The 57,671-nt window shown below is 31.6% G+C and carries 51 protein-coding genes and 1 tRNA gene; 25 read left to right on the top strand and 27 right to left on the bottom strand.

Annotated elements, in window-relative coordinates; all coding sequences use genetic code 11:
- Positions 1–556, bottom strand: a 556-nt coding sequence (locus H526_RS29230) for an immunoglobulin domain-containing protein (protein ID WP_211237842.1), incomplete at its 3' end; no start/stop codon positions are given.
- A 329-nt stretch (positions 557–885) separates the two neighbouring features.
- On the opposite strand from H526_RS29230, the gene H526_RS0114560 reads away from it, so the two are divergent.
- The 3 genes from H526_RS0114560 (at position 886) to H526_RS0114570 (ending at position 2,766) form a co-directional block, all read left to right on the top strand.
- Positions 886–958 (top strand) — tRNA-Gly (locus tag H526_RS0114560).
- 150 nt (positions 959–1,108) lie between these two features.
- Positions 1,109–1,831: a methyltransferase domain-containing protein gene (locus H526_RS0114565; protein ID WP_027393683.1), complete on the top strand. Its 723-nt coding sequence runs from the start codon at positions 1,109–1,111 to the stop codon at positions 1,829–1,831.
- Positions 1,831–2,766 (top strand): lysylphosphatidylglycerol synthase transmembrane domain-containing protein, encoded by a 936-nt coding sequence (locus H526_RS0114570; protein WP_027393684.1) that lies wholly within the window; start codon positions 1,831–1,833, stop codon positions 2,764–2,766. The genes H526_RS0114565 and H526_RS0114570 overlap by 1 nt, the downstream gene beginning before the upstream one ends.
- 8 nt (positions 2,767–2,774) lie before the next feature.
- Here H526_RS0114570 and H526_RS0114575 read toward each other — a convergent pair whose 3' ends face one another.
- Positions 2,775–3,875 carry a glycosyltransferase family 2 protein gene (locus H526_RS0114575; protein WP_027393685.1) on the bottom strand — a complete coding sequence of 367 codons (1,101 nt, stop codon included), beginning with the start codon at positions 3,873–3,875 and terminating at the stop codon, positions 2,775–2,777.
- 12 nt (positions 3,876–3,887) lie between these two features.
- Complete coding sequence (locus H526_RS0114580; RefSeq protein WP_027393686.1) at positions 3,888–5,753, bottom strand: tetratricopeptide repeat protein; 1,866 nt, start codon at positions 5,751–5,753, stop codon at positions 3,888–3,890.
- Positions 5,754–6,198: 445 nt separating this feature from the next.
- On the opposite strand from H526_RS0114580, the gene H526_RS0114585 reads away from it, so the two are divergent.
- From H526_RS0114585 to H526_RS0114600, 4 genes are read left to right on the top strand one after another with little or no spacing between them, the layout of a single operon-like run.
- Positions 6,199–6,774, top strand: coding sequence for an acyltransferase (locus tag H526_RS0114585; protein WP_027393687.1), 576 nt, complete (start codon positions 6,199–6,201; stop codon positions 6,772–6,774).
- A gap of 3 nt (positions 6,775–6,777) precedes the next feature.
- Positions 6,778–7,731: a Gfo/Idh/MocA family protein gene (locus H526_RS0114590; RefSeq protein WP_027393688.1), complete on the top strand. Its 954-nt coding sequence runs from the start codon at positions 6,778–6,780 to the stop codon at positions 7,729–7,731.
- 40 nt (positions 7,732–7,771) lie between these two features.
- Complete coding sequence (locus H526_RS0114595; RefSeq protein ID WP_027393689.1) at positions 7,772–8,719, top strand: glycosyltransferase family 2 protein; 948 nt, start codon at positions 7,772–7,774, stop codon at positions 8,717–8,719.
- Between the two features lies 1 nt (position 8,720).
- Positions 8,721–10,187 carry a hypothetical protein gene (locus H526_RS0114600; protein ID WP_155839702.1) on the top strand — a complete coding sequence of 489 codons (1,467 nt, stop codon included), beginning with the start codon at positions 8,721–8,723 and terminating at the stop codon, positions 10,185–10,187.
- On the opposite strand, the gene H526_RS0114605 is transcribed toward H526_RS0114600, so the two are convergent.
- Positions 10,184–11,098: a glutaminase gene (locus H526_RS0114605; RefSeq protein WP_027393691.1), complete on the bottom strand. Its 915-nt coding sequence runs from the start codon at positions 11,096–11,098 to the stop codon at positions 10,184–10,186. The genes H526_RS0114600 and H526_RS0114605 overlap by 4 nt on opposite strands.
- 7 nt (positions 11,099–11,105) lie before the next feature.
- The gene (gene pepE, locus H526_RS0114610; protein WP_027393692.1) at positions 11,106–11,813 is read right to left on the bottom strand and encodes a dipeptidase PepE; all 708 of its coding nucleotides are present in this window, start codon (positions 11,811–11,813) and stop codon (positions 11,106–11,108) included.
- Between the two features lie 108 nt (positions 11,814–11,921).
- Here pepE and H526_RS0114615 point away from each other — a divergent pair, with 108 nt between their 5' ends.
- The 6 genes from H526_RS0114615 (at position 11,922) to H526_RS0114640 (ending at position 18,759) form a co-directional block, all read left to right on the top strand.
- Positions 11,922–12,710 carry a carboxypeptidase-like regulatory domain-containing protein gene (locus tag H526_RS0114615; protein ID WP_035085682.1) on the top strand — a complete coding sequence of 263 codons (789 nt, stop codon included), beginning with the start codon at positions 11,922–11,924 and terminating at the stop codon, positions 12,708–12,710.
- A gap of 117 nt (positions 12,711–12,827) precedes the next feature.
- On the top strand, positions 12,828–13,589 hold the full coding sequence (locus H526_RS0114620) for a peptidase associated/transthyretin-like domain-containing protein (protein WP_027393694.1): 762 nt from the start codon (positions 12,828–12,830) through the stop codon (positions 13,587–13,589).
- An 83-nt stretch (positions 13,590–13,672) separates the two neighbouring features.
- Positions 13,673–14,179: a DUF6702 family protein gene (locus H526_RS0114625; protein WP_027393695.1), complete on the top strand. Its 507-nt coding sequence runs from the start codon at positions 13,673–13,675 to the stop codon at positions 14,177–14,179.
- A gap of 61 nt (positions 14,180–14,240) precedes the next feature.
- Positions 14,241–16,553: a M1 family metallopeptidase gene (locus tag H526_RS0114630; RefSeq protein WP_027393696.1), complete on the top strand. Its 2,313-nt coding sequence runs from the start codon at positions 14,241–14,243 to the stop codon at positions 16,551–16,553.
- 88 nt (positions 16,554–16,641) lie between these two features.
- A complete protein-coding gene (locus H526_RS0114635) occupies positions 16,642–16,935 on the top strand; it encodes a Sec-independent protein translocase subunit TatA/TatB (protein WP_027393697.1) in 294 nt (97 codons plus the stop codon).
- A gap of 330 nt (positions 16,936–17,265) precedes the next feature.
- Entirely contained in the window at positions 17,266–18,759 is a 1,494-nt protein-coding gene (locus tag H526_RS0114640) for a S8 family peptidase (RefSeq protein ID WP_027393698.1), read from the top strand.
- Between the two features lie 68 nt (positions 18,760–18,827).
- On the opposite strand, the gene H526_RS0114645 is transcribed toward H526_RS0114640, so the two are convergent.
- Complete coding sequence (locus H526_RS0114645) at positions 18,828–19,469, bottom strand: O-methyltransferase (RefSeq protein WP_027393699.1); 642 nt, start codon at positions 19,467–19,469, stop codon at positions 18,828–18,830.
- 556 nt (positions 19,470–20,025) lie between these two features.
- Here H526_RS0114645 and kynU point away from each other — a divergent pair.
- A complete protein-coding gene (gene kynU, locus H526_RS0114650; protein WP_027393700.1) occupies positions 20,026–21,306 on the top strand; it encodes a kynureninase in 1,281 nt (426 codons plus the stop codon).
- Positions 21,307–21,316: 10 nt separating this feature from the next.
- Here kynU and H526_RS0114655 read toward each other — a convergent pair whose 3' ends face one another.
- On the bottom strand, positions 21,317–22,168 hold the full coding sequence (locus tag H526_RS0114655) for an AraC family transcriptional regulator (protein ID WP_027393701.1): 852 nt from the start codon (positions 22,166–22,168) through the stop codon (positions 21,317–21,319).
- A gap of 137 nt (positions 22,169–22,305) precedes the next feature.
- Here H526_RS0114655 and H526_RS0114660 point away from each other — a divergent pair, with 137 nt between their 5' ends.
- Positions 22,306–23,469, top strand: a complete 1,164-nt coding sequence (locus tag H526_RS0114660) for an MFS transporter (protein ID WP_027393702.1) — start codon at positions 22,306–22,308, stop codon at positions 23,467–23,469.
- Between the two features lie 15 nt (positions 23,470–23,484).
- Here the strand turns inward: H526_RS0114660 and H526_RS0114665 are convergent, their stop codons facing one another.
- From H526_RS0114665 to H526_RS0114705, 9 genes are all read right to left on the bottom strand, one after another.
- On the bottom strand, positions 23,485–24,198 hold the full coding sequence (locus H526_RS0114665) for a hypothetical protein (RefSeq protein WP_027393703.1): 714 nt from the start codon (positions 24,196–24,198) through the stop codon (positions 23,485–23,487).
- Positions 24,199–24,325: 127 nt separating this feature from the next.
- Positions 24,326–24,694, bottom strand: coding sequence for a cupredoxin domain-containing protein (locus H526_RS0114670; protein ID WP_027393704.1), 369 nt, complete (start codon positions 24,692–24,694; stop codon positions 24,326–24,328).
- A gap of 119 nt (positions 24,695–24,813) precedes the next feature.
- A complete protein-coding gene (locus tag H526_RS0114675) occupies positions 24,814–25,362 on the bottom strand; it encodes a carboxymuconolactone decarboxylase family protein (protein WP_027393705.1) in 549 nt (182 codons plus the stop codon).
- 466 nt (positions 25,363–25,828) lie between these two features.
- Complete coding sequence (locus H526_RS0114680) at positions 25,829–26,200, bottom strand: DoxX family membrane protein (protein WP_027393706.1); 372 nt, start codon at positions 26,198–26,200, stop codon at positions 25,829–25,831.
- A 28-nt stretch (positions 26,201–26,228) separates the two neighbouring features.
- Positions 26,229–26,702: a hypothetical protein gene (locus H526_RS0114685; RefSeq protein WP_027393707.1), complete on the bottom strand. Its 474-nt coding sequence runs from the start codon at positions 26,700–26,702 to the stop codon at positions 26,229–26,231.
- A 392-nt stretch (positions 26,703–27,094) separates the two neighbouring features.
- On the bottom strand, positions 27,095–27,376 hold the full coding sequence (locus H526_RS0114690; RefSeq protein WP_027393708.1) for a UBP-type zinc finger domain-containing protein: 282 nt from the start codon (positions 27,374–27,376) through the stop codon (positions 27,095–27,097).
- Position 27,377: 1 nt separating this feature from the next.
- A complete protein-coding gene (locus tag H526_RS0114695) occupies positions 27,378–29,042 on the bottom strand; it encodes a response regulator (RefSeq protein WP_027393709.1) in 1,665 nt (554 codons plus the stop codon).
- A gap of 22 nt (positions 29,043–29,064) precedes the next feature.
- The gene (locus H526_RS0114700) at positions 29,065–29,901 is read right to left on the bottom strand and encodes an aldo/keto reductase (RefSeq protein ID WP_027393710.1); all 837 of its coding nucleotides are present in this window, start codon (positions 29,899–29,901) and stop codon (positions 29,065–29,067) included.
- A gap of 8 nt (positions 29,902–29,909) precedes the next feature.
- Entirely contained in the window at positions 29,910–31,298 is a 1,389-nt protein-coding gene (locus H526_RS0114705; protein WP_027393711.1) for an ATP-binding protein, read from the bottom strand.
- 189 nt (positions 31,299–31,487) lie between these two features.
- Between H526_RS0114705 and H526_RS0114710 the strand changes: the two genes are divergently transcribed.
- Positions 31,488–32,288, top strand: coding sequence for a class I SAM-dependent methyltransferase (locus H526_RS0114710; RefSeq protein WP_027393712.1), 801 nt, complete (start codon positions 31,488–31,490; stop codon positions 32,286–32,288).
- A gap of 154 nt (positions 32,289–32,442) precedes the next feature.
- A complete protein-coding gene (locus H526_RS0114715; protein WP_027393713.1) occupies positions 32,443–33,801 on the top strand; it encodes an FAD-dependent oxidoreductase in 1,359 nt (452 codons plus the stop codon).
- Between the two features lie 8 nt (positions 33,802–33,809).
- Here H526_RS0114715 and H526_RS0114720 read toward each other — a convergent pair whose 3' ends face one another.
- From H526_RS0114720 to H526_RS0114755, 8 genes are all read right to left on the bottom strand, one after another.
- A complete protein-coding gene (locus H526_RS0114720) occupies positions 33,810–35,174 on the bottom strand; it encodes an aldehyde dehydrogenase (protein ID WP_027393714.1) in 1,365 nt (454 codons plus the stop codon).
- A 30-nt stretch (positions 35,175–35,204) separates the two neighbouring features.
- On the bottom strand, positions 35,205–36,146 hold the full coding sequence (locus H526_RS0114725; protein WP_027393715.1) for a sterol desaturase family protein: 942 nt from the start codon (positions 36,144–36,146) through the stop codon (positions 35,205–35,207).
- 147 nt (positions 36,147–36,293) lie between these two features.
- On the bottom strand, positions 36,294–36,716 hold the full coding sequence (locus H526_RS0114730; protein ID WP_027393716.1) for a VOC family protein: 423 nt from the start codon (positions 36,714–36,716) through the stop codon (positions 36,294–36,296).
- A 54-nt stretch (positions 36,717–36,770) separates the two neighbouring features.
- Positions 36,771–37,640 carry a 23S rRNA pseudouridine(2604) synthase RluF gene (rluF, locus tag H526_RS29235; RefSeq protein WP_081415632.1) on the bottom strand — a complete coding sequence of 290 codons (870 nt, stop codon included), beginning with the start codon at positions 37,638–37,640 and terminating at the stop codon, positions 36,771–36,773.
- Positions 37,641–37,662: 22 nt separating this feature from the next.
- The gene (locus tag H526_RS0114740; protein WP_027393717.1) at positions 37,663–38,502 is read right to left on the bottom strand and encodes an alpha/beta hydrolase; all 840 of its coding nucleotides are present in this window, start codon (positions 38,500–38,502) and stop codon (positions 37,663–37,665) included.
- Positions 38,499–38,867 carry a cupin domain-containing protein gene (locus H526_RS0114745; RefSeq protein ID WP_027393718.1) on the bottom strand — a complete coding sequence of 123 codons (369 nt, stop codon included), beginning with the start codon at positions 38,865–38,867 and terminating at the stop codon, positions 38,499–38,501. Before H526_RS0114745 ends, H526_RS0114740 begins: the two co-directional genes overlap by 4 nt.
- A 19-nt stretch (positions 38,868–38,886) precedes the next feature.
- On the bottom strand, positions 38,887–39,453 hold the full coding sequence (locus H526_RS0114750) for a hypothetical protein (RefSeq protein ID WP_027393719.1): 567 nt from the start codon (positions 39,451–39,453) through the stop codon (positions 38,887–38,889).
- 53 nt (positions 39,454–39,506) lie between these two features.
- Positions 39,507–41,036 carry a helicase HerA-like domain-containing protein gene (locus H526_RS0114755; RefSeq protein ID WP_027393720.1) on the bottom strand — a complete coding sequence of 510 codons (1,530 nt, stop codon included), beginning with the start codon at positions 41,034–41,036 and terminating at the stop codon, positions 39,507–39,509.
- A 154-nt stretch (positions 41,037–41,190) separates the two neighbouring features.
- Between H526_RS0114755 and H526_RS0114760 the strand changes: the two genes are divergently transcribed.
- Complete coding sequence (locus H526_RS0114760; protein WP_027393721.1) at positions 41,191–41,646, top strand: RidA family protein; 456 nt, start codon at positions 41,191–41,193, stop codon at positions 41,644–41,646.
- Positions 41,647–41,724: 78 nt separating this feature from the next.
- Entirely contained in the window at positions 41,725–42,354 is a 630-nt protein-coding gene (locus H526_RS0114765; RefSeq protein WP_027393722.1) for a 7-carboxy-7-deazaguanine synthase QueE, read from the top strand.
- Between the two features lie 1,431 nt (positions 42,355–43,785).
- Here H526_RS0114765 and H526_RS0114770 read toward each other — a convergent pair.
- Positions 43,786–44,319 (bottom strand): DUF2911 domain-containing protein, encoded by a 534-nt coding sequence (locus H526_RS0114770; protein ID WP_035085686.1) that lies wholly within the window; start codon positions 44,317–44,319, stop codon positions 43,786–43,788.
- Positions 44,320–44,578: 259 nt separating this feature from the next.
- Here H526_RS0114770 and asnB point away from each other — a divergent pair, with 259 nt between their 5' ends.
- Positions 44,579–46,264 carry an asparagine synthase B gene (gene asnB / locus H526_RS0114775; protein ID WP_027393724.1) on the top strand — a complete coding sequence of 562 codons (1,686 nt, stop codon included), beginning with the start codon at positions 44,579–44,581 and terminating at the stop codon, positions 46,262–46,264.
- Positions 46,265–46,984: 720 nt separating this feature from the next.
- Here the strand turns inward: asnB and H526_RS0114785 are convergent.
- Positions 46,985–48,151, bottom strand: a complete 1,167-nt coding sequence (locus tag H526_RS0114785; protein WP_051336173.1) for a M12 family metallopeptidase — start codon at positions 48,149–48,151, stop codon at positions 46,985–46,987.
- Between the two features lie 501 nt (positions 48,152–48,652).
- Here H526_RS0114785 and gyrB point away from each other — a divergent pair.
- From gyrB to mdh, 3 genes are all read left to right on the top strand, one after another.
- Positions 48,653–50,593: a DNA topoisomerase (ATP-hydrolyzing) subunit B gene (gene gyrB / locus H526_RS0114790; RefSeq protein ID WP_027393727.1), complete on the top strand. Its 1,941-nt coding sequence runs from the start codon at positions 48,653–48,655 to the stop codon at positions 50,591–50,593.
- A gap of 187 nt (positions 50,594–50,780) precedes the next feature.
- A complete protein-coding gene (locus tag H526_RS0114795) occupies positions 50,781–51,782 on the top strand; it encodes a DUF6588 family protein (RefSeq protein WP_027393728.1) in 1,002 nt (333 codons plus the stop codon).
- Positions 51,783–51,890: 108 nt separating this feature from the next.
- Complete coding sequence (gene mdh / locus H526_RS0114800) at positions 51,891–52,817, top strand: malate dehydrogenase (protein ID WP_027393729.1); 927 nt, start codon at positions 51,891–51,893, stop codon at positions 52,815–52,817.
- 75 nt (positions 52,818–52,892) lie between these two features.
- On the opposite strand, the gene H526_RS0114805 is transcribed toward mdh, so the two are convergent.
- Complete coding sequence (locus tag H526_RS0114805; RefSeq protein ID WP_081415633.1) at positions 52,893–53,396, bottom strand: TlpA family protein disulfide reductase; 504 nt, start codon at positions 53,394–53,396, stop codon at positions 52,893–52,895.
- 138 nt (positions 53,397–53,534) lie between these two features.
- Here H526_RS0114805 and H526_RS0114810 point away from each other — a divergent pair, with 138 nt between their 5' ends.
- Positions 53,535–54,155, top strand: a complete 621-nt coding sequence (locus H526_RS0114810) for a hypothetical protein (protein WP_027393731.1) — start codon at positions 53,535–53,537, stop codon at positions 54,153–54,155.
- 216 nt (positions 54,156–54,371) lie between these two features.
- Positions 54,372–57,395 (top strand): protein translocase subunit SecDF, encoded by a 3,024-nt coding sequence (gene secDF, locus H526_RS0114815; protein WP_027393732.1) that lies wholly within the window; start codon positions 54,372–54,374, stop codon positions 57,393–57,395.
- The last annotated feature ends 276 nt before the right edge of the window (positions 57,396–57,671 follow it).

A 57,671-nucleotide genomic window follows, 5' to 3' on the forward strand; every position in this document is an offset into this window, starting at 1 on the left:
TGGTACCAATATTTGTTATTGTTCCATCTTCTGATGTATAGGTAAATGTACCATCTCCATTATCTAATAGTGTAGATATGGTTTCAGTAATACTTCCTCCACCGTTGGACAAGGTAATAGTATTGCCGGTTTGACTTAATATTTGGATTTCATTCGTTGGGTCAGAATCAGGGTCGTTGATAAGAGAGGTTAAATCGACTGATCCACCATCTTCTAATGTTAATACGTTAGTAATTGGGTTAAACGATAATACTTGATTATCGTTACCACTACATAGACTGGACCAACTATTATTGTTGAATTGAAAAATACATTCATCATCTGTATTATACACTAAGGCTCCATTTAATGGAGTGAGTGCATTCATTTGATTCGTATTGATTCTGGTTAAAACGAAAGCTTTATCCACGCTTTCTAGTTCCAAAATAGATGAAGTATCTATTTGATTTGGATTGTCACCAACTTTCACCTGTGCATATACATGGCTCAAAGATGAAAGTATACATATAAAAAGAAGTAATTTTACCTTCATAGGCTGTAGGAAATTTCTTTTCAAAAAAGAGTTTTACCTCTCTTTGTTTGGGGTTATCACGTAACTATTTTGTTTAAACAAAACTAGCCTTCTATCTAAGCTAATATAGATAAGTTGCTAATATATTAATATTTTCTTAACTACAAAAATACACATTTAATCCGATTAAATGCATTTTTTTTCGATAAAATACTTTTTTCAATCTATTTTAACTTGGATATAAGGTATAATTATTCAATGTTAAAGAATGATTTTTTTGATCTTAGGATCAATTGAAATTGTAATAAGAAATAAAAATAAAATTAAAAATATTTTTATTTTTAATAAAATATAATACATTTGCCAGCGCAAAAGCGGGAGTAGCTCAGTTGGTAGAGCGTCAGCCTTCCAAGCTGAATGTCGCCAGTTCGAACCTGGTCTCCCGCTCAAAGCTTCATCTTAATTAAGATGAAGCTTTTTTTTTAATATTTTCTTGATTTTCAATAATTCAATATGTTTTTTATTTCCTATATAGAGGTTTTGTTAAGTAATACTTACATTCGTGATAACTGATTCCAAAAATTAATTATTTTATTTATGAATAGCAGAGGATTTACAAATATTATTAGATATTTTATGGATGAATGGTTACCGCCGGCTATAAGAGATTCTAAATTTTTTATGTTTCCGTTCTATTATTATGCATATAAGGGAAGGAATATAAAAACGGTAATGAACTTGAAATCCATAATTTTTAAGTGGTCAGAAGAAGAGTTTTCTGACTTTTACTCTAAAAGAGATACTCGGTTTTCTAATAGTAGACCGACTGATATGTCTAAACAATGTTTAAAACATGTATTTGAAAAGATAAAGTCTGATAATCAAACGTTTATTGATGTAGGATGCGGAAATGGTTTTTTACTTGATTATGCGAACAAAAAAGGTTTTAAAACTACTGGATGTGATATTATAGACGGTAAAAGCTTTACGCATAGTGAGTATTTTCAAGCTAATATAGAAAATTTGCCTTTTGAAGATGATTCCTTTGATGTGGTTTTCTCTACGCATACTTTGGAACATGTTATAGATTTTGAAAAAGCTGTTAGAGAATTAAAGAGAATTACTAAAAAAACTTTATGTGTAGTAGTTCCTTGTCAAAGAGCTTATTATTATACATTAGATGAGCATGTGCGGTTTTTTCCTTACAAATGGATGCTTGAACAAGAAATGAAAATGAAATTTTATTCTTGTAAAAAAGTACATGGTGACTTAGTATTTATAGGTAATATGGAAAAGGAAAAAAGTATTATTTTAAATTAATGACTAAGAAGTATTTGTTAAATATTGGCTTTTGGTTAAAATTTATTGGAATAATCTTATTCTTTTATTTGATATATAAAGTAGGTTGGGAAGAAACTTTTGAATCAATTAAAAAGATTTCTATTATTCATATCATTATTGCAGTATTTATTTTGTGGTTAGCTTTTTATTTAAAAAGTATAAGATGGAAAATTATTTCGAATTCATACGGAATTCCTTTAGTGCACTATAAAGCCTTTAAAGTTTTCTTTATTGGTCTTTTTTTAGCTAATATCACTCCCGGACGATTGGGAGATTTTGGGAGGTTACTTTATATTAAGGATGAATTACCTACTCAGAAAATAGGTTGGTCTAGCTTGATTATGGATCGTCTTTTTGATTTAATTAGTTTGTTGTTTTTTAGTTTATTAGCGTTGTTTTATTATCAGTTTAATTTTGATATTCTGAAACTACCAAATAACTATAAAGGGCTGGTATTTTTGTTTATAGGGGTGATATCTTTTTTTTTATTTATTTACGGGTTTAGAGGTAAATTTAACAGAATTATTAAGCCTTGGAGAAGAGCGTTTAATTCTCATAATCTTGGGTGGTCAAAAAATATACTAAGTTTCGTAATTACCTGTCTTAGTATGATTATGATATACGGAATTTTTAATTATGTTGCTTGGGCTATGGATATTGAGATTGATCATTTAGGGTTATTTTTAGGGACTTTTGTTTTGGGAATACTGACATTACTTCCCGTTACAGTTTTAGGAATTGGAGTTCGCGAAACATCTTTAATTTTTATTTTTCAATTGTATGATCTTTCGGCTGAAGATGCTATAGCATTATCTTTAATTATATTTATTCTTCAATTAATTTCATTTATTCCCGGAGCTATTTTGTTTTATTTATCACCGATACGTTTAAAAGACTTAAGACAAATGAAATAGTAATTTTATTATTTGGATAACCTTTCGTTATCCTGAATATCCATCCACATTGCGAATAACAAAGATTGAAACCCTGATATGGTTAGGAAGATAAATATGATTAGGTAATCTGTTGGCGTTTTAGAATTTGGAACAAAAAAATTAGCTATTAACTGGTAGAAGAAATAACTATTAATGATACAAATAATAAAAGCTACCCAGTAAAGTAAATATAACGGATGAAAACTTCTATATAAATACTTTGTTTGAAGCCTTTTGAAAAAACAACGAACTAATAAAAAGAGTATGGGTAAAGATACTTTGATAATATTTAATTTTGATTTTTCACCTACACCATATATTGGTTTAATCTTTACTTCTCTAATAGTACAGAATGCAATATTAAGTTTTACTAATAAATCATTAGGCATTCCATATCTTTTATATATGTCATAAAGAGGTACAGAGTTTAGGGCATTGTTTGATATTGCGGTATATCCACTTTGGGTATCTGACACACCCCAGTATCCTGAGGCAATTTTGGTTAGTATGCTAAGAATTGAATTACCTAAAAAACGTACTCTTGGGATAATTACCCAAGCGCTTTTATGAATCAAGCGATTTCCTTTAACATAATCAATATCTTCTGCTATAACGGGTTTACATATAGATTCTAATTCATCTGGATCCATTTGTCCATCTCCAGCCATAACTGCTGTGCAATCAATATCATGATCTTTACACCACTTATATCCAGTCGCAATAGCTGCCCCAACACCTCCATTTTCTAGATGTTTAATTACAATTATTTTTTCTGTATTGGGATTTTTATTAAGAATTTCTGAAGGAGTAAATTTTTGAATTTCATCAATGCTTTTTCGCTTTACCTCAATATCCGCACGATTATATATATTAGGAGCAATTTCGTTGTTTAGGTTAGAAGTTAGTTCAAGAGTTGATGTGTTGTCGGTTAGGTTTTTTATTACTGTTCCGACAGTATCGTCTTTCGAAGCATCATCAACTACAATAATTCTATCAACAAAAGAAGGCATGCTATCTAGAACCATCATTATTTGTTGAGATTCGTTATAACAGGGTACTACTACTGCAACTGTTTTATTGTCAAGCATTATATTTTGGTTTTATTCTTTATTTGTTTTTTTGAGATTACTCGTTGCCCATTTTAAATTATTTTTTGCTAATGAATAATTTGGACTTAATTTAATTGCTTTTTGACAAGCTTCGGCTCCAAGTTTCCATTTTTGTAATTGATTGTACGCAGAACATATATTGTTATAAGCAAAAGCATTTTTTGGATCAATTTGTAATATTTTTTCGCAGGTTGTTATAACTAATTTATATTCTTTTATTTGATAATATTTTAAACTTAGATCTAAAAGCTTTATAGGATCTTTGGTGTTTTTTGTTTGATTTTTTAATGAGCTTATTTCCTCTTGTATTTTAGTTAAGTTTTTTGAAATGTTATTTAAAAGGTTCTTAGATAGAGTATGATTAGGGCTTTTTTGAAGCGCAATTTTTACGTGCTTTTCAGCTTTTAAATATTTTTTTTGATCAAAAAGAAATTTTGCATAATAATAGTCGGCAGAAGGAGAGCTTGTACTTAATTTAATTGCAGAATTGAAATATTCTTCAGCTTTACTATAATCTTTTTTAGCAGCGTGAAGAATTGCTAAATTTATATGTAAAACATAATAATTTGGACTTAATGAATAGGCTTTATTGAAGTAATTGAGTGCTATATCATAATTTCCTTTTTGCATTTGGGTCAAACCATAATTCATCTGTCCTCTTCCATTTTTAGGGCTTTTGATAACCACATCAAGCCAAATAGACTCAATGGAGTTCCAAACTTTATTTCTTTGAATAGTACCATATCCGTGGCCTAAAAGAATTAAAGCAATGATAGATATGATGTAAATGTTTTGTTTTTTTTCTTTCTCTATGGTCTTTTGTTTTTCAATAATTTTTAGTAATCCATATGGGACAGCAATAAAAAGTCCAATAAAAGGAAAAAACATTCTATGGTCGTTGGCGATTTGGAAAAGAGGATTTAGAGTTGTCGGCAATAAAGCAATAAAGAACCAAGCTATACCGAATGAAATAGGTCTTAATTCTTTTTTTAAAGCTGTTTTTACCATTGTAAATAACATTCCAATTATTATACTTAATCCAAATAGTGTTTTATAGCTGTACCATGGCTTTATAATAGTGAAATCTGGATCTGCACTAAGGTTTATGGGTAAAATAAAGTTGCTTAAATAGTGTGTGATAATGTACCATTGTGTGCTGAAATATTCAAATCTTGTAACAAAATAATTAGTAGAATCTGTAGATTCAGGAGTTAGGTAATATTGATTTAAAATAAAGAGAGAAGAAGCTATAATTCCAGCAGGAGCAGTTTTTTTTAAAATTTTTAGGAGCTTGGTAAGAATATTTTTCTTAGAAGGAGATAAAACTTCATGTTCTTCAAAAAGTATTACGTAAGATACTAAAATAGGAAAAAACATGACCCCAGTTTGTTTTGTCCATATTCCAATAACCATAGTTATAAGATAAAGGTGCCATTTTCTAGTTGTAGTGTTTATGTATAAAATGAGAGAAGCTACAATACATAATGTTGAAAAAGAATCTGACCTAGCGCATATATAATTAATAGTTTCCGCATTTGCAGCATGAAACGCAAACCAAGCGGTTGCGAACAATGCAGTTAGCCCAACAAACTTATTTTTTGTTAGAGATGTTTTATAGATATGTTTCGATAACAGAAAAACTAATACAATTAATACTAAAAACCATAAAAAGATGTGGTAATGATAATAGTTAGAATCCAATTTTCCAGCAATATTGTAATCGATAGCGTTCATCAATGTGATTATAGGTCGGTACGCTCTATTTCCAGGTAATGAACTGAATGTATCTGCATCCTTGAAAAAAACAAGCCAATTATCTAAAGTTCTTATAGAATCGTTGTTTACGACTGTATGCATGTCGTCGAAGATAAAGGGATTGTCGAAATGGTTGATGTATATAAAAAAAGTAGCAATTAGTATTACTACTAAGATTTTTAATTCGAATTTTTTGGAAGTAAAATTTTTAAACATCTAGCTTTAAAATTTTAATTGTACTTGGGGATTGGATTGCTTATAGTTTATTAAGATCTGGGATTGTAGTATCCTTTGTTTTTAGTATTAATGGGTTTAAATATAGTTGTTTTTATGTCTTTTTAATTGTATTGAAGATAAATATTTTTTGTTTATGTTAAGTATTTATTTGTTTGATAAATAACCCTGATGAATTTAAATCGAAAATAATTAGGCTTTAAAAAAGTATTTTTTCTAAAACAAATAAACAAAATGAATTATTTTATATTTGGGAGACACATATTCTGTATAGTGAGACTAACAAAGTTTCTTACAGAAATAAATTAACCAAATGGATAAGAATTATTTTGCTCATGAAACGTCAGTGGTAGGTGATGGATGTTTTATAGGAGAAGGTAGTAAAATATGGCATTTTTCTCATATTATGCCTAGTTCCGTAATAGGTAGAAAATGTAACATAGGACAAAATGTAGTGGTTTCACCAGAAGTAATTTTAGGGGATAATGTAAAAGTTCAAAATAACGTTTCTTTGTACACGGGAGTTGTTTGTGATGATGATGTTTTTTTGGGACCTTCTTGTGTTTTTACTAATGTTACCAATCCTAGAAGTGCTATAAGTAGGAAAAATGAATACGCCAAAACTCATGTGGGTAAAGGAGCTACTATTGGAGCTAATGCTACTATTGTTTGTGGCAATAATATTGGTATGTATGCATTTATAGGTGCTGGTACGGTTGTTACAAAAGAAGTGAAACCATATGCCCTAGTTGTTGGGAATCCTGCCAAGCAAATAGGATGGATGAGCGAATATGGACATAGACTGGATTTTAATGCGGATGATATAGCTGTCTGTCCAGAAAGTAAAGAGAAATATGAACTTATCGGAGGAAGCGTTTTTAAAATTTAATAGATGAAAAATAAGAACTTTGCAATTATGGGTGTTGGAGGTTATATAGCTCCAAGGCACTTAAAAGCAATTAAGGATACAGAGAATAATCTGATAGCTGCACTAGATAAATTCGATAGCGTTGGTGTTATTGATAGTTATTTCCCTGAATCACATTTTTTCGTGGAATTTGAACGTTTTGATAGACATATAGAAAAATTAAAGAGAAGAAGAAATATACAACTTGATTATGTTAGTATTTGTACACCAAATTATTTACATGATTCTCATATTAGAATGGCATTAAGAAGAGGAGCAAGTGCAATATGTGAGAAACCACTAGTTCTTAATCCTTGGAATATAGACACATTGGTTGAGATTGAAAAAGAATCTGAAGGGAAAGTAAATACTATTTTGCAATTGAGATTGCATCCAAGTATTATAGCATTAAAGGAGAATGTAGATAATGGTCCTAAAGATAAGATTTATGATTTCGACTTGACTTACCTAACTTCTCGCGGTAATTGGTATCACGCTTCTTGGAAAGGTGATGTTTCTAAATCTGGTGGAATAGCAACAAATATTGGGGTTCATTTTTACGATATGTTATCTTGGGTTTTTGGAAAGGTTAAAGGAAACAAAGTTCATTTATTGACAGATGATAGTGCTTCTGGATTTTTAGAATTCGAAAAAGCTAGGGTTCGTTGGTTTTTATCTATTAATTACGAGAATATTCCAGAAGATATTAAAGCACAAGGAAAAAGAACATATCGCTCAATTACCATTGATAATGAAGAAATAGAGTTTAGTACTGGGTTTACAGAGTTACATACACGTAGTTATAAGAGTATATTAGAAGGTAAAGGTTATGGACTTATGGATGCTAAAACCTCAATACAAATTGTCCATGATATTAGAAATGCTGAAATTGTTTCTTTAAAAGAAGATTACCACCCTTTTGTGAAGAAAGTAATTTAGATTTCTTGTTTTGAATAATGTCGAATCTCAATAACCAAAAATGAATAAGCAAAATATCTCAATTGTAATATCATTGTTTAATGAAGAGAAGGGTGTGATTCATTTTTGGAATTCGTTGGAGAGCGTATTGATTTCCATGCCAGAGAGAAGTTTTGAACTTATATGGGTAAATGATGGAAGTACTGATGGAACGCAAAGGTTAATTGATGAAATAAGAAAAGAAAAATCATTGAATAATATTAAAAATATTAGCATTGAGTTTTCTAAAAATTTCGGGCATGAATCTGCAATGATAGCAGGGATTGATAATGCTTCTGGAGATGCAATTATTTGTATAGATTCTGATGGCCAACACCCGCCAGCAGAAATACCTAAGATGATTAATGCTTTTAATGAAGGAAATGATATTGTATTAATGCAGCGTTTAGAAAGAGGTGATAATAGCTATGTTAAAAAGAAATTTTCAAAATTCTTTTATCAAATAATAAATTACTTGTCAGCCATTAAATTTGAAGAAAATTCCACTGATTTCTTTTTAGTTTCTAATCGTATTAAAGTTATACTTGCCTCTAATTTTCGGGACCGTAATAGATTTATACGAGGTTTTATACAATCATTAGGTTTTTCTAAAAGTAAATTATCGTTCAGCGCACCTGCAAGAGAATATGGAGAGAGTAATTATTCTTATCTCATGTTGCTTAAGTTAGCCTTTAATGCAATATTTTCTTTTTCTAATAAGCCATTGAGAATTAGTGTTTTGTTGTCGGCTGTTTTTATTTTATTTACTTTAGGAATGATAGGGTATACATTATATACTTATTTAAACGGAACTTCAGCTCCGTCAGGATATAACACTATTATAATTTTTATGTCAGCTTCTTTTTCAATTCTGTTTGTTACACTTTCTATCTTGTCACTTTATTTCGAAAAATTAATACAAGAAATGCGTAAAAGACCTATTTATATTATTAAGCAAAAAAATGATTAGTATGAATTTATTGATGAACATAACTGGTCATTTTGAAGTGTTTTTAAAAAGTAAAAAAGGGCTTGTCACAATTTTGTTGTCAATAATTGTTTTTAATACTGGATTGTATGTAAAATCTAGTTATAGTGATTATTCTTCAATTCAAGCTAGAAGGGATGCTTCAGGTTTCTCCCACGATAAAGCATATAAATTTGCTTATTTTTATTTCTACACAGGTCATTTCCCTTTAGCTACATTAAATACTGATTTAAAATATTCTGAAGAAGGTGCAAATAAAGAAATAACCAATAGAGGTAAGGATTTGATTATGGAATATAAGCATTGGTCGAGACTTGGTGAAAGTGCTCGAATTTTAGCTTATTTACCGAATGCTTATCTTAAAGGCTCTCCAGAAAACCCTTCTATTAAATTGTTTAATGCTTTCGTGTTTACTATTGGGCTGTTACTATTATTCTTTGGGTTTTGGAGACTAAGAAAACCAATGTTTGGTTTTCTTTTGTGTGTTTTAATCAATAGCACTCCTTTTTTTCTTTATGAAGTGTATTCCCATGAAAATATTTTTGGATTAATGGCTTCTGTTTTTTTTATAATATTAGGGCTAAATGTAAATGTATTGTTTTCTGCATCTATTGATTATTTTAAATTAATTTTGACGGCAATAATTTCTGGGATAACGATTGGTTTTTTTAGTGAATTTAGAAATGAAATTTCAGTAGTTTTAGTTTCATTGTTATTGATCTATATGTTGTCTAAACATATTAAGTTAATTCCGAAAATAACTTTAGTTTTAACAGTTGTATTTTTCTTTAATTCTTGTAAGTCATATATTAGAAATGAGTTTAATCTAAAGTTTGAAAAGACCAGTCATTTAGTAAGTCTTTATGGAGGGCATGTGTATAATGGAGCTAAAATTAAGGGTCATAATTTTTGGCACCCTATGTTTTGCGGATTAGGAGATTTTGATACTAAATATGGGTATGAATGGAATGATATAAAAGCATACAATTATGCAATTCCTATTCTAAATAATAGGTATAGTATGAATATCCATTATTCGGGTAAATATCAGACAGATGATTACTACGATGATTATAGGTTGTATTATAAAAAACCAGAAGAATTATCACATTATGAAGAAGTGGTGAAAGAAAAAGTGTTGACGGACATAAAAAATGATCGTTTTTGGTATGCTAATATCATAGTAAAAAGAATATTTAGGACATTAACAACAACAATACCTGTACCTTACTTAGGTTTATTGTTATTTCCAGTTTTTTATTTTTTGGTAAAGCGGAAAGATTGGGACTGGATCAAGCTTATTATAGTTTCTCTTCCTTTATCAGCTACTTCTATTATAGTACATTCAGGAAAAGGTACTACTTATAACTCATTATTCGTTTATTTTGTATTGGTGATTATTTGTGTTCAATTATATGACCATTACAGCCGGAAGGCCGATATCACTTAAAATATAGAAAACCCAGTTAAGGTTGTTAATCTTTCTAATGCATACATTCCTAATTCAGAATTTCCTTTTGGGTTTAATGGGGGGCTCCAGGTTGTAACGGCATATTGACCTGGATGAATAGCAGCAATTCCACCACCAACACCACTTTTGCCAGGCAAACCTACTCTAAAACTAAACTCTCCTGCTTCATCATAAAAACCACAAGTTTGCATAATAGCATTAATACGTTTTGTTTTTCTTTCAGAAATCACTTGTTTTTCATCAAATAGAGTTCTTCCAGAATTTGCATAAACCATAAAAGCGGTCGCTAATTCTTTACAAGACATAGCTATAGAACATTGGTAAATGTACAAGTCTAATACAGTTTCTATGTCGTTTTTGATATTGCCAAAAGATTTCATTAAGTGCAGTAGAGAAGCATTTCTATGACTATATTTCATTTCAGAATTAAAAACTTTCGAGTTAACATCAATAGTTGTATTTCCCGCGATTTTACGAATAAATTCTAAAAGTTGTTTCTTGGGGTTTTCTAGCGTCGAAACTAAGACATCAGCAATAACCAGAGCACCTGAATTTATCAAAGGATTTCTTGGTATTCCGTTTTCGTATTCTAATTGTACTAAAGAATTAAAAGGATCTCCAGAAGGTTCTACATCTACACGTTCAAATAATTCATCATCTAATAAAGACATCGCTAGTGTTAAAGAAAATACTTTAGATATACTTTGAATGGAAAATTGTTCCTGTTCATTTCCAAAACCATAATGACCTGAGCTAATACAATATAAATGCATTCCAAATTTATTTGGATCCACTTTAGCCAATTCAGGAATATAGGAGGCTACCTTTCCATTATTTTGTTTATTCGATAATTCTTCTTGAATGGTGTCAAGAATTTTTTGGTACTGCATACAAAGTTTAATTTAAACCTAATAAAGAGCTATCAGGCTCTATTTCATAAGGAGTTTTGTTTTGTTCAAAAACCCTAGCAGAGAATTCTCCCTTTAATTGAATATCATTCTCCTGAATTCTTAACCAACTCCCTTCTCTAAGTCCAACTACAGGTTGTGGATTTAACTTATGAAATTCTTTAATACGTGTTTCCCTAGTTTCTCCTTTATGCGTAGAGTTTGGATCAGGGTCTAAATAATGTGCGTTTATATTAAAAGGCATAACCCCTAGTGTTTTAAGACTTGGAGGATGTACAATAGGCATATCATTAGTGGTCTGCATGGTAAGCCCACAAATATTACTTCCAGCACTGGTGCCTAGATAAGGAACACCTGTGTCAATTGCTTGTTTAAGAGGTTCTAGTACATTATTTCTATATAATTGATTAACGAGTAGGAACGTATTTCCTCCACCAGTAAAAACTCCTTGTGTATTTTCGAATGCTTCCGTTATATCAGAAAACATATGGATCCCAAGTATTCTTTTATTTATTTTCTTAAAAATATTGTTAACTCCTATGGTATATTCATCTAGGGTGATCCCTCCTGGACGTGCATATGGGATAAACAAAATTTGCTCAGAATCTTTATAAAGCTCAATTAAAGTATCAAATAAATATTCTAATGGACCACTTCCATGGATGGTAGAGGTACTTGCAATGACACAGTTTTGCATATAATTGTTTTTAGTAAAGGTAGTTTAACGTTTTCTTATAGAGAAATCTTCAAAACATATTGAAAAAATATAGTATCTTCAATACATACAAATTTAACCCAGCTAACTATGAAAATGAAATTATCCCTACTATTTATATGCTTTACAATTAGTTTTTCTTTTGCCCAAATAACTTCGAGAGTTATGATTGATGGTCGCGTGAGTGCCCCCATTGGTGATGATGTAGAGGGTGTTGTTGTCTATAATTTGACTACTAAAAAAGGGACTATTACAGATGATAAAGGTAATTTTAGGATAAGTGTTGGCACCAATGATAAAATAGAGGTAATTGCGATGCAATATCAAAAGTTTGTTGTATTAATTGATAAAGGGGTATTAAATAATAGGAGATTGAATATTTTTTTGAATGAATCCGTTAATCTACTAGATGAAGTTATTGTTACTCCATACGATCTGTTGGGTAACGTTTCTATTGATGTTAAAAAAATTGATGTTTCGGAGAGTGGATTAGATGATGTTGCTAGACTTACCTCCGATAGAATTAATGATACAGATTATGATTGGACAGCGGATGAATTATCTGAGTTAGAAAACAAAGTCTTTTTAGAGGATAGGATGATTTATGGACTTAATTTTGTAAACCTTTTTAAAGTAGTTTTTAAAAATAAAGACAATAATGATGATAAGACCCCTGCTGATATTGATGTAAAGGTCAGAAAAATGTATAATGATGAGTTTTTTAAAACAAACTTAGCGTTAGAAATGGATCAAATTAATGATTTTATCTTTTTTGCAGAAGAAAATGGGTTAGATAAATCATACCTAGAAGAAGGTAATGAATTGAATCTTCTCGAATTTTTGGTGTCTCAAAGTAAAGTTTATAAAGATCGTAAATAACGTTTTTAATAGCGCAACATTTTTAAAGACCTTTCGTCTTTTGAATTAGTATGACAGGGTTTCTAGGTTTATCCATAAGAAAACATATCGAATCGGGTCATAAAACTAATTCATCATATGGCCAGAATTTTACCTATTCTTATATTTTTTGTTGTTATAACTAACACTTTTGGACAATCTCAAAGATTAAAGGGAGTTATCGTTGCTGATTCATTAGATGGATTTGCCATAAATATTGTAAACTATACTAAGAAGATAGGAACTACCAATGATGACAAAGGTTATTTTGAAATTCCTGTATCAATTAATGATTCCATTATTTTTTCTTCTGTCCAATATGAGATAGTCTCTCTTGTTGTAGGAGATTTTGATATAAATAACGAAGATTTTCGAATAAAACTGACTCCTATTGTAAGAAAACTGGATCAAGTAAATGTTAGTAACATTAATCTTTCAGGAAATATTGATAAAGATACTAAAGGTATTAAGACAAAACCTTTTGTAAGTAATAAGAGTTTGGGGCTCCCATTTAGAGATATAAAACAACCTACCCAAGTAGAAAGAAGAATCTATACTGCAAAATCTGGAATTATAGATCGCCCGATTAATTATTTAAATGGAACGCTAAAAAAATTAAAAAAAATAAAATCTATTCAGGATTTAGATAAACTAATTCATAAAGGTGAAACCTCATTTAGTGTTACATTTTTTACAAATGATTTGGGATTGTCAGAAGATCTAATATCTGATTTTATGTATTATTGCGCGGAAGATAGCTATTTTGAAAACTTATTAGAAAACACTAAAAAATTATCATTATTAGAGTTTTTTCAGACCAAAGCAAAGTCCTATAAAGAGTTTAAAGAAATTGATAAATAACTTTCTTTTTATTTAATAAAACATTTTTGGCATAATATTTTATGTCAAAATAGTACATTTACCATCGTATAAATTATTTTAAATTGAAGAAATTATTAATTATTTTATCAGTATTTCTGGTTTCATTGAGTTCGTTTACCGCCTTACATAAATTCTATGTTAGTGTAACACAAATAGAATATAAAGAAGAAGAGAAATCTTTGCAGATTATTTCCAGGATTTTTGTCGATGATATAGAAGAAGTTCTTAGAAAAAGATATGATGAGACGATAGAGTTAGTTTCTAATGAACAGGAAGAAAAGGTAGATCAGTATCTAACTACATATTTAAAACAAAAGCTATCTATTACAGTAAATGGAGAGGAAGTCTTTTTTAATTTCATAGGGAAAGAATATGATAATGATTTAGTCCTGTGTTATCTAGAGGTAGAAAATGTAGAATCCTTAAAAACGATAGTTGTTTCTAATCAAGTTTTGATGCATTTCTTTGATGATCAGCAGAATATCATACATGTCAAAAAACAAGAAAAACGTAAAAGCCTTATACTCGAAAAAGAAAAAGATCAAGGCATGTTAAAGTTTAGTGAATAAATCACTAAACTTTTAAAAAACAACTATTTTGCAATTTATTACTTAACACAATTACACTCTAATGAAAAAAACACTTTTTATTCTCACAGTAGGGTTCTTTATTTCTAGCTTAGGACTGTACGCTCAAAATGAAAAAAACAGCGAGGAAGCTCGTGAGTTGGGGCATACAAATCAGAATAAGTTTAAGCAAATGTATGATGAGTTTGCTACACCTAATATGTATCGAACTGCTTCTGGAGCTCCAGGTTCTGCTTACTATCAACAGCAAGCAGATTATAAAATGGATATCGAGCTTGATGATAAAAACAAAAAACTTACAGGTAAAGAAACTATTACCTATACTAATAATTCTCCTGATAATTTAGAATTTCTTTGGATACAATTAGATCAGAATATGCGATCTAGAAAATCAAAAACGCCATTAATTCAACCAACTAGAGTGGACGCAACTGATCCACCAAATAGATTTGTAGGTAAATATTTAGGAGAGTCTTTTGATGGAGGATTTAATATCACGGCTGTTAAAGATGCTTCGGGTAAACCTTTAGAATATACTATTAATGGAACAATGATGCGTGTAGAGATGCCTAAAGATTTAGCATCTGGTAGTAAATTTGTGTTTTCTATAGATTGGTGGTATAACATTAACGATCACGTTAATGGAAGAGGAAGATCGGGTTATGAAGAATTCGAAGATGGAAATAGAGCGTATGTTATCGCACAGTTTTATCCTAGAATGGCAGTTTATAATGATGTAGAAGGATGGCAGAATCACCAATTCTGGGGAAGAGGAGAGTTTGCACTTCCTTTTGGAGATTTCGATGTTAATATTACAGTACCAGCGGATCATATTTTAGATGCGACTGGAGTTTTGGTAAACAGAAAAGAGGTATTTACTAAAGAAATGATGAGTCGTTACGAAAAGGCTAAGAAATCATATAATAAACCAGTTCTTATTGTAACTCAAAAAGAAGCAGAAGCTAAAGAAAAAACATTTTCCGAAAGCAAAAAAACTTGGAGACTTAGTGCAAAAAATGTAAGAGATTTTGGGTTTGCCACTTCTAGAAGATTTATTTGGGATATGATGGCGGTAAAAATTGGAGGTAAAGATGTAATGGCGGTTTCCATGTATCCTAAAGAAGGAAATCCTTTATGGGAAGATTGGTCAACTAAAGCCGTAGCAAGTACTTTAAAATCGTATAGTAGAATGACCTTTGATTACCCATATCACAAAGCTATTTCTGTACATGCTAAGAATCAAGGTATGGAATACCCTATGATTTGTTGGAATTATGGTAGACCTGATAAAAAAGGAAAATTTAGTGATCGTACTAAATTTGGTATGATGAGTGTTATTATTCACGAAGTTGGACATAACTTTTTTCCAATGATTGTAAATAGTGATGAGCGTCAATGGACTTGGATGGATGAAGGTCTTAATACTTTTGTTCAATATGTTGCCGAGCAAGATTTTGGAGAATGGTATCCAGATGCAATTGCACCGCTTAAAAAATACCCTTCTCGAAGAGGACCAGCTGCTAAAATAGTTCCTTATATGAGTGGAGACCAGAGTTTTATATCTCCTATTATGTCTCAGTCTAATAATATTTATCAATTTGGTTCTAATGCATATTCCAAACCGGCTACGGGATTAAATATTCTTAGAGAAACTGTTATGGGTAGAGATCTTTTTGATTATTCTTTTAGAACATATTCTCAAAGATGGATGTTTAAGCATCCAACACCAGAAGATTTCTTTAGAACTATGGAAGATGCATCTGCTGTGGATTTAGATTGGTTCTGGAGAGGATGGTTCTATACTACAGATTACACAGATATCGGTGTTAAAGATGTTAAGAAATATGTTGTTTCGAAAGAACCAAATCAAAGAGCAAAGGATTTTGCAGCTGCACGAGGAGCTAAAATTGAAGATTTTGGGCCATTGGTATTTATGGTAGAAGAAGGTAGTGAGGAATATGAAAAAATCAAAAAGAATGGTAATATCATTGACAATGCTAAGACCTTAAAAGAATATTTGATTGATAATTTTTCTGTAGAAGAAAGAGAAGTTCTTAAGGAGCCAAAATATTTTTATGAAGTTACCTTTGAAAAACCTGGTGGTTTAGTAATGCCATTAATAGTAGAGTATACTTATGAAGATGGTACTACAGAGACTATAACGTATCCAGCGGAGATTTGGAGAAAAAATGATGCAGCTGTAAAAAGAGCGATCGCTTCAGAAAAAGCAATTTCTAAAATTGTTGTAGATCCTAATCAAGAGACTGCTGATATCGATACTTCTAATAATAGCTGGCCTAAGAATAAAAAATTAGGAAAATTTGATAAGTTTAAAAATAAGGTAAAAGGGCAATAGTTAAAAAACCTTTAAATTATAGATTAAAGCCGTTCGTGATCACGAACGGCTTTTTTGTATACATTATTGTAGCTATATTTGCACTGATATGATTGTATTACCTTTATTTATAAGCGGAACAGAAATTGCCTTTATAGTATTTATTTTGGTTATGGTTTTCGGAGCAGATAAAATACCTGAAATAGCAAGAGGTTTAGGTAAAGGTATGAGAATTGTAAAAGATGCTACCAATGATATCAAATCTGAAATTACCAAAAGCGCTGAAAAGCACGGAATAGATACAGATATTCCTTCTTCTATTACTTCAGATATCAAGAAAGAAATAAATCAAGTTAAAAGTGATATCGAAGATGTTACTGGTCCAGTAAAACGTAAATTCTAACTTTACGACACCTTTTTTTAGTATTTCAATAAAAAACCTTCCTTTTTTATAACAAACTTTAAAAAAATCCTTTGTTTTTTAAGTTTACTTCATTCTGTAGTATTTTTCTGTAAAACCCTTATAAACATTGGTATTTAGAACCAGTTTTTAGTCCTATGCGAGCATAGGAACGCAATTATTTTTAAGATTCTTTCAATATAATGTATCAATATTTAGATTTTATTTAATAAATTAGTACAGAAATTAACTAAATGATAATTATTTGATGTTTTTAAGGAAATAAAGACCTTAGAAATCATTAACACACAAACTCATTAATCTTATACTAAAATGAAAAAAATTATTCCTCTAATTTTAGGGTTATTCCTTGTTGTATCTTGTTCAAAAAATAATCCTGAAGAAATTATTGACGAGAGTCAGGATTCTCAGAAAATTCTATCCATCGAAGAGATTAACTCCTTTATTGAGACACAGCTTAAGCAAAATGGTGATTTGGATTGGGCTAATGATGCATCAGCACATATGTTATATAGTGCAGTGATGCATGGAGGTGAAGTATTAACAATTGGTTTCGGAGAAAAAGGAGAAAGTTTTATTGAAGGAACAGAACGATCGTCTAGATTAAATATTATTGTAGAAGATATTTATGGTACTGTTCAGAAGAGTGAAGGAGAAAAACGTTCTAATTTTCAAATTACAGAAGATGATGTATTGAATGTTTTAGATTTAAAAGTAACCAAGTTGGAAACAATTGAAGAGTTACTTGCAATGGATAATATTCGTTATTTAGAACCTAATGGTTATGGGTTTTATTTACAGGAAGAAGTGCAACAAAAATCTGCAGGTTGTTCTCAAAGTGGACAATCTATTAACAGTGCTGATTATAGCGTGATTTCTCCTAATGCGAGATTACCTTGGAATTATAAAAATCATAATATTGATGATGCTTGGAGCCTGAGTACTGGAGCAGGAATTACTGTTGGGCTTATAGATACTGGCTTATCAGCTAACCAAAATCTTTTAGGAAATGGTTTTAATGATGGAGCTTCTAATGGAAGATCTGTACAGCGTTTCGGAACATTTATTGACTCTCCTTGGTGGTGGTCTAATAATGTTGATGGCCCGAACGATAAGTGTGGGCACGGAACTCAGATGGCTTCTGCTATTGCCTCACCACGTAATAATGATTTTATGCCAGTTGGTGTTGCATACAATTCTAATTTGGTAGCATATAGAGGAACAGAAGATGTTGTTTTAAACGATTATCACGAACGCAAAGGAGTGAGTAATGCATTAAAAGCATTAGGGAATAGAAGTGATGTTAAAATAATTTCCATGTCAGTAGGATATCCTTGGTCTATAGGAAATGTAAAAGATGCTGTTAAGTATGCGTACGGAAAAGGTAAAATGATCATGGCAGCCGGAGGAACATCTACTACTTTTACCAATTGGTATGGTGTTATATTTCCAGCAAGTATGAGTGAAACTGTTGCAGTAACAGGATTAAAAGATAATGGATATAATCGTTGTGATATCTGTCATGATGGTAGTAAAATTGATTTTACTATTATTATGCAAAGAGCTAGTAACACTAGTAGAACTGTACCAGTATTAGGGTTTAATAATGGAGCACAATCTTATGTTGGCGGATCTTCTGTAGCAACAGCTATGACTGCTGGTATTGCGGCATTAGTTTGGTCACGTAATCCTAATATGTCTAGAGCGCAAGTATTGGATAAGTTAAAAAGAGCAGGAGAGTTTTATCCTAATCGAAATAGTAAATTTGGTTACGGTAATATCGACGCACTAAAAGCAGTGCAATAATTAATGAATTAGCAATTGTAGTTACTAATACATCTGAAAAGTGGGGTCTTTATAGATTCCACTTTTTTTTATAATACTCTACTAATTGTTAATCCATCTCTAATAGGTAATAATACGGTTTCGATACGATTATCATCTACTAACATTTTATTATATGCTAACAGAGCTTTTGTAGAAAGATCGTCTTTTTTTATATCCTCAATAACTTTACCACTCCATAGAACATTATCTGATAAAATAACACCTCCAGGATTCATTTTATCAATAATTAAATCAAAATAAGTAGGATAGTTTGGTTTGTCTGCATCGATAAAAACCAAATCAAATTTCATAGCTAGATTTGGAATAATCTCAGTAGCATTACCTATGTGTTGATGTATTTGATTACCATAAGGTGAAAGGTCAAAATACTTTCGTTGGAAATCTTCCAATTCTTCATTAATATCTATGGTATGGAGTTCTCCATCTTTTCGCATTCCTTCGGCAATACATAAAGCCGAATAGCCAGTATAAGTGCCAATTTCTAAAATATTTTTCGGATTAATTAGTTTAGAGAGGATACTTAATACACGACCTTGGTATGGTCCACTTAGCATACGAGGTTGTAATATTTTTTGGTAGGTCTCACGAGTTAATTGCTCCAATAACTCAGGTTCTTTTTCTGTATGATTTACTACATAAGTATCTAATGCTTCTGGTATGAAGTGCATAGGGTGTTGTTTTTTTTGCAAAGCTAGTAATTTTGGGAACTAAATATTTAAAGAGTATAATTTTATAAATATTCTTTTAGATTAGGGGAATTATAATTTTGCTGAAGCAAAAGTTCTTTTGAAAAAAATGCAGTAGTTTTTGAATAAACCGCTGCAATACTTATTCTATATTTCTAACAATATAAAATTCTGTTTCCTGTTGATTAATAAGGTGCGAAAAATCAATCTAGCCTGGGGAAAATAATCTGTCCACATTATCCAGGACCGCAAGGAGTGCAATGCCCACCGTTTACATTTTCCTGAACTTTCTTACCAATTTCTTGTACACCGTCTAATTTTTTAATTCTTTCATTAAAATATGAGTTAAAGAGATATTGTATGTTCGAACATTTAAAGATACTCGGGATTTATGTCTTTTTTTATACAATTTTTACGACGAATTTGTTGTGAGCTATGAAAGTAATTATACGCGGTAATTTCCCCAATATTTTTAACAGCATTTTAAAACATTATATAATCTCATTTCTAATCTGTATTTTTGAATCAAAATTCAAAAATGCAATTTGAAAACAGTAAAGAATTTGCTCAAAAGTTAGATCAACAAGATCCTTTAAGCTCTTATAGAGATCAATTTCTTTTTCCTAAAGTTAATGGGAAAGAGGTCATATATTTTACAGGAAATTCTTTAGGACTTCAACCTAAAAACACAAAGAAGTATGTCGATGAAGTAATGAAAGACTGGGCAGAACTTGCTGTTGAAGGACATTTTTATGCAGATAAGCCTTGGTGGGACTATCACGAACGTTTAGCCAAACCCCTAAGTAGAATAGTTGGAGCTAATCCCTCTGAGATTACAGTTATGAATACCTTAACAGTAAATCTTCATTTACTAATGGTTTCATTTTACCGACCTCAAGAGAAACGATATAAGATTATATGCGAGGAAAAGGCATTTCCTAGTGATCAATATATGTTACATAGTCAGGTTAGATTTCATGGATATGATCCAAAGGATGCTATTGTAGAAATTAAGAAACGCCCTGGAGAACATAATTTTAGGATAGAAGATATTTTATCTACTATTAAATCAGTAGGAGAGGAGTGTGCTTTGATTTTAATCGGTGGTGTTAATTATTATACAGGTCAGGTTTTTGATATGAAAACTATTACTAAAGCAGGTCATGATATCGGAGCTTTTGTTGGGTGGGATCTTGCACATGGCGCGGGTAATATTGAATTAAAATTACATGATTGGGATGTGGATTTTGCATCTTGGTGCAGTTATAAGTATATGAATAGTGGTCCAGGAAATGCTTCTGGCTGCTTTGTACATGAACGATTTCATGACAGAAAAGATATTCCACGCTTCGAAGGTTGGTGGGGAACTAAAAAAGAGTCTAGATTTTTGATGGAACCAGAGTTCGAACCCATGCCTAATGCAGATGCTTGGCAATTGAGTAACGCACCAATTTTATCATTAGCGCCGTATTTGGCTTCACTAGAATTATTTGAAAAAGTCGGGATGGAAGCACTTATTGAAAAGCGAAATCTCATTGTTGCTTATTTAGAATTTGTGTTAAAATCAATTGATTTAGAAGTAGAAAGTACTTTCGAAATAATAACTCCTTCGAGTCAAGAAGAAAGAGGGACACAACTCTCTGTATTTCTTCATGGAGAAGGAAGAAAGTTGTTTGATTATTTAATGAAAAATGGAGTAATTACAGATTGGAGAGAACCAAATGTAATTAGACTAGCTCCAGCACCTTTTTATTGTTCTTATGAGGATATGTACGAGTTTGGTCAAATTCTTAAGAAAGGGATATTGCAAAAAGTATAAATTGAGTCCCTTATTTTAATGCCTTAATATATGCGGAAGGTGAAAGACCGGTTTGTTTTTTAAAGAGTTTGCAGAAATAAGAAGGATCATTAAACCCACATTGGTATAACACTTCTGAGATAGACATATTGTTGCTATTATAGAAAAGTTCTTGCGCTTTCTTAATTCTAAATTCATTTAAAAAACTAATAAAATTCTTTCCTGTAGAGGATTTAAAAATTCTGCAAAATGAATTTGTAGTCAACCCTAATTCTTTAGCCAAAGTTTCTGATTTGATTTTTTTAGCGTAGTTTTTATTTACATATTCAAAAACTTTTGATATTCTGGGTAAAGAAGTTTTGTCAATTTCTAGATGATTTGTTTTTATAATTGATCTATAATTCTTAGAAATAGAAAGTCGATATAGAATATTAATAAAGTTTAATAGCTTTTCGATATTGTTTTGATTATAAAGTCTTAAAAAAGACGCAGATAATTCATCTTTAATTTTCTGAGAAAAGATGCAACCTTTAGGAGATTTCTTTATGAAATCTAAAATTATCGAAAACTCCGGAAAATGATATAGTTTTTCTTCAATAAAATCTTCATTAAATTGAATTACTACCTCTACATTGTCTCTAAAATCCTTATTACCAAAAGGCATATGTGGCATATTGGGGCTAAGAAAAATGAGTAATCCATCTTGATAGTTTTCAAGATGAGATTCTACCTGAATAATACCACTTCCATTTTTAATAAAAACAATTTCGTATTCAGGATGTAAATGCCAGTTTATTTCGTGACAAAGTGAATCCTTAGTATAACTTTCTATTTTTAAAGACTTGGATTGTTCCAGATAAATTTGCTCATAGGATGGCTTCATATAACAAAATTATCATAATTAAACAGATAATTACTATTTATAGAATAAATTGACTTATTGTTAGAATACTTTGTTTTACCTTAGATTTATTTTTGTAGTTAATTTTGATATGATATTAATTGTTTAAACTACACGAATTGAATTCTTTATATCTTATTCTTACTAAATTACGATATTTTGGGCCTGCTTGGGTTTTTGCTTCGCTTAATATAATGACAGGTACTTGGGTGTTGTATATACCTAAAATTAGAGCTAAGTTGCTAATTGATGATGCGCAACTGGGAATAGCACTTTTTTGTTTCGCTTTAGGTACGCTGGCAATGATACCTTTATCATCTTTTATTATTGGAAAATTTGGTGTAGGAAAGACCACAATTATTGGGATTTCAATTTTTTCTCTACTTTTTTTAATGCCAATTGTTGCTCCAAGTTATTTGGTATTGTGTGTTGTGTTATTCGTTGTAGGGTTATTTGCTTGCTTAACCGATATTGCAATGAATGCATTGGTATCTGAAATAGAACAGGAAGATGATGTACATATTATGTCTGCTTCTCATGGTTTTTTTAGTTTAGGAGGTGTTATTGGAGCAGGTATTGGTGGTTTTTTGATTACTTATTTTGAGGTTCCATTATTACATATGTTGTATGCCGCAATATTTGTGATTTTAACCAACTTTTTAGTATGTAAACAATATATAACCATAAAGGGAGAAAAAGAAGAATCTTCTAATAAACGGTTGGATTTAGAACTTATCAAACCTTTATTAGGACTTACAATTATTGCATTTTTAATTATGGGTAGCGAAGGAGCAATAGAGCATTGGAGTAAACTCTATATGCAGGATGTGGTAAAAATATCTTCGGAGAAGATTTCTGGATTTGGTTTTGTTGCTTTTTCTTTAATGATGACCCTAGGTCGTTTTTTTGGTGATGCTGTGAGTAAACATTTTGGGTCTTTTGCAATAATTATAGGAGGATCTTTAATCAGTGCGCTTGGTTTTTTAGCTGTATTAAGTATTTCATTGGTTCTAACAATAACTGGTTTTGGATTAATCGGCTTAGGTTTCTCTGTGATTATTCCAGAGTTATTTAGATTAGCTGGTAAGACCAAAGGTGTTTCTTCTGCGAAAGGAATTTCTTTCGTTGCAGGATTTGGTTATCTCGGTTTTTTGATAAGTCCTCCATTTCTTGGCTTTTTGTCCAAAATAGAAAGCCTAAAACTTAGTTTTACAGCCTTGTTGATAGCAACATTAATTGCATTAATTGTTACATTTTTTATTTCAAAAAGAGCTATTAAATAATATATTCTTCTAATATTATTCTGTAATTACTTTTATGCCAGTAAAATGAAGTTTCCAACTACCTTCGTTCCGATTGCGAGTTTTTGAAATTTTAATTCCATTAAAATCATCATAATCTTCCCATGATGTTATTAAGGAAGCTTCTTTTTTGTTCTTTTCACGAAATGCCCATTCTTTTACTTTAAAATCACCTTCAAAATAAAAATCGTATGCATCTCCTGGAGTATACCCACCTTCATTTTTATAAATAATGGTAAGTTTTTGCATTTCTTTAGAACTTATAGGTGCAATTGCTTTTAGTTCATGTTCTGATGAGAAACTATTTTCATCCCATACTAAGTTAAACGGAGCTAGTAACCAATACTTATCATTAATAAAGCTTTGATCTGCTTTTAGTGTAGTACTATCTATTTTAGTTCTGTTATAGGTAATGGTATCCTTAGAAGTAATCATTGTAACCTCATCTTTTTTTGGTTTCCAATTCCAAGAACGTTCAAAATGACTACTATCTCTATCAACGTTAAAGGTGAATTTTATTTCTTTAACTTTTTCCCAGTTTTTAAAGCCATTCGCATTGGCAATCGCTTCAGCCGTAGTTGGTATTTTATGCAGAACTGTTTCGGTTTCCTTTAATTCAGCATCCTCTTCGTATTGATATTCTTTTTTAGTCTCTTGCTTGCAAGCTATTACTAACATAGAAAGTAGGAATACGCTAATTACATTTTTCATCTTGACTGAGTTTTTCGCTAAAATAAAAAAACAAAATTCGTGATGAATTGAATTAACATCGTTTTAGGTATTAATAAAAAAAGCTCCCTGTTATGGAAGCTTTTTTTATTTGTTCTTGTATGTACAATTACTTTACAATCAACTTGTATTGTGGTGTCTTATTTAAAGGGCAGAAATAGTTATATTCTCCTTTTTTTAATGTTACAGTTTTAGAACTTTCAGTTTTCCCTTCGGCTACAACCTTAGTTACATACGCTGATTGAATATGATTTTTAGGATCTGAAGCATCTTTACCAGCAGGGACTAATACGAATCCAACATCAGTTCCAGAATTGTTGTTAGATATATTGAAAACGTAACTACCTTCTGATAATGTTACTTGTTTCTGAGTAAATTCTCCTTTTGTTTGTTCTAAAGAAACCGTTTTAACTTCTTGAGCAGATGTACTTAATGTAATTGCGAAAATAAATGTAAATAATGTGATTAACTTTTTCATGATTTTTAATATTTATGATTATTGTTGAAAATTATTTTTAATTTTTCTGAGGAGAAACATATTTTATAATGTTATTTCTCCTCAGAACTCTTGAATGTATTTATTGGTGGTTGAGTGATTTATACTGTAGTAGTTTCTAGTGGTTGTGCTACAGGAAAATCAACAGGGACTTGAGTAGTACTATGGATATAGTTCGAAATAGTTTTGTCTCCTACTAATACAATGGTATCTACTAGATTTCCTTTGTCATATCCTGCAGCAAAGAAATTATCTACTACATCCTGATCTGTACGCCCTCTATTTTCTGTAATATTCTTAGCAAGTTTTGCCAATGCATCTAATTTGCTATCAAAAGATGCGTGCCCTGCTCTTAACTCTAATATTTGCTCATCAGTAAATCCATTCATTTTTCCAATTGCTGTGTGTGCTGATAAACAATAAATACAATTGTTTACTTGACTAACTGCAAGATTAACAACTTCTTTTTCTTTAGCTTTTAAAGATGTTTTTGCGTTAGATAGAGTTAAGTAATTTTCTAATGCAGTTTCACTGTGCGCATAAGTTGCATATAAGTTAGGTACAAAACCTAATGCGCTGTTAAGATTGTCAAAAATCCCTTGATTTGTTGCATTTACTTCTTCTCTTGTAGGTACATTAAATGTTGCCATGATTTTATGTTTTTAGTATCCTGAATTTATTTTTCAGAATGAGTTTATATTTAATTTTAATTGTCTTTTAATTTGACAGGACAAAGATGCGATGGGATTAAGGACTTTAGAATGGCCGTTTTTCCCGACTACTTGTCAATTTTTCCCTTAGCTTATTTTCGAGTGCTTATAAAAGGTCTTTCTACATCACAATAAAAATCGTGGTGACTTCTTTGATCACAGTGCGCTTTGGCATTTAGAGTGTTTACAATTTTTCTTTTTCCCTGACGGAAAATCTCTATTAAATTGAATATGGATTTATTATTAGTTATCATTTTTATATTGTTTTAAATTAATAGTACAAAGATGAGGCTCTAATGAAGGTTTTAGAATGGTTGTTTTTCCCTACTACTTGTCAATTTTTCCCGAAATAAAAAAACCTCCAATTAAGGAGGTTTATAGAAAGTATAATATGATATGTTTTATTCTAAAAAAACTTTACTTCTTTTCGTTTCATCCATAGAATAATGCCACTTAGAGCAAAAGTTAGTAATGCAGTGATAAAAAGAACACCTCCATCATTATTAATTTCAACTCCAAGTTTTGTAATATGCATAAAAATGGCACCGCCGATAACTCCAAGGGTTATTGTAGCACCTATCCAAACTGTTTTGGGGATTAATAATAAAACTCCTGCAATAAGTTCTACAATCCCTGTAGCTATTCTTCCATATGGCTCTAGGCCAACTTTTGAGAAAATATAAATACTATCAGGATGTCCAGTAAACTTAAATCTAAGGGTTTGTATAAGAATAATAGCAACAATTATTCTTAATACCAGGGGTAAGGCATTTTTCATTTTAATATGTTAGAGTTTGTGTTAGTTACTATAGAACACTGGGTAATGCGTCTATTCTTCCATTAAAGGTATTCTTTCTAGAAATAAAATACAATTCCTCAAGGTTGTTATCATTAGCAAATTGATTGGATAATTGAGGTAAATTGTTCATCAAGAAAGCCTGAAATGCTTCGGGACTCTTACTTCTATTAGCTGCTTTTCGTATGATTTTCAGATAAGAAGAAGTGATTAACTCTACATTGTTTTTATTAGAAGAAAAAGATAAAAAGGTGTTTTCTCCCTTAGAATTTTTTATTTCTTTTTTAAATTTAATTTCATTGAGAGCAATTAAATTTTCGTTGTAATTGCTAAAAGTGTTTTTATAAACTACTTCTTTAGTATTTTTAAGGTATACTGTTTCTAATTGAGTTTTATATGTTTTTTCTTGTGTGTGACCTGAAAAAGATATAGCGAAGAAAAATAATGTTATAACTATTGATATGTGATTGCGTAAAGTCTTCATAATGAAATGTTTTTTACACGAAATAAATTCCGTATTTAATATACTACAAAGTTGGGGCAAAAACATATAGATTAAAAGGTAATTTTTTCCTTAATTATTGTCAATATTACCATTTGTTATATTGAATAAATTAAAAAGAAATAAAAGAACTTTTAAATATATATCGAATTAGTCGTAATTGATTTTGTAAAATTACAAATCAGTGTTTTTAAAAAAAGCAACTATCTATAAATTAGATTGATAATAAAAAAAACAATAATTTAGAAACTGATTGTAATTTTATACAAATTTAGTAATTACATAGGATAAAATATGTTATAGAAAATCTAATTATTTTGAATGTATTTTTGCAATGTCGATGAAATAAATATACCTGAATTGGTTTATAAATTTTAGAATTGAATAAAAGATTTGTGTTCATAACACCAAGCCCAATTTTCATTAGGCTCGACAGAAATTATTACTGGGTGTTCATGTTTTTTAAAATGTTCACTAGCATGTTTATTAGGAGAGGAATCACAACATAAAGTAATACCACATTCCTGACAGGTTCTTAGGTGTACCCAGTTATCCCCATTCTGTACACAAATAGCGCATTCATAAGTATCATCTTTTTTGATATTTTGTAGGTCAAAACTTTTTAAATGGTCGCAAATTTTTGTGTTAAATCCCATATTACATCTCAGCTAAATATTCGTGAACAAATTTTATTGCCATAGCACCTTCTCCTACAGCAGATGCTACTCTATTCATAGCGCCAGCTCGGACATCACCCGAGGCAAAAATACCAGGACTACAAGTTTCTAATAAGAAGGGTTCTCGATCTTTTTTCCAAACCTTTTTAAAGTCATCATATCGACTTAGGTCACGACCAGTTTCAATAAAACCTCTTTCGTTTTTAATTATGTCTAATTCAATCCAATCTGTATAGGGTTTAGCACCGATAAAAATAAACAAAGCATCTGCATCGACAATTTTGGATTCCCCATTAGTACTATTGCTTATTTCTAAAGAAGTAAGTCTGTCATTTTCTCCCAATGCTTTTGTGACATTTGTATGGCCTAGCAATGTGATATTATCAATAGCATCAATTTGATCAATAAGATAACTGGACATGCTACTTGTAAGATCTTTTTTTCGAACCGTAATGTAAACGTTTTTAGCAAATTTAGAGAGGTAAACAGCAGACTGACCGGCAGAATTACCACCTCCTACAATATATACTTCTTTATTAGAACAAGCTTGAGCTTCTGTCATAGATGAACCATAATAAATACCAGCTCCTGTATAATTCTCTATCCCATCTGCCTCTAGTTTTCTATAATTGACACCTGTAGTGATAACTACACTCTTGGTGCTAATACATTCTCCATTAGCTAGTGATATACTTTTGTACCCATCTTTTTCAGTTATAGAGGTAACTTCTTGAGGAGATAAAAATTCTATCCCAAATCGTTTGGCTTGTGTAATAGCCCTATGAGTTAGTTCTTGACCACTTAATCCATTAGGAAACCCTAGGTAATTTTCGATTCTAGAGCTAGTTCCTGCTTGACCACCAGGTGCGTGTTTTTCAATTAATAGTGTTTTTAAACCTTCTGAACCTCCATAAACCGCAGCGGCTAACCCAGATGGACCAGCACCAATAATTGCTACATCATATAAATTGTCTTTAGGATGTGGGTTCAAACCAAGCGCAGTAGCAAGTTCAATAATATCTGGATTCTTATAGCAACTTCCATCTTGTAGCGAAATTACTGGAAAATCTTTTGCCGTAAGACCATGAAGTTCAATAATTTCCTTAGCCCTATCACTAGTTTCCACGTCTAACCATTGAAACGGAAATAGGTTTCCCGATAAAAAATCTTTTATATCATGAGACTTTGGAGAGTATTGATAACCAATCACTTTTATTCCATCAAATTCTGGTTGAAAGTTAACTAACCAAGTATCTAACAAATCATTTAAAGTAGGAAATAATTTTTCTTCTGGTGGACTCCAAGGTTTTGTCAGATAATAATCTAATTGTACGTCGTTAATAGCTTTAATAGCTGCTTCCGTATCTGAATATGCAGTTAAGAGTACTTTTTTAGCATTAGGAAATAGTTTTTTTGCTTGTTGTAAGAATTCTACTCCCAGCATTTCTGGCATTCTTTGATCTACTAGAAATAATGCGATAACTTCATTTTTTTTCTTTAAATCTGCCAAAGCTTCTAGAGCATCGTTGGCAGATTCAGTGCTCATAATACGATATTCTTTGCGATATTCAGATTTTAAATCTCTAGTTACTGCACGTAATACTTGTGGATCGTCATCGAGTGCAAATATGATAGGCTTTTTCATCGTTTCTATAAGTTAAAGCAGACTAAAAATTGAAATTATCAGGGTCCGGTCCTAATCGTTGATGTTTATCTAAAGAATCAATATAATTGATATCTTCTTTAGAAAGTTCAAAATCAAAAAGATTAGCGTTATCAATAATTCGGTGTTTTTTAGAGGATTTAGGGATAGTAATTACTCCCTTTTGTAAATTCCATCTCAAAACAATCTGTGCGGCTGTCTTATTATATTTTTTAGAAAGATTGTCCAATATAGATAATTCAAAAATTTTTCCTTGCATCATTGGCGACCAGGCTTCGTATTGTATGTGATGTTTGTTGCAAAAATCAATCAAATCTTGTTGAACAAGATGAGGATGAAACTCCATTTGATTAACCATTGGTTTAATTTCGGATGTTTCCATGAGATTTTCTAGATGGTGTTCTAAAAAATTACTTACTCCAATAGCTTTTATGACTCCGTCTTTATATAATTTTTCTAATGCTTTCCAAGTTTCGATATATTTTCCTTTTACAGGCCAGTGAATGAGATATAAATCCAAATAGTTTAATTGCAGTCGTTGTAAACTTTTTTCAAATGCTTTAAGAGTAGATTCATAGCCTTGATCAGCATTCCATACCTTACTTACTACAAAAATTTCATCTCTAGGAACACTGCTATTAAGTATTGCTGTTCCAACTCCTTCTTCATTTTTATAAATACTTGCTGTATCTATATGGCGATACCCTTCTTCTAATGCCCATTGTACTGCGTCAATTACTTCTTTATCATTGTCGGATAAATATACACCGAGACCAAAGTAAGGCATTTCAACTCCGTTGTGTAATTTAAATGTTCCTTTTATATCTGTTATTTTTTTCATAAGTGTAATTAGGTAATAGGTAAGCAAACAGTAAAGATTGTTTCTCCTTTTTTAGATTTTACTGTAATATCACCTTGGTGTTGATTAATAATTCTTTGTACCACTTCTAATCCCATACCTGTTCCTTCTCCAATAGCTTTTGTGGTAAAAAATGGGTCAAAGATGTTTGTGAGATTTTCTTCGGTAATTCCTTTTCCGTTATCAATAATTTCAGTTTTTAAGAAATCTTGTTCTTTATACGTCTTAATTTTTAATATTCCAGAGTGATCCATTGCATCAATAGCATTATCAATTAAATTGGTCCATACTTGATTTATCTCACTCACAAAAATTTTGATTTTAGGAAGATCATCGTTAAAATCTTTTTCTAAGGATATATTTTTCTTTTTAAGCTTATGATTAAGCATAACCAGCGTACTTTTAATTCCTATATGAATATTTGTAGCTATTTTTTCAGGTGCACGATCCATATGTGTATAGCTTTTAATAGAATGCACCAAACTAGAAATTCTATTAGAAGCTTCACCAATTTCGTCGACCATTTTTTCTGTGGTTAATACATTTTCTATCCATTCAATCGCATTAGAAAAGTTTTTTTGACCTGTAGTTTTATAAATACCCTCCATAGCTTCTACATCCATGCAAAAATCTAGTAAAGTATCCGTCAATTCATATGCGTTATCTACTCCGTGATCTTCTAGCCATTCTTCTAATTCATCCTCCTTTTCATTGCGCTCTATTAGTTTCATATTATTTTCTGGACGATTTTGCAACTTATCAAAAAGCACTTTGTTAATGCTATCAATTTCTTGTTCTTCCATTCTGATTGAAACTACTCTCTTAAATTTCTCAGGAACATTACCAAGATGTTCCTTAAGTGCTTTAGCACTTCTTTCCATTGCAGATGCCGGGTTATTAAGCTCATGTGCTAAACCTGCGGATAGCTTGCCTAAAGACATCATTTTTTCTGCTTGGACATTGTCTTTGGTGAATTCTCTAACTCTTGATGTCATTTTATGCACTAAGGATTCTGTAAGCTCATAATGATTAGAGATCATTTCTTTAAAAAAAGATTTCTCAAGTATTAAGACCTGACTTTTTTCAATCACTTCTCCAAAACCAAGAGCAGAACTTGCTCTAGAAAAAGGAAGCAAACCACCAATTTGATTTATGTTTAATAGTGCTACATGTTTATAGTTCCCGTTTTGTTGAACTTTGATTTCAATTTTCCCATCTAATACAATAAATAATTTATCTATTGGATCTCCTCTCTGAAATAAGAAAGAACCCTTATCTAAAAATTGGACATAAGATTTATCGATTAACCACTGTAATTGATTATCTGGAACTTGGGTAAACTCTTGAACTTGTTGAAGATTTTCTAGACTAAGTTTCATTAGTTTAAATTTAGGTAATAAAATACCTCTTTCCAATACCTTTTGATGGAACAACTCTTAAGGTTTTTATAAAGTTTATATCCATTTAGTAGATAAGCGTCTCTTTTAATTTTCTTTAAAGAAGAGTCTAGGTTTAGAAATGGTAGTAATGAGATTTATTATATTTAGGAATTATTAAATAGTAAGGGTATGTCTAGTGATTTGCAAAAGTATTTTGAAATAAATAAAAGTACTTGGGATAAAAAAGTTGAAGTTCATGCATCTAGTGATTTTTATGATTTAGAATCTTTTAAAAAAGGAGAGAGTTCTTTAAAGAAATATGAATTAGAAGCTTTAGGAGATGTTTCCGAAAAATCATTATTGCATTTACAATGTCATTTTGGTCAGGATACATTAAGTTGGAGTAGGAAAGGAGCTAAGTGCACTGGAGTTGATCTTTCAGAAAAAGGTATAGAATTAGCAAAACAATTAAATAGTGAATTAAAATTAGATGCTGATTTTGTTTGCTGTAATGTCCTAGATACTTCTAATTATATAAAGAAACAGTTTGATATTGTTTATACAAGTTATGGTGTTATAGGATGGTTACCGGATTTAAAACCTTGGGGCAGAATGATAGCAGAACGTCTAAAATTAGGAGGTACTTTTTATATGGTAGAATTTCACCCTATAGTTTGGATGTTTGACTATCTAGAAGAAACACCAAGAATAAAATATGGATATCATCAAAAAGAAGCCATCTATGAAGAGTATGAAGGTACATATGCGGATAATAATTCTAAGATGATAAGTAAAGAGTATGGTTGGAATCATGGGTTGGGCGAAGTAATTTCATCCTTATCTGAAGCAGGATTAACAATAGAATATTTGAGAGAATATGATGAATCTCCTTATAATGTTTTTCCGGATTTGATAAAGAATAAAAATGGCATGTTTGAGAGTTCGGATAAATTATTTCCATTACTATTTGCGATTAAAGCTTTTAAGTAACAATTCTTTGATAATTTTTTTACATTTGTTGAAGGTTTTAATGTTTGCATAAGCTTCAGGATTTATGGAGCTAGTTTGTCAAGGACATTAGGACTCGGATCTTAATGATGTAGTTCCTTTTCATACTTTGGCAAACTAGAATTACTAAAAAAGTATGCAAGCAAAAAATATCGCTATCGTAGGAAGTGGCTTAGCAGGTTCACTGTTAGCAATTTATTTAAAGAAACGTAATCATCAGGTTACAGTATTCGATAGAAGACCAGATATTCGAAAAGTAGAATTTAGCGGTCGTTCCATCAATCTTGCGATGTCTGTTCGAGGTTGGAAAGCATTAGATAAAGTTGGGATTGGAGAAGAGATTAGGAAGCTAGCTATTCCGATGGACAAAAGAGCGATGCACGTTAATGGTCAACCAGAATATCATCAATATTATGGAAAAGAAGGAGAAGCTATATATTCTATTTCTAGAGGAGTATTGAATCGAAAAATGATTAGTCTAGCCGAAGAATCCGGAGTTGTATTTAGATTTAATGAAAAAGTCTGGGATGTCAATTTGCCAGAGGCAAAGATATATACAGGAGAAACTGAAAAAGGTGAGTGGAAGGAGTATCAGTATGATATGATTTTTGGTTGTGATGGAGCTTTTTCTAGAGTGCGTCATAAAATGCAAAGGAGAAGTAGATTTGATTATTCTCAGGATTTTCTTGATGCTGGATATAAGGAACTGGGTATTCCTGCTAATGAAGATGGTACTCATAAATTAGATAAGAATTCACTTCATATTTGGCCAAGAGGTAAGTTTATGTTGATTGCATTGCCAAATTTAGATGGAAGTTTTACTTGTACATTATTTATGCCTCACGAAGGTGAAAATTCTTTTGAAAGTTTGACTAATGAGAATGATGTAGAAGAATTTTGGGAACGAAATTTTCCAGATACTATAGACTTAATGCCTACTTTACTCAAGGATTTTAAGAATAATCCGACCAGTGCATTAGTTACCATGAAATGTTATCCTTGGAGCTATTGGGATAAAGTAGCGTTGGTAGGAGATTCTGCTCATGCAATTGTGCCGTTTTACGGTCAAGGAATAAATGCTGGTTTCGAAGATATTTCCGTGCTAGATGATATTATTGAATTAGATAGAAGTGGTGATTGGCAAGAAATTTTTGAGAAATATCAAGAAACAAGAAAACCAAGTACTGATGCAATTGCAGAACTCTCATATCGTAATTTTATGGAAATGAGTAGTAAAACTGCAGACGCTAACTTTCTTTTGAGAAAGAAGATAGAAAAGCATTTTTCTGAAAAACATCCTGATAAATGGATTCCTCTATATACGAGAGTAACCTTTACACATAGACCTTATGCAGAAGCACTGAAAATAGGAGATCAACAAGCTGCTATTATGGATGAAATCATGCAAATAGAAGATATTGAAAACACTTGGGATAGTGATGAGGTGGAAAAGCGAATAATTGCTGGTCTAAATACGTATGAGATAATTAAATAAAGGTCGTGTTATCCGATAAGTCTTTTCAACCATTTTAACTTCGAGCTAGTATAGGGAGAATATTTTAGATTTAACTCAATCAAAAAGGATTTTTGTAAAATACTTTTGTAATGAGAAAATGCTACAAACCCTGCTTTACCGTGATAATTACCAATACCACTATCACCAACACCACCAAAAGGTAGGTTTTGTTCCATAAAATGCATAACAGCATCATTTATTGCTCCTCCACCAAAAGAAATTTCGTTAAGAATTTTGTTTTTGACTGATTTATTTTTTGTAAAAATATAGCAGGATAGGGGTTTTGATAATGTTTTTATATCCGAGATAGCTTTTTCTATAGAGTCAAAAGATAAAATCGGCAGTATAGGACCAAAAATTTCTTCTTGCATTACTTTATCTGTAAAAGAAACTTCCGTAAGGATGGTTGGTGCTATAATTCTATTTTCTGCATCGCATTGACCTCCTAAGTATATTTTATCATTTTCGATAAGAGCTTGTAATCTCTCGAAGTTTTTTTGATTTATTATCTGAGTGTAATTTTGGTTTTCTACTTTATAATCTGCTTTTTCAATATGTTTTTTTATAGCAGATAAAAGCTTATCGTGTATCGTAGATTCTACCATTATATAATCAGGAGCAATACAGGTTTGACCAGTGTTCAGAAATTTAGCCCATACTAAACGTTTTGCTGTCATATCTATATTGACGTCTTTGGTGATAATAGCGGGACTTTTTCCTCCAAGTTCTAAGGTAACAGGAGTTAAATGTTTTGCAGCAGCTTGATAAACTATTTTACCCACCGGTATGCTTCCAGTAAAAAATATTTTATCAAATTTAAATTTTAATAATTCAGTAGTTTCTTGTACACCTCCTTCTATAACTCTAAAGAATGATTCATTAAAATTTTGATTGATAATTTTAGCCATTATCGACGAAGAATGCGATGGAATTTCACTAGGCTTAAGAATAACTGTACATCCCGCAGCGATAGCCGCTATGGCAGGAACTAAGGATAATTGAAAAGGATAATTCCATGCGCCCATTACTAAAACAGTTCCTAAAGGTTCAGGTATGACGTAACTTTTACCAGGAAGATTTGCTAATCCAGTGCCTACTTTTTTTCTTTTAGACCATTTTTTTATATTAACTATTGCAAGATCAATTTCGTGATAAATGATCGCTAGTTCTGTGGTGTAAGTTTCGTATTTTGATTTTTTAAAATCGTTATAAATAGCATTGTATAAGAGATCTTCATTTTTTTGTAAAACACTTTTTAAATGTTTTAATTCCTTTACTCTAAAAGATATATCTTTAGTAGTATTGGTGTCAAAAAAAGTTTTTTGAGTATTTATGATTTCCTGATAGTTCATAATGACAAATATAACAAGGTTATAAAAGAATTATGATCCTGTGCTCATACGTTTCTTTAACTCTAGCTCTTTCTGCATTTGTTTTACGGTTAATGTACTTCCATCGTGACTCCATCCAGGAGGACCAAAAATATACATGAACTTATGATACCAATTTTTAGATTTTTTGGTGTCGTTCCAAATGTCTTTATACTCATGCGTCAAAATAACCCATGGATTGTAAGAATTAGGCGCGTGAGTAACTCCATATTGTACTTCAATTTCGTCATCAAGTTCTTTCCAAGTTCCAAATATCTTGTCAAAAATATTTAAAAATCCTCCATGGTTTTTGTCCATATACTCTACATTTTTGGCATGATGCACTTGATGCATTGTATGGGTGTTAAATATTTTTTCTATAAAACCCATTTTAGGAATGAAAACAGAGTGTAGTTGGAATTGCCATAAAGCTTCTATTCCCAAACAGACAATTACCATTTCTGGAGGAAATCCTACAATCGGCATCCACATGTAAAATAGTGGTTTGTATAAAAGAGTAAACCACCCATTACGAACTGCTGTTCCAAGATTAAAGTTATCTGACGAGTGATGAACTATGTGAGCAGCCCATAAAGCTCTTATCATATGATTTTGTCTGTGAAACCAGTAATATGTAAAATCATCAGCTAATTGACATAATAGCCATACATACCAAGCATAGCTAAAAGATTCCCAACCCATGATATTGGTTCGTACACCATCAACTTCAGGATTAAATACATTGTACATATACGTAAACAGAACAACAGAAAAAACTGTTTTAAGAAAAGGACCTAAAAATGCTGATCCAAGTCCCATTGTGAAACTGGCAGATAGATCTTTCCAATTATAAAGGTTTTTATGTTCGTCGTGATTTTTGCTATACGTTAATTCTACTACGATAAGTACTAGAAATAAAGGTACGCCATATTTTAAGGGCTGTATAAAATCCATTTTCTTTTTGTTGTATTCTAATTGGGGCAGAATATAATAAGAATTTGCAGTAAAAGTTTAACATTTTACTTTTTTAAGTAAAAAAAGTATGTTTTTAACGATTGTTTATTGAAATGAAGACGCGGTTCTTTTGAAATTCGGTGTATGTTATTTCGCGAAAATCTGAGATGGGTCTTTAAAAGACTTGAATTCTAGTGCATTTCCGCAAGGATCATAAAAAAACATGGTTGCTTGTTCTCCTACTTCTCCCTGAAACCTAATATAGGGCTCAATAACAAAATCTATTTTTTTATTAGATAACATTTGTGCAAAACTTTGCCAAGTATCCCATTCTAAAATTATTCCGAAATGCGGCACAGGAACTTCTTTACCATCTACGGTATTGTGATGATTATTTAATTCTAATTTTGGTTTGTAATGAATAACCAGTTGATGCCCAAAAAAATTAAAATCTACCCAGTGTTCACTGCTTCGCCCTTCTTTTAAATTAAGTGTTTTGTTGTAAAAATCGCGCGCAACTTCTAAATTATCTACTGGGATTGCAAGATGAAAGGGAGATAATGGTTCCATAAGTTATTTACGTTGATTGAAAGGGATTATTTTAAGAGTTTGAAAATAGATGCTTTAACGTTTTCTATCACTTCTTTTTCTTTTTTTAGAGGCAGTACTATTTCGTTTTTCTTTACTTGCTCCATCTTTATTTTTGGAAGAGAAATGTTTATTGTTGTTTTGTCTTCTTACTGGTTTATTTTCTTCGACTACAGATGCTTCTTCAGTTTTACTAGAATCTCCTACATCTTTATTAATAATTTGTAGTTCTTTTTCTGTTAAGTAGCGCCATTGGCCTATTGGAGTATCTAAACTAATGTTCATAATACGAATTCGCTTTAGTTTTGTTACTTCATATCCAAGATACTCACACATTCTTCGTATCTGTCTATTTAAGCCTTGTGTAAGAACTATTCTAAAATCATATTTATTTATCTGTTCTACCTCACATTTACGAGTAATAGTATCTAGAATAGGAATTCCATTACCCATTCTTTTAATGAATTGTGGGCTAATTAATTTATTTACCGTAACGATGTATTCTTTTTCGTGGTTGTTTCTTGCTCTTAAAATTTTATTTACGATATCACCATCACTGGTTAATAGAATTAATCCTTCACTGGGCTTGTCTAGTCGGCCGATTGGAAAAACACGTTTTGGATAGTTGATATAATCAATAATATTGTCTTTTTCGTTTTGTGCAGTTGTACAAACAATTCCAACAGGTTTATGAAAAGCAAGGTATACGTGTTTTTCTTTAGGCTTATTTATCAATTCACCATCGACCCTTACTTCGTCTCCAGGAGCCACTTTGGTGCCCATTTCTGGAATTTTATTATTTAGGGTTACGCGACCTTGATCAATTAGTTTATCTGCTTCACGACGAGAACAGTAACCAACTTCACTAAGGAATTTATTGAGTCTTGTAAGCTTAGAATTTTCCACGGTGCAAAGGTGCTCATAAAATTTAATCTTTCAAAAAATGAATGATCATATCATCCACTTCATCAAAGAATAAGGAATGCCCAAAGTTTTCTGTAGTAATGAATTTTGCATTAGTCCAGTTTTTACTTATTTTTTCAGTTCCCGTATACGGGGCAATTTCATCGTATTTGTCATGTATGAGTAAGCCTGGGTGAGTTAAGTTCTTTGCAAATTCAGCTATGGAAAATTCTTCGAAATGAAAACCAAATTTTTCCTTGAAATAATGACTTAAGGCTTTCATAAACTTATCAGATAATTTGAGCGTTTTTTGATAGCCTTCCATAATTACAGATAATTCTGTAGGAGGTGCAAGAACAATTAGTTTTTCTATTTCAAGGTTTGGATATTTAAATTGATGAAACACAGTTGTCATACCGCCAACAGAATGTCCAATAACGTAATTAGGTCGGTATAATTCTATCATTTTTTGAAGGCATTCTGCATAGAACGGAACACTGAGTGTTTTACCAGAAGAGTTACCATGAGCTGGAGCGTCAAATGCTATAACATTATAATTTTGTTGATGTAGTTTTTCGATAAGTGTTTTCCATCTATGACTATTACTATCCCATCCGTGTACCATCAAAACAGTTTCTCCCATATTGGGCCATCTATAGGTTTGTAAAAACCTATCTTTTACTGAAATGATTTCATCTTCGGCTTCCTCTAGAAAATATTCTTGATCTGCAAGTATCTTTCCTTTAAGCGGTGTGCTAAATAAGATATAGGCTTTGCGCAAAGCCTTTTTTTTATTAAAAAAGAAGAGCAATAAAAGTCGTTTGCCAATAAAAATTGGGATGTACTTTTTTAATGTTTCTTTCATAATTCTTCTCGATGTACCGAATCTATAGAAAAAGCAGGAAGACAAATCGCTATATATTCACATGCTGATTCAAATGGGTTAGAATATTGTACTCTGGTGTTTTTTTTAATCTTAATAGATTGTCCAGATTCTAAGGTGATTTCTTCATCATCAATAATAAATCTTTTCTTTCCTCGAATAATATAAGTGTATTCATCAAATTCCGGTGTTTGAAATGGTTCGCTCCAACCTGGAGGAGCTACCATATGCGCTATACTAACCTGAGAATTCCCATCTGTGGCTTTGCCAAAATGTTCTTCAATTAATTTTCCATCTGTAGTTGGTACCACAAAAGGTGATTTTTGAATTTGATATTTTTTACTCATAAATATCTAATAACAGATTTTAATTATTCTCCCAATTAATAATAAAGTGTTTAATTGTAGCCGAATCAGGAATTTGAGAAGCTTCAATTTTTTTGTCAGTATTAAATTTTAACTCACTCGATAATTCTTTCTTATCAATAGTTATCGATGCTTGGATACTATCTACAAATATAACCGCTGCACTAAGTGTATTAGTAATCTTAGTGATAGAATAGTTATCCTTGATATCTTTGAAAACACCATTTGCCGATAGTCCCGATATAGTCTTATATCTTGGATCAATTACTTGTATACTTTCAATAGAGGATTCAGGATTGTTTTCTTCTCTAGGTTCCAATAATAATAATTTAGCTCCTCCTTTTTCATAAATTTCAATAGTGTTTGCAACATCCATAATATTGTCATTTTTGGACATTTTTACTATAGAATCATTTGCATAGATTGAGTCTAATTGACTCACTTTGATTGTGTTAGTTAAATGACCAATTCTGTTATAAGAGATTTCGAATGGATCTTGTTTTTTGTCATTTTGACAACTCAGTAAACTTATACAAACAAGTAAAATACTGCTGATTTTTTTAATCATAATAGGTTGTTAATTATTCCCAAGGTTAAACAATGATTGATTTTGTGTTTAGTTTAGCGCAATAATTTATTTAGTACACCTAATGCTCCTCTTATAAAAGTAGCACTGGTTAAAACTTTAATCACAGCTTTTTCCGTAGTACTAGATTTTCTACTTTTAGAACGAGAAGAACTTTTATTTAGTTTCTCTCTTTCTTTTTTTGCTGCTGCTTTAGCTTCTTCTGCTTCAGCTTTTTCTATTTTTTCATTAAGAATTTCATAAGCACTTTCTCGATCTATATCTTCATTGTATTTGTCAGAAAGTGTGGACTTTTTTAATAAATCATCTAATTCGCTTTTGGATAGTATATCCATTCTACTCATAGGAGCTCTTAACATCGTCGCAGCAAGAGGAGTAGGGCGACCTTTCTCGTCAAGAGCTGATACCAATGCTTCTCCAATTCCTAAAGCTGTTAGTACTTCTTTTGTGTCATAATATTCTGATATAGGATAATTCTCGGCAGTAAGTTTAATTGCTTTACGATCTTTAGCGGTAAATGCTCTTAGGGCGTGTTGTACTTTTAGCCCGAGTTGCCCCAACACCCCATCCGGTACATCCGTAGGATTTTGAGTTACAAAATATAGTCCAACTCCTTTTGATCTTATTAATTTCACAATACTTTCGATCTGATCCATTAATGCATTGGAAGCTTGCTTAAATATTAAATGAGCTTCATCAAGAAAAATAATCAACTCTGGTCTTCCGCTATCTCCTTGCTCAGGAAAGGTACTGTATACTTCAGCTAGAAGACTTAACATAAATGTAGAAAATAGTTTTGGTCTATCCTGTATGTCGGTTAATCGTAAGATATTTATAAAACCTCTTCCATCGTCATCTACTCTACATAAATCTTGTACGTCAAATGATCTTTCTCCAAAAAAGATATCAGCTCCTTGTTGTTCTAAAGCAACAATTTTACGTAATATGGAGCCAGTAGATGCAGTAGATATTCTTCCATAATCTTTTTCTAGCTCTTCTTTTCCTTCTCGAGTCGCAAATTGTAAAACCTTTTTTAAATCTTTTAAATCTAATAATGGCAATTTGTTGTCATCACAATATTTAAAAATTATTGAAATGATACCTGCTTGTGTTTCTGTTACATCTAAAATTCTTGAAAATAGTACTGGCCCGAATTCGCTTACAGTTGCTTTAAGGCGTACTCCATCTTGTTCTGATAAAGAAAGAATTTCTACTGGAAAATTCTTTGCTTCAAACGGAATTCCAATTTTTTCATGTCTTTCATCAATTTTAGCATGACCTGGACTTGCAGCTGCTAAACCACTAAGATCACCTTTGATATCCATAAGAAGCACAGGTATTCCTTGTTCGCTCAAGTTTTCTGCTAAGACTTGTAATGTTTTTGTTTTACCAGTTCCTGTTGCTCCAGCAATTAACCCATGTCTATTTAATGTCTTTAGAGGAATTTTAACGTGTGCATCTGTCACAGTTTCTCCATTATGCATTGCAGCTCCTAAGGTGATGAAATCGCCTTTGGTAGTATATCCTTTATTTATATGGTCAAGGAATTCTTGATTACTACTCATAGTTAATGTAAATTTTGATAAAAATAGCAATCTTGTCTATTCTATCGAAATGATTGTGATTTTGTTTTAGGTAAATTTATAATTTTTAAATCAATAAGAGTCAGTGTAGAAAATTATAGTTTATTTTTATTGATGAAACACATAATTCAACATAATGAAGAAGATATATTTATTCACGATTTTAATTTCAATTTTTTATAGTTGTAATCAAAAAAATAATTCTAACACAGAAATTATATTTCATGACACACATGAGCCTAAAAAAGTGAATGCTCCATTTTCTGATGCTGTTCAAGTAGGTAATTTGTATTTCCTTTCTGGACAAGTAGGGATGAATCATACAACACGTAAATTGGTAGAGGGCGGTATAGAAGCTGAAACTAAACAAACCTTAGAAAATATAAAAGCGGTATTAGAACATCATAATATGAATATGAATGATGTAGTAAAGTGTACAGTTATTCTCTCTGATATTAACGATTTTACAGCATTTAATAAGGTTTATAAAACGTATTTCCCTAATAAACCGGCAAGGACTACGTTTGCTGCCAAAGGATTAGCGGTGGGAGCAAAGATTGAGATAGAATGTGTTGCAGCTAGAACTAAGTAAAAGAAATACTTAATACGGATGAAAGAATTCCTAAACTTACTTTAGGATTACTAATTCATTATCTACCTTTGCATCCTTATGCAAGAAAGTACAGAGACATTGGTGAATGAGGGAAAGATGCTTCCTCTTATGGAAGAATTTTATACCATACAAGGAGAAGGGTATCATAAAGGTACTGCTGCTTATTTTGTTAGAATTGGAGGATGTGATGTTGGATGTCATTGGTGCGACGTTAAAGAAAGCTGGAACGCTGCTCTTCATCCACCAACTTCTACTGCTGTAATTGTAGATAATGCTATAAAATATAGCAATGTAATTGTAGTAACGGGCGGAGAACCTCTTACTTGGGATATGTCTGAACTTACGAAAGGCTTAAAGAGTAAAGGTGCTAAAACCCATATAGAAACTTCTGGAGCGTATCCTCTTACAGGTAATTGGGATTGGATATGTCTTTCTCCTAAAAAAGTAAAACTTCCTACTAAAGAAATATATAGTGAAGCTCATGAATTAAAATGTATTGTTTATAATAAAAGTGATTTTGATTTTGCTGAAGAGCAAGCTTCTCAGGTTTCGGATGATTGCGTATTGTATTTACAGCCGGAATGGAGTGTTAGGGACAAGGTAATTCCTCTAATTGTAGAATATGTGATGAAAAACCCTAAATGGAAGGTGTCTTTACAAACTCATAAGTACTTGAATATTCCTTAATTAGGTCATATAAAAACACAGGTGTTTTATGGTTTTTGACGTTTTTCGATGGTCTGTGCTCTTTTGTATGTTAATGATTATGGTTAGACCGTAGTTTTGTAGGATTTTTCCCTTCTATTGAAATGTAATTTTGTAAGATAAAACTTTCTTTTTTATTTTTTAGCCTCCCTTGATTTACGTTTTTTAACGTATATAAACAAGTGTTTAACTAATTGTTAAATGATAGTTATCTTTTTTTTTGATTTTATAGAAAGATGTTTTTAATTTTATGTAAGTAATTTAAAAACAGATTTTTATGAAAAACTTATACTCTATTTTTGGGCTTGATTTTAGAATGTTTATTGATTTTGTGAGAGATCTTCCGAGTGCTTCCCGTTATGCAATGCGTAGATAATTTTAAGTTCAACATCCCGTATTAATTTATAAGTAAAAGATTACAACAATTTGTAATCTTTTGTTTTTTATAAAAAGTTTTATGAACTACATTTTATGTAAATGTAATGTTCAATATGTGTGTTTACACTTGTTTTCTCTTCAAAATCTTAATAGTTATTTATTTAATTGTTTTTAAGTTGTTTATGGTGGTGTAAATAATTAAAAATATTAACCTGTCCACGTAAAGATGAGATAGAAATAAAAATAACTAATCGACATTAGGGGGATTAGCCCCTAGTTTTACTCTTTTGGTTGTAGGTTAATTCCTTTTAAAATAGTTGTTTTAAATGGTTTTTTGTTGTTATGTCGTGTAAAATAAGTTGTACGTCTAAAATATTGAATTCTAGGTGTTAATTTTTTTTATTGATTTGAGTTTGCGGTTTATATTTGCATAACAAATTAAAAATCAAATAATTATGAGATACTTTTACACTATATTCAAAATAGATTTTAATTCATTGAAGAGTTTTTTGAGAGAATTACCATCTGCTAGTAGTAATGCTATACATAGATAATCGGTTAGTATTATATAGTTGGGGAAACAAGGTTATTTAAAATTGAATGCTAATCATTCTATAAAACTATAAATCTATTGGTAATATAATTTGATATAGATTTAATAGTAACACCAAAAAGTAGGAATAAATTTTACTAGTATAATTGAAAAACATGTTTTTAATCGGTAAAATTTCACTTTATATCTAAAAGTTCTTACATTTTTTGTTAAAAAGGTTGATTTAAAGTCTTTTAGATGTTATCTTGTAACTAAATAAATTGGAAATATTATGGGGCTATTTTACACTAAATTCAGATTAACTTTTAGGATTGTCATGGACTTTCTTAAAGAATTACCGGGGGCATCTAGTAATGCTATCCACAGATAGTTATTATTTCAGTGAAATAATTTAACCTTTTTAGTCAGAAGGTTATTAAAAATAAAAAAGAGGTTGAATTTTTCAACCTCTTTTTTATTTAATATGTTTTTGTGTATTATTTCTAATTATAGAAAGGAACTTCTACTCTAGTAGTTTCCCACCCCATAACCATATGGTATCCTTTGTCTACTTTTTTGAAAGCAATAGAAAAAGCTTCTAACTCATCACCTTTTCCCGCAGGTACTTTAATTCTAGCGACATCCTTACCTTCATCGTAAGAATATGCTCCCCATACATCTAGATCGGAATTAAGAATGATAGTCCATTCTTTTTCTCCAGGAATAGTAAATAAAGAATATGTGCCAGCTTTTACTGTTCCATCTCCTAATTTCATATCTTTAAAAAGTTTTATCTCAGTAGCTTCATCAGCTCCTGTTCTCCAAACTTTTCCGAAAGACACCTTGTCTCCAAGCATAGTTCTACCTTTCTTCTGGGGTCTACTATAAATTACTTTGATATCTGGTTTTGCATTTCTATCTGTTTTTGCATAAGAGATATCCGTCGGACTTTTCTGCAGTCCTGCGAATTTTTGAGCATTAATGGTGCTGATTGTTCCTAAAAACATAACAACAGCGAAGAAGAGTGATTTTTTCATAATTCGTGATTTTATTTTCTTAATTGTCGTAAAGATATGTAGGAACATACATGGGAAATGTTAATCCTCTCATTAAATTCTGTTAAAAGAGTTAAATAACAACTTGATAGTTTTGATAGGTTTTTTGCGTTGTAATAGTTTTATTTTTTAACTAATAAGTGTTTATTTGTTTTAATTTGAAGCTAAAAACAAGTTTTATGTTTAAATAATGTAGTTAAAAACGCATCTTTGACTTCTCAATTAATAGAAAAAGAAGAATATGTGTGGAATAGTTTGCGCTTTTGAATTAAAAGAAAAAGCAGATGTGTTAAGACCTCAGTTATTAGAAATGTCAAAAAAGATAAGACATAGAGGTCCGGATTGGAGTGGTATTTATGCAGATGATAAAGCTATATTGGCTCATGAAAGGCTTGCGATAGTTGATCCTGTGTCTGGTAAACAGCCCTTGTTTAGTGAAGATAATAAGTTGATTTTGGCTGCTAATGGCGAAATTTATAATCACGGAGAAATTCGTAAAAAGTTTGATGGTTTTTATAATTTTCAGACAGAATCTGATTGTGAAGTTATTTTGGCTCTATATAAGGAAAAAGGCTCTCAGTTTTTAGATGATCTAAATGGTATTTTTGCTTTTGCACTTTATGATGCTGAGCAAGACTCATATTTAATAGCTCGTGATCACATGGGGATTATCCCTCTGTATATGGGTTGGGATCAGAATGGTACTTTTTATGTTGCTTCAGAATTAAAAGCACTAGAAGGTGTTTGTACTAAAATAGAATTATTTCCACCTGGTCATTATCTAGATAGTAAAAAAGGAGAATTAACTAAATGGTATGTTAGAGATTGGTCTGATTTTGAAGCTGTAAAAGATAACCAAACTAGTATCGATGAGTTAAGAGAAGCTTTGGAAGCCGCAGTTCATAGGCAATTAATGTCAGATGTTCCTTATGGAGTATTACTTTCTGGAGGATTGGATTCTTCGGTTACCTCAGCAATAGCTAAAAAATATTCAGAAAAAAGAATTGAGTCAGGTGATACTAAAGAAGCTTGGTGGCCTCAATTACATTCTTTTTCAGTTGGTTTGGAAGGATCGCCAGACTTGGAGGCTGCACAAAAAGTAGCAGATCATATAGGAACAATACATCACGAAATAAAATTTACAATTCAAGAAGGACTGGATGCTATTAAGGATGTGATATATAATTTGGAAACTTATGATATTACAACTATCAGAGCGTCTACACCTATGTATTTAATGGCAAGAGTTATTAAGTCTATGGGAGTAAAGATGGTGTTGTCTGGAGAAGGTGCGGATGAGATATTTGGAGGATACTTATATTTTCACAAAGCACCAAATTCAAAAGAGTTCCATGAAGAGACAGTGCGTAAGTTGGATAAGTTACATATGTATGATTGTCTAAGGGCAAATAAATCTTTAGCGGCATGGGGAATTGAAGGACGAGTACCATTTTTGGATAAAGAATTTATGGATGTTGCTATGCGTATCAATCCACAGGATAAAATGATTAACGGAGAAAGAATGGAGAAGTGGGTTATTCGTAAAGCCTTTGAATCATATTTGCCGGAAAGCGTTGCTTGGAGACAAAAAGAACAATTTTCTGATGGTGTTGGGTATAGCTGGATAGATACTTTAAAAGAAGTAGTAGATGCTGAGGTAACTGATGAACAAATGGCTAATGCTCATTTTAGGTTTCCAATACAAACACCACAGAATAAAGAAGAATTTTACTATAGATCAATTTTCGAAGGACATTTCCCAAGTGATGTTGCGGCATTGAGTGTTCCTCAAGAACCTTCTGTCGCCTGTAGTACAAAAATAGCATTGGAATGGGATGAAGCTTTTAAAAACATGAATGATCCTAGCGGAAGAGCAGTAGCAAATGTTCATGACGATGCATATTTATTAGATGAAGTTGCACAATAGTAATAGAATAAAAAGAAATTTAAAAATTTCAGCTTGAGTCGCTGAAAGTTGAGTTAATTGAGATGTAAAACCCCAAGAATTTTCTTGGGGTTTTTTACATGTTTGTAATCAATAAATATTTTTTGAAGATAGAGATAACTGCATTGTAGTTAGTGATTTTCTTATAAAAAGAATTAATTATCTAGGGCTGTTAAAATAATAAGTTTAACTATTTTTTGGGGAATATACCGTGTTTTTATAATTAGATTTATGAGAAATTTATTTTGTGTATTAGTTATCGAATACTAAAACATTTTAAGTTGTCAAGTATCAAACTATCAATTTTGTTAATAGGGTGTAAGTCGTGAACATCTTTGAAATTTTCGCGGCATATTTTAATTTTCTATTATGTTAAAAAATATTTTAAAGCTCAATACGACTCAACAATTAAGTAAAAAAGAACAACAAGCAATTAACGGAGGGTTTATACCATCGGCGTGTACTTTCCCTGGGGCACCACCTTTCGGTGGTCCTTGTGCGTGTATTATTAATGGACAAGTGTGCAGAGTACAAAGCGACTATATTTGTTTGGATGGGACAGATCCTATTTGTCCTAATTTTTAATAATATTTATTTCTTGTACATAATTTAATAATCACTATTTATTGAATTATATCAAATAAGAATAGGGCTACATTGCAATGTAGCCCTATTGTTTTATTTAGGTAAGTAAAGTGATTATTAACTTCCACAACGGCCTTGATTAGACCATCTTCTATTGCTTTGTAGTAAATATAAATATCCGTTATACGTAACTTGATCACCAGGTGAGTAACTTGTGTTTCCGTTATAGGCGTCAATACCATCACAGATGTCCGCTGGTTGAGTTTCTCCACATTCTCCTAAACGATTCCAGCTGTTAAAATCTCTTTCATATAAAAAACCTTGATAAGTAACTTTGTCTCCAACACTGTATCTAATGTTTCTAGACCATTCGTCTATTCCATCACAGATGTCATTTCCGTCACCATCACCATCACCATCACCATCACCATCTCCAGCTGGATAAATAATATTAGTCCCCTCGATGTCCCCAGTAGATAAACGACCATTAAAAGGTATGCGATTTCCTGCAGACGTAAGCATAACTGGTTGCCCATTTTTACTAAATGTAAAACTGCTATAGATCATGATAGAATTTATATCAAATGCACCAGGATTAACAGAATTGTTTGTTATTCTGAATTGGCTTATAGCTCCGTTCTGAATGTTTTCAGGTAGTATGTTTACGAATTGATCTCTATCACTACGATTTTGTTCGTGGATATACCCAAGAGTATGACCTATTTCATGAATCATGACTCCGGTGCCTGTTCTGGTACCTATAGTGATTGTTCCTCTGTTTCCATTTACACCAAGATTTGCTCTTCCGCAATTACAAGTTTGACCATCATTTTGAATAGTTACATAGTAATTTTCGTTAGTTCTTTCTTTAAATCTAATATTGGTCTTAGAAGACCATTCTTCCATAGATGCTATAGTGACTGAAATTTGATTAGAAGTTAAGCTGTTATCCAACACGTAAATCACAGTGTTATTCGGCCATTTTGTGATTCCAGGAAAAACTCCAAGCCTTTCAACTTCTTCACCAGGTACAGGATCTTCATTGAAATTACCATTATCAAATTGACTTTCAAAATACTTAGTGTCACCAGATAAATATTCTCCATTGCCTAAGTCTTGAACATAAATAGCTTCTCCTAGAAAGGACTTTTTTAGAAGTTCAATATCATTGTTTTCCTCATTGCTAATTTCTTCATCAAAATTTTCATTTGTACAAGAACCTATTGTTAGTCCTAGACAGATAAAAGCAATTTTGCCTAAATTCATTAAATTTTTAGTCTTCATTTTTAAAAATTAAATTTGTTGATTGTGTGTATTTCCTTTAATTCGACTACATCTGTAGTCTGGTTGGTTTAACGGAAGTAAGTTGTATTATTGTGAATAACGTCCTTTAATTAAGAGGCGTTTATTATTCGTAAGAGTTGGGTGAGAAAACGTAAAGATATTAAGGTAGAACATTATTTTAATATTGTTGTTTGCTTTTAGATTTATTTTCTGATGAAGAAAATAAATCTGCATTTTTGTAAAAGATTCTTTTTGATGTTAAAGTGTTTGTTTACAAAGCATTGTATTTGTTTTAGGAGAATTATATAAAGTATTAATTTAATCTTAAATCGATTTTAAGGCTGTTTTAATCACTTTTAAGGAGTTTTTTTCTTTTCCTAGTCTTGTTCTTAACTAATTGTTGATAACTCTTTAAATCATACCTTATAAAACCCTTTGAACATTTAGCTGTTTTTTTATCTTTGTTTGTTGACCAAAAATTGTAATAAATAAAGCTGATTTATGAGCGAAGAAGCAAAGAAAAATAATTATTCTGCCGATAGTATTCAGGCGTTAGAAGGAATGGAGCATGTACGCATGCGTCCATCCATGTACATTGGAGATGTAGGGACTAGAGGTTTGCACCATTTGGTATATGAAGTTGTGGATAACTCCATTGATGAAGCATTGGCTGGTCATTGTGATGCTATCGATGTTACAATAAATGAAGATAATTCCATTACTACAAAAGATAATGGTCGTGGTATTCCTGTAGGGATACATAAAAAAGAAGGTGTCTCGGCTTTAGAGGTTGTAATGACTAAGATTGGAGCTGGTGGTAAATTCGATAAAGATTCGTATAAAGTATCTGGTGGTTTGCACGGAGTAGGAGTTTCCTGTGTAAATGCACTATCTGATCATTTACATGCTATTGTACATAAAGATGGTAAGGTTTGGGAACAAGAGTATGAAAGAGGAAAACCTTTATACCCTGTAAAATCCACTGGAGATACTGATTTTAATGGTACAATTGTTACTTTTAAACCTGATCCTACTATTTTTCAGCAAACTCTAGAGTATAATTATGATACTTTAGCAAGTCGTATGCGTGAGTTGGCATACCTTAATAAAGGTATTACAATTATTCTTACGGATAAGAGACATACTGATGAAGAAGGGAATCACGTTTCTGAAACTTTCCATTCCGAAGAAGGATTAAAGGAGTTTGTGAAATTCTTAGATACCAGTCGTAATGCGATCATTGGAGATGTAATTTCAATGGAAGGAGAGAAGAATGATATTCCAGTAGAAGTTGCTATGATTTATAATGACTCTTATGCAGAGAATCTTCATTCATATGTTAATAATATTAATACGCACGAAGGTGGTACGCATCTTTCAGGTTTTAGAAGAGGACTTACTTCTACCTTAAAGAAATATGCAGACGCTTCTGGTATGCTTGATAAGTTAAAATTCGAAGTAGCAGGTGATGATTTTAGAGAAGGGTTGACAGCAATCGTTTCTGTAAAAGTGGCTGAGCCGCAATTCGAGGGGCAAACAAAAACTAAACTAGGAAATCGAGAAGTTACTTCTGCAGTTTCTCAAGCGGTTTCTGAAATGTTAGAAAACTATCTTGAAGAAAACCCTTCAGATGCTAAAACGATTGTTCAGAAAGTAATTTTAGCAGCTCAAGCACGTCACGCAGCTAAGAAAGCTCGTGAAATGGTACAGCGTAAAACGGTAATGAGTATAGGAGGGTTGCCTGGAAAGTTATCTGATTGTTCAGAACAAGATCCAGCTTTATGTGAAGTGTTCCTTGTCGAGGGAGATTCTGCAGGTGGAACTGCAAAACAAGGACGTGATCGTATGTTTCAAGCTATTTTGCCACTACGTGGTAAGATTTTGAATGTAGAAAAAGCAATGCATCACAAAGTCTTTGAGAATGAAGAGATAAAAAATATATTCACGGCTCTTGGAGTTACTATTGGTACAGAAGAAGATAGTAAGGCACTTAACCTTTCTAAATTAAGATATCATAAAATTGTAATTATGTGTGATGCCGATGTGGATGGTAGTCATATATCAACTCTGATTCTTACATTCTTTTTCCGTTATATGAAAGAATTGATCGAAGCAGGTCATATTTATATTGCCGCACCACCGTTATATTTGGTTAAGAAAGGTGCTAAAAAGCAATATGCTTGGAATGATGATCAACGAGATATGATTGTTAAAGAATTTGGGGAAAATTCTAAAATTCAACGATATAAAGGTCTTGGAGAGATGAACGCTGAACAATTATGGGATACTACTATGAATCCAGAGTTTAGAACGATGCGTCAGGTAACAATTGATAATTTAACAGAGGCGGATAGAATCTTCTCTATGTTAATGGGAGATGAGGTACCGCCACGTAGAGAATTTATTGAGAAAAATGCCGTTTACGCAAACATTGATGCGTAATGTAAGTGTTATTAAATAATTTAGAATGAAATCCGTTATACTATGTATAGCGGATTTTTTTATATATTGTTCCGCCTATTAAACCCAAATCTTGTGAAATGAACAGACCTAAAATGTTTGAATACTTTTTCAAATATTAGTTTATGTGCATTCCATCTGATTATTGAACAACCATAGATAGAAACAGATGAAAAAAACGATACTACTTTTTACGATGCTTTTGTTTAAAGTGTCATATTCTCAAACTAATGTAGATCAGTTATTAGAATTAGGTATAGAAAATGCACAGCGTTTTAGTACTGATTATTTTGCTCCGGCAGGAGAATTGTTGGTAAATAGTATGTCTAATGGTTGGTATAAAACTGCCGAAGTAAAAAAGTTGTGGCGTTTTGAGGTAGGTTTTATCGGAAATCTTTCTTTTGTAAGAGAAGAAAAGCAGTCATTTATTCTCAATACAGCAGAATATGAAGGTTTAGAATTTAGTGAAGGTCCTTCGAGTCAGTTGGTGGCTAATGCTTTTGGTGGAAATCGTGGAGATATTTCGGTGGTTTTGGATCAAGGACAATTAGGGCAAGTGGAAATTACACTTCCAGATGGGATTGGTGGAAAAGAAGTAAATATTGCACCCACAGGATTTCTTCAGGGGTCTATGGGGATATCAAGAAGCACAGAGATTAAAGCAAGATTTTTACCAAAAATTGCTGTGCGAGAGAACACAGAAGTTTTTCTTTATGGATTGGCAATTCAGCATGAATTGACGGATTGGATTTTTTCTTGGAAAAGACTTCCTTTTAGATTTTCTGGATTAATAGGGTATACTAATGTTAGAGGGTTTTATGATTTTACCGCGGATAGTCAGATTGATGGGGCAGATCAGGAAATACGATTGAAGTCTAATTCATGGTTGGTTAGTGGTATTATTTCAACGAAGCTTCCTAAATTTAATTTTTACGGTGGTTTTGGGTATTATGCAGGAAATAGTAAAGCAGATATTTTGGGTACTTATGAGATTCAAAGAGGTCCACTAGCTAGTCAAACTGTTAAGGATCCAATTTCTGTAAATAATAAAGCTTCTGGACTTAAAGCCACTATTGGAGCTAATGTGAAATTAGGTTTTTTTAGAGCCAATTTAGATTATACGCTTCAGAACTATCAAAATCTCTCTATAGGATTGAATTTTGGTTGGTAATTTAACTAAGAATTCACAAACAAAATCGTTAAAGAATTTGTATTTTCGCGCTGATATTGAAGAGATTCAATATACCAAGATAATATTAATCAAAATTATATAGAGATAATGAAAGTTACAGTAGTAGGAGCTGGTGCAGTAGGTGCAAGTTGTGCCGAGTATATTGCCATTAAGAATTTTGCTTCAGAGGTAGTATTGTTAGATATTAAAGAAGGATATGCAGAAGGTAAAGCAATGGATTTGATGCAAACAGCTTCTTTAAACGGGTTTGATACTAAGATAACAGGAACTACAAATGATTATTCTAAAACTGCAGGAAGTGATATTGCTGTAATTACATCTGGTATTCCGCGTAAACCTGGAATGACACGTGAAGAATTGATTGGTATTAACGCAGGGATTGTAAAATCAGTTTCTTCTAGTTTGATTGAACATTCTCCAAATGCAATTATTATTGTAGTGAGTAATCCAATGGATACAATGACATATTTAGTACATAAAACTACAGATCTTCCTAAGAATAGAATTATTGGTATGGGTGGAGCTTTAGATAGTGCTCGTTTTAAGTATAGATTAGCTGAAGCATTAGGAGCTCCAATTTCTGATGTTGATGGAATGGTGATTGGAGGACATAGTGATAAAGGGATGGTTCCTTTAACAAGACTAGCAACTAGAAATAGTGTGCCAGTTTCAGAATATATCTCTGATGAGCGATTAGAGCAGGTTGCAGCAGATACTAAAGTTGGTGGAGCTACGCTTACTGGTTTATTAGGAACTTCTGCTTGGTATGCTCCAGGAGCTGCAGTATCAGGATTGGTTCAGGCTATTGCTTGTGATCAGAAAAAAATATACCCTTGTTCTACATTGTTAGAAGGAGAGTATGGGTTAAATGACCTATGTATAGGAGCGCCTGTAGTGCTAGGTAAAAACGGAATCGAAAAGATTGTAGAAATTAAACTTAGTGATGCTGAAAAAGCTAAACTTGCAGAGAGTGCAGAAGGAGTTAAGAAAACTAATGGATTATTAGAATTATAATTCATTCATCTATAAAAAAAGAGCCGCTATTAATATAGCGGCTCTTTTTTTTTGATAAATTATAAAATCACTTTCTTATAAATTTTTGTCAATTAAACCCTGTAATCTTCCAGAAGACGGTAATGGACAAAAGCGACTCACTTTTTTACCAGTAGCATCAATAAGGAAAAATTTTGGAATAGACCAAGATGTTGAAGTGACTCCTCCCATTTCTATAGTTTCAGAAATAAATGCTAGTATTGGACTGTTTTGTGGTACCCAAAATTGATTTTCAGTATTCTTTTTCTTTTTAACGTACTGTAACCATCTATCCTTATTAGTGTCTAAGGATATGTAAATAATATCTATATTATCTTCATATTGTTTTTTAATTTCTTCCAGGTATGGTGTTTCTTTAATACAAGGTTTACACCACGTAGCCCAAAGATCAATAACAGTTAATTTTGTTAATTTATCCTCAATTTTAATTTCATTTCCCTCTACGGTTATTAAAGTTGAAAGCGGGAATTGTTCTTGCCCAATAAGTTTTTGACTCCAGTGAACGCTTACTAATAACAATATTATAAAAATGTATCTCACAGATTTCGTTGTTTAAATTTTCAAAATCAAAATAACGATTTATTTGTAAAAAAAGATATTTTACATTGATTATTATTTTATAAGACATTTATTGTAAGACTTTAGAAATGCAGTTTTAATTTTTTTATATTTGCGATCATGAAAAAAGAATGGTACTTCAAAATTTTGATTACTGCATTTGCACTATTGGTTGTGATGCAGCATCAAACTGTAGTGCCTAATCAAGAAATTGTTCTTGAGTTTACTGATGTTGAGGTTACTTCTTCAGAAGCGCAAAACGCAATTGCACTTGTGAAAAAACAATTGGAATCTATTGGGGTTAGAAACACTCGGATTTCAAAGGATTTAAATAATGGTAAGCTTAAGATAGCTTATTATAGTGATGCTGATGTAGAAAGTATCAAAGAAATACTGTCTAAAGAAAAAAGTGTTGCCTTAAATTATATTTTATTTGATCAGAATAGTGCAGACGACCAATTTCCGTTCAACAAAAATTCTTCGGACTATAATCTAGATGTTTATAAAATTCAAAAAAGTACAGACTCCAATACGGATTTTAATGGAATTTTTGTTCTAGAGGTTAAACAAAAACAGGATAGAGCTTCAGGTTTTTATGCACATAGTTTTGTAGCCGAAAATGATATTGATCATTTAGCTAGACTAACAAAATTAGCTCAAAAAGTTAATAAATCTATTGCAATCACAATAGATAATATTTCTTATAAAATTCCTGAGGTAAGAGCAGGACCAATTTCTTAATTAAGGATATATTAATTTTAATATTCCTTACATCTCCAATTTTTAGGAAGTCAGATAAGAAGAAAGTAATTGAGTTGTTTTTTTCTAAATCCTATTTGACTTTTTAATATAGCTCCTGTCTAAGATTTGATAGAGCTTTCCAATAATGAAATTCTAATAAATTAATAATTGTTGAATCCTATTTGATTTAAAAGGGTTTGACCAAAATAAATAATAATGCAAAATAAAGGACTTGTTAGAGTGTTTGCGATTTTATTTGGATTGGTATGTATTTACCAATTATCGTTTACGTACTTAACATACACAAAAGAAAAAGAAGCTGAAGCTTATGCCTTAGCTAAACATCCAGAAGCAGATGCCTCTGCATTAAGAGATACAGCAGAAAAAACGTATTTAGATTCTATTGGTAAGGATCCAATTTTTGCAAATTTTAGTTATAACGATGCTAAGTCAAAAGAACTAAATAAAGGTCTTGACCTTAAAGGAGGAATTAATGTAATTCTTCAGATTTCTGTTAGAGATATCTTAGAAGGATTGGCTAATAATTCTAAAAATCCTGCTTTTATCCAGGCGTTAGATGCTGCAGATCAGACTCAGAAAAATAGTCAGAATACATATGTTGAAGATTTCTTTATAGAGTTTGAAAAAATACCGGATGCTCAGTTAGCTTCTCCGGATATTTTTGCGAATAAAAATTTAAGTGATGATATCACTTTTGATATGTCTAACGACATTGTAGAGCCAGTTTTAAAAAGAAAAATTGACGAGTCAGTAACTTCAGCATTCGAAGTACTTCGTAAGCGTATTGATAAGTTTGGGGTTACACAACCTAATATCCAACGTTTAGGAGAGTCAGGGCGTATTTTAGTAGAGTTGCCAGGAGCTAAAGATGTAGATCGTGTAAAAAAGCTTTTACAGAGTACTGCACAATTAGAATTTTGGGATGTAGAAAATGCTCAAGAGCTTGGTATTTTCTTAAGCAGAATGAATGAGAAACTTAAGAAAGAATTAGAAGCCAAAGATGGTGTAGAAGTTAAAGAAGAAGTAACTGATGAGGTTACGGAATCAGAAAAAGTATTAGATACCGTTCAGACAGATACAACTAAAACGGATGCAGATGCTGAAATAGAAAAATTATTAGCAGATTCAGAAGATTCTACAGATGTAGAAACACAGGTAAATCCAATAAACGATTTAATCGGTCCTCCTTCAGTTGGAGGAGCATTGATCTCAGTTGCAATTAAGGATGTAGAGCAATTTGATGAGTATTTAAATAGAAAAGACATTAGAGCTTTATTACCTCAAGCTTTGAGGTACACAAAATTTGCTTGGAGTAAACCTGAGAAAGAAGGCGAGAGAGTAGATTTATATGCATTAAAAGGAAACCGTGATAGTACTCCAGAATTAAGTGGAGGAGTAATTACGGATGCTGCACAAACTTATGATCAGGTTAATAATGTAATAGTAACCATGCAGATGGATGGTAAAGGAGCTAAGAAATGGGAAGAAATGACAGGAAGGGCTTCGCAAACCAGAGGTCAGATTGCTATCGTTTTAGATAATATAGTATATTCTGCACCGGGTGTTTCTAAAGGACCAATTTCTGGAGGTAGAAGTGAAATTTCTGGAGACTTTACTGTTGAAGAAGGACAAGATTTAGCAAATGTATTGAGAGCTGGTAAATTACCAGCTTCTGCAGATATTATTGAGAGTGCAATAGTAGGACCGTCTTTAGGACAAGAGGCTATTGATAGTGGAGTGATGTCATTTGGTATTGCATTGGTGTTGATTTTAATCTGGATGATTTTTTACTATGGTAAGGCTGGAGCTTTTGCTGATGTTGCTTTGGTAGTAAATATTCTATTTATTTTTGGAGTACTAGCTGGATTAAAAGCTGTATTGACATTACCTGGTATTGCGGGTATTGTATTAACGATTGGTATGTCTGTGGATGCGAACGTACTTATCTTTGAAAGGATTAAAGAAGAACTTGCAAAAGGGAAATCTCAAGTAGATGCAATTAAAGACGGTTTTAATAATGCATTGTCATCTATATTAGATGCAAACATTACAACAGGTCTAACAGGTTTAATTCTTTTGTTCTTTGGTACAGGTCCAATTAAGGGATTTGCAACAACTTTGTTAATTGGTATTCTTACATCTTTATTTACTGCAATCTTTATTACAAGATTATTTATTGATGGATATGGTAAAAATGGTAAAGAACTAGCATTTTCTACTGCGGCTACTAAGAATTTATTTAAGAATATAAATATCAATTTCCTTGCAAAAAGAAAGATTGCATATGTGATTTCGGGTATTATCGTAGTAGCTGGTCTTGTATCACTATTTACTCCAGGACAAGGATTAGATGAAGGTGTAGATTTTGTTGGAGGAAGAACCTATACTGTTCGTTTTGCTCAGGATGTAGTGCCTACAGATGTAGAAAAGGATTTGGTAGCTGTTTTTGGTAGTGCGCAAGCAAAAACCTTAGGTGCTAATAATCAATTAAAGATTACAACAAAATATAAGGTAGATGAAACAGGTGAAGAAGTAGATTCTGAAATCTCTAATTCTTTATTTACTGCTTTAAAACCTTATTTGACAGATGGTATGACTTATGCGGAATTCTCTAATGGAGATGAAGATAAGCAAGTGGGTATTATGTCTTCTAGAAAGGTAGGACCAACTATTGCAGATGATATTCAGCAAGCAGCATTTGTTTCGGTTATCGGATCTTTAATTGTAGTATTCTTGTATATCTTATTTAGATTTAGAAGATGGCAGTTTAGTTTAGGTGCAGTAGCAGCAGTATTTCATGATGTTTTAGTTGTATTAGGTGTATTCTCAATTACTTGGAAATTTATGCCATTTAATATGGAAATTGATCAAGCCTTTATTGCAGCCATATTAACGGTTGTAGGGTACTCTCTGAATGATACGGTGGTTGTGTTTGATAGAATCCGTGAATATTTTGCGGAACACACAGGTTGGTCATTAGACAAGAATATTAATGGAGCATTAAATAGTACATTAAGTCGTACATTAAATACTTCGTTAACTACTTTATTAGTATTGATAGCAATCTTTATTTTTGCTGAACCATTAAGAGGGTTTATGTTCTCATTAATTATTGGTGTATTAGTAGGTACGTATTCTTCATTATTCATTGCAACTCCTGTAATGTATGATACGGTGAAGAAAGTAGGTTTAAAAGAAAAGAAGAAGACTGAAGAGTAAGTTTTCTATAAATTTTGAAAAAAAGAGTTGTGTCCTTTGTTGGATGCAACTCTTTTTTTGTTTGAATTTTCCCTAATGATAGGTTACGGTTTTATGAATCTTTGTCTTTTTGTTAACACTATATCGTTTGCGTAATAATGGAGTAAGAAATTATTTTTTTTAATTACCTACATTTGAAAATATCACTATTAAATAGTTAATTTTTTGACTAATTGATAGTTTAAGAGTGTGATGTAAAAATAGCAGCTATCCACTTTTTAGTATTATGTAGTTATA

Origin of the sequence: Aquimarina latercula DSM 2041, assembly GCF_000430645.1 — a bacterium.
Taxonomy (GTDB): Bacteria; Bacteroidota; Bacteroidia; order Flavobacteriales; family Flavobacteriaceae; genus Aquimarina; species Aquimarina latercula.

Coding starts and splice junctions, on each gene's coding strand:
- H526_RS0114565 (WP_027393683.1), top strand. CDS start 1,109: ATGAATAGCAGAGGATTTACAAATATTATTAGATATTTTATGGATGAA.
- H526_RS0114570 (WP_027393684.1), top strand. CDS start 1,831: ATGACTAAGAAGTATTTGTTAAATATTGGCTTTTGGTTAAAATTTATT.
- H526_RS0114575 (WP_027393685.1), bottom strand. CDS start 3,875: ATGCTTGACAATAAAACAGTTGCAGTAGTAGTACCCTGTTATAACGAA.
- H526_RS0114580 (WP_027393686.1), bottom strand. CDS start 5,753: ATGCATACAGTCGTAAACAACGATTCTATAAGAACTTTAGATAATTGG.
- H526_RS0114585 (WP_027393687.1), top strand. CDS start 6,199: ATGGATAAGAATTATTTTGCTCATGAAACGTCAGTGGTAGGTGATGGA.
- H526_RS0114590 (WP_027393688.1), top strand. CDS start 6,778: ATGAAAAATAAGAACTTTGCAATTATGGGTGTTGGAGGTTATATAGCT.
- H526_RS0114595 (WP_027393689.1), top strand. CDS start 7,772: ATGAATAAGCAAAATATCTCAATTGTAATATCATTGTTTAATGAAGAG.
- H526_RS0114600 (WP_155839702.1), top strand. CDS start 8,721: ATGAATTTATTGATGAACATAACTGGTCATTTTGAAGTGTTTTTAAAA.
- H526_RS0114605 (WP_027393691.1), bottom strand. CDS start 11,098: ATGCAGTACCAAAAAATTCTTGACACCATTCAAGAAGAATTATCGAAT.
- pepE (WP_027393692.1), bottom strand. CDS start 11,813: ATGCAAAACTGTGTCATTGCAAGTACCTCTACCATCCATGGAAGTGGT.
- H526_RS0114615 (WP_035085682.1), top strand. CDS start 11,922: ATGAAAATGAAATTATCCCTACTATTTATATGCTTTACAATTAGTTTT.
- H526_RS0114620 (WP_027393694.1), top strand. CDS start 12,828: ATGGCCAGAATTTTACCTATTCTTATATTTTTTGTTGTTATAACTAAC.
- H526_RS0114630 (WP_027393696.1), top strand. CDS start 14,241: ATGAAAAAAACACTTTTTATTCTCACAGTAGGGTTCTTTATTTCTAGC.
- H526_RS0114635 (WP_027393697.1), top strand. CDS start 16,642: ATGATTGTATTACCTTTATTTATAAGCGGAACAGAAATTGCCTTTATA.
- H526_RS0114640 (WP_027393698.1), top strand. CDS start 17,266: ATGAAAAAAATTATTCCTCTAATTTTAGGGTTATTCCTTGTTGTATCT.
- H526_RS0114645 (WP_027393699.1), bottom strand. CDS start 19,469: ATGCACTTCATACCAGAAGCATTAGATACTTATGTAGTAAATCATACA.
- kynU (WP_027393700.1), top strand. CDS start 20,026: ATGCAATTTGAAAACAGTAAAGAATTTGCTCAAAAGTTAGATCAACAA.
- H526_RS0114655 (WP_027393701.1), bottom strand. CDS start 22,168: ATGAAGCCATCCTATGAGCAAATTTATCTGGAACAATCCAAGTCTTTA.
- H526_RS0114665 (WP_027393703.1), bottom strand. CDS start 24,198: ATGAAAAATGTAATTAGCGTATTCCTACTTTCTATGTTAGTAATAGCT.
- H526_RS0114670 (WP_027393704.1), bottom strand. CDS start 24,694: ATGAAAAAGTTAATCACATTATTTACATTTATTTTCGCAATTACATTA.
- H526_RS0114675 (WP_027393705.1), bottom strand. CDS start 25,362: ATGGCAACATTTAATGTACCTACAAGAGAAGAAGTAAATGCAACAAAT.
- H526_RS0114680 (WP_027393706.1), bottom strand. CDS start 26,200: ATGAAAAATGCCTTACCCCTGGTATTAAGAATAATTGTTGCTATTATT.
- H526_RS0114685 (WP_027393707.1), bottom strand. CDS start 26,702: ATGAAGACTTTACGCAATCACATATCAATAGTTATAACATTATTTTTC.
- H526_RS0114690 (WP_027393708.1), bottom strand. CDS start 27,376: ATGGGATTTAACACAAAAATTTGCGACCATTTAAAAAGTTTTGACCTA.
- H526_RS0114695 (WP_027393709.1), bottom strand. CDS start 29,042: ATGAAAAAGCCTATCATATTTGCACTCGATGACGATCCACAAGTATTA.
- H526_RS0114700 (WP_027393710.1), bottom strand. CDS start 29,901: ATGAAAAAAATAACAGATATAAAAGGAACATTTAAATTACACAACGGA.
- H526_RS0114705 (WP_027393711.1), bottom strand. CDS start 31,298: ATGAAACTTAGTCTAGAAAATCTTCAACAAGTTCAAGAGTTTACCCAA.
- H526_RS0114710 (WP_027393712.1), top strand. CDS start 31,488: ATGTCTAGTGATTTGCAAAAGTATTTTGAAATAAATAAAAGTACTTGG.
- H526_RS0114715 (WP_027393713.1), top strand. CDS start 32,443: ATGCAAGCAAAAAATATCGCTATCGTAGGAAGTGGCTTAGCAGGTTCA.
- H526_RS0114720 (WP_027393714.1), bottom strand. CDS start 35,174: ATGAACTATCAGGAAATCATAAATACTCAAAAAACTTTTTTTGACACC.
- H526_RS0114725 (WP_027393715.1), bottom strand. CDS start 36,146: ATGGATTTTATACAGCCCTTAAAATATGGCGTACCTTTATTTCTAGTA.
- H526_RS0114730 (WP_027393716.1), bottom strand. CDS start 36,716: ATGGAACCATTATCTCCCTTTCATCTTGCAATCCCAGTAGATAATTTA.
- H526_RS0114740 (WP_027393717.1), bottom strand. CDS start 38,502: ATGAAAGAAACATTAAAAAAGTACATCCCAATTTTTATTGGCAAACGA.
- H526_RS0114745 (WP_027393718.1), bottom strand. CDS start 38,867: ATGAGTAAAAAATATCAAATTCAAAAATCACCTTTTGTGGTACCAACT.
- H526_RS0114750 (WP_027393719.1), bottom strand. CDS start 39,453: ATGATTAAAAAAATCAGCAGTATTTTACTTGTTTGTATAAGTTTACTG.
- H526_RS0114755 (WP_027393720.1), bottom strand. CDS start 41,036: ATGAGTAGTAATCAAGAATTCCTTGACCATATAAATAAAGGATATACT.
- H526_RS0114760 (WP_027393721.1), top strand. CDS start 41,191: ATGAAGAAGATATATTTATTCACGATTTTAATTTCAATTTTTTATAGT.
- H526_RS0114765 (WP_027393722.1), top strand. CDS start 41,725: ATGCAAGAAAGTACAGAGACATTGGTGAATGAGGGAAAGATGCTTCCT.
- H526_RS0114770 (WP_035085686.1), bottom strand. CDS start 44,319: ATGAAAAAATCACTCTTCTTCGCTGTTGTTATGTTTTTAGGAACAATC.
- asnB (WP_027393724.1), top strand. CDS start 44,579: ATGTGTGGAATAGTTTGCGCTTTTGAATTAAAAGAAAAAGCAGATGTG.
- H526_RS0114785 (WP_051336173.1), bottom strand. CDS start 48,151: ATGAAGACTAAAAATTTAATGAATTTAGGCAAAATTGCTTTTATCTGT.
- gyrB (WP_027393727.1), top strand. CDS start 48,653: ATGAGCGAAGAAGCAAAGAAAAATAATTATTCTGCCGATAGTATTCAG.
- H526_RS0114795 (WP_027393728.1), top strand. CDS start 50,781: ATGAAAAAAACGATACTACTTTTTACGATGCTTTTGTTTAAAGTGTCA.
- mdh (WP_027393729.1), top strand. CDS start 51,891: ATGAAAGTTACAGTAGTAGGAGCTGGTGCAGTAGGTGCAAGTTGTGCC.
- H526_RS0114810 (WP_027393731.1), top strand. CDS start 53,535: ATGAAAAAAGAATGGTACTTCAAAATTTTGATTACTGCATTTGCACTA.
- secDF (WP_027393732.1), top strand. CDS start 54,372: ATGCAAAATAAAGGACTTGTTAGAGTGTTTGCGATTTTATTTGGATTG.